The following is a 56,615-nucleotide window of genomic DNA, read 5'->3' as shown; positions in this document are numbered from 1 at the left end:
ATCCAACCCGTCTATCTGGGCGATCTCTCTCGGCGCGGTGGCCACCGCGGTTTCCGCTGCCGGCTCCTGGATTCCGTCGCTGTGGGGCGACGAAGCAGCCAGCGTGCTCTCGGCAGAGCGCTCGCTTCCGTCGCTCTTCCGCATGCTCGGCACCGTGGATGCGGTTCACGGCACCTACTACCTGTTCCTGCACTTCTGGGTGCTGGCGTTTGGGGCATCCCCATTTTCCGTGAGGTTCCCCAGCGCGATCGCCGTTGGCATCGCGGTGGCGGGAATCGTTGTGCTCGGCTCACGGCTCGGGGGCACCCGAGTCGGTATTTTCGCCGGAATGGTGGCGGTCTTCCTGCCACGCATCACCTACATGGGAGAGGAGGCCCGCGGGTATGCGATGAGCGCGGCCGCAGTAGTGTGGCTCACCATCCTGCTGGTGTACATTCTCGGTCTCGAGAAGCCCAAACGACGGCTGTGGGTGTTCTATGCCATCGGGTTAGCCATCTGCGGCTACATCTTCCTGTTCAGCATGCTGATCCTCGTCGCCCATGCCGTGATCGTGCTCGGCACCCGACAGCGGGCCGTCGTGAGGCGGTGGGTACGAGCGACACTCTGCAGCGTCGTTCTCGCCGGAGTGGTGATCGGATTCGGGATAGCCGAAAGCGGACAGATCGCCTTCCTCGCGAGCCGCGACTCCACCAACATCCGCACACTTGTCGTGACGCAGTGGTTCGGCAACGACCTGATGGCTGTGATCGCCTGGACCCTCATCATCACGGCGATCGCTTTCTGGGCCGTCGGAGCGTACCGTACGCGCCGAGACCCTGGCGTATCCAACTACGTCGATGATTCCGGGGCGCGACGCCCCTCGCTTGTGCCGCTGGCCGCTACCTGGCTCCTTGGCCCTCCGGCCATCCTCCTTGCCATCAATTCCGTGCACGCGGTCTATTCCTCCCGCTATCTGTCATTCGCCGCCCCGGCCGCTGCGCTCCTGATCGGATGGCTCCTGGCGCGGGTTCGCCCGCGCATCGTGGCGATCCCGCTGCTGGTGATTGTCGTGGCGGCCTCCTCCATCAGCTACCTCAGCCAGCGGACACCGTTCGCCAAAAACAACAGTGACTGGTCGCAGATCGCCGACACCATCCAGGCCAACGCGAAGCCCGGGCAGGGCATCCTCTTCGACGAGGGCACACGGCCATCGCGCGCTCCCCGCCTCGCCCTTCGTACCTACCCGGCTTCCTTTGCCGGACTGACGGATATCGCCCTCAAGACCCCCTGGTATCAGACGACCAACTGGCATGACTCCGTGTATCCGTCATCCTTTGTCGCCGCGCGAATCGGCTCGATAAAGACAGTCTGGCTGGTCGAGTATCGACTACCCGGAACGGAAGCCGACACCTACGACCGTTCGATCCTGGCGTCGCTGGGGTTCGTCGTCGTGGCCGAGTACCCTGGGCACAGCAGTCTGGTGCTGAAGCTCACTCGTCCCTGAGCACTCCGACCGCCCGATAGAAGTCTGCGAGCGAGGCATCGTCGCCTGCGGCCCAGTCGATTGACGACGCGCCGATGGCCCCCCCGAGAATGTCGACCATTCCATCGGCGACGGCTCGATCATCCCGCGCGATCTCGAGCACGCCGCTCTGAGCCCCGGCCCCGCCGAATTCGCTGGCAACGGCGACAATCGGAAGACCGAGAACACGCGCTTCCCTGACCACGCGAGGACCCAGTGCCTGGCCGGTGTAAACAAAACCGAGCGAACGCCGGAGAATCGCGAAGGGGTTCGCTCGATAGCCGGCGAGCCAGACGGCCCCGGTCAGCCCGAAAGACTCGACATCGGCTTCCAGTAACGAGGCGAGAGGACCGTGGCCGATTACCACCAGCCGGGACTCCAAAGCCTCTGAGTGCACCAGGGCGAATGCCCGGAGAAGGCGGCGCGGATTGTTTTCGTGTGACAGGCCACCGAGGGAGGCGAAGATCCTGAGGTCTCCGGCAGTGCCGGTTTCGGCCAGCCAGCCGGGCGTTGGCGACTCGCCGTCACCGGATTGGACAGGGAGCGCCGCCTCCGCCAGGAGCCTCCCCCCTCCGATAAGCGACTGTGCCTGCGAGAAATTCTGCAGTGCCATGCCCTCCCCCGGCGAGTCCGAGACCAGGTGATCGAAGGCGTCGTAGAGCGAGCGGATCTTCGCGAGCTCCTCGGCCGGCCCAACCCTATCGGGGCGCAGCCAGATCGAGCGTTCGGAACCGGGGCTGTGCAGCATCAGTGTCGCCCAGAATGAGCTGGTACCGGCGAAGTCCAGTGTGAGGTCGAATGTAGTCGAGCCGAAGCACCGATCCCACTCGTCCCTCCAGAGTCTCGTCTCGCGCGACAAGTCTGCTTGCGATCTTGCGCCGGCCGATCGGTGCGAGCGCAGTCGGGCAAGCGACAGTTTCGAGCCGTTCATCCCTCCGACTCTGACGAGCTGGCGGACGTGCGGATTGAGCAGTCGCTGCTGGTCGCGCACCGATCGCCCCCGCGTCGGCGGGAAGACCACCGAGACGTCGAACCGGCTGTGGTCGATTCTGTCGAGAAGTGCGATGAGTTCGGAAGTGACCCGGTTGGGCCTCATGCCGCCGCCGTGGATGAGCATTGTGCGGCGCTCATCATGGGCGATCGGCGCAACCGCATAGCCGTCTGTATTTCCGCGAAACACGATGTCGACGATCCTCTTCGTCGCCACGCCGTCTTCTCGAGCGACGAACCTGGCCTGCATTGCCCGGTACTTCAGTGCGATGTCGTCGGAGACACCCTCCCGATCGAACTCGTTCACCGCCTGGGCGAGCTTTGTCACCGTGCCGACAACCGGGCCAGGCCATTCAGCCGGTTCGATGTACAGGCCGCGGTATCCGGCATAGTCCGCCAGATCTGGAGCGAGGAAGAAGAGAGGACGACCCGTCGCGAGGAAGTCGAAAAAGATGCTCGAATAGTCGGTGACCAGCAGGTCGGTGATACCGAGGATCACGTTCGTAGGAATCTCGTTGGGGATCAGCCGCCCCGCAAGTCCCGGAATATCGGAGGCATATCGGTGCACCACCTGATGTGTCTTGAGGAGCACCACGTACTTGGTCGTGTCGATCAGGGTTTCGAGGTGTTCGACCCGCGACACCAGCTCGCTGAGGTCGTCCTCCGGGCGGGAGAAGGAGGTTCCCTTCCAGGTGGGTGCATAGAGGATTACCTGCCGCCCGCCGATCGCGACACCACCCTCCTCAAGCCTGGCGCGGGTCGAAGCGATGCTGGTCGAATCCAGGACCTGGCGGTCTATCCGCGGATAGCCCTCCTCGATAACCCGGCCATCATAGATCTGGCCCAACAGGTGAGCCTTCTCGTACATGTGCTCGGTCATGAACGGGCTTGCCGAGAGCAGGAAGTCCGCCGAGAGCAGGTTGCGGACCACATTGGCCACGCGGGTCGCCGGGTCACCGATGTCATATCCCATGCGCTTGAGCGGGGTGCCGTGCCAGGTGTTCAGATATCGCTGCCCCGCCCGCTTGCTGAACTCCGACGGAAATGTCGCGTTGTTGACGAGGTAGCCGGCCGTCGCAAGCGCCCGGTAGTAGCCAATGGAGCCGGGCCGAACGAACCGCACCGAGCGCGACCGGGCAAACTCACGCACGACAAACGGATTCTCCCGCTTACTCGTCAGCACCCAGACATGAGTGAGATCGGCGAATTGCGGATCGTCCACCAGCGCCCGGAAGATCGCCTCGGGGTTACAGAGCATACCGTTGCCAGCGAAGGACTCATATAACACCGTTGTCGAGCGCACAGCCCGTCGTCGCCAGAACGCATAAACCTCCGTCTTTGCCGCCTGGCGAAGGCGTCGTCTCAGGCTTGTAACGCGGCGGCTGACCGCGGACATCCCTGGCACATCCGATATCCTGATCACCTCCTCACTATAAAGATCTGCCGCGCTTCAGAAGCGCCTTTGGCGTGCAATACCGAACAATCCACGTTCGTGACGATGACGACATTTTTCGCCCGGCACTAATGACACTCGATGCTTTCGGTGCGCCCAGTGCATCTTCTGCTAGTTCAGCTGAAGCTGTATAGTCAGCATATGCTGACCATTGCTACCCGCCTTGATGTCATGAACCGCCTGGGGCGCGCGATGGCCGACCCGACGCGTTCGAGAATCCTGATAAGCCTGCTGGAACGGCCCGGATATCCCGCCGAACTCGCTCGGGAACTTGAACTGACACGATCCAATGTCTCCAACCACCTGGCCTGTCTTCGCGGATGCGGTCTCGTGGTGACGGCACCGGAGGGCCGCCAGACACGCTACGAGATCGCGGATCCGCACCTCACTCGCGCGCTCTCGGAATTGACGAACGTGATCCTCGCTGTCGACGAAGGCGCTCCGTGCGCCGATAACACCTGCACAGTGCCCGGCTGCTGCAATTAGACCGCCCGTAGACAACGGGTAGGGAAGGAGGCGACTATGACTGACTGTTGCGATGGAAGCTGTTGCACGGCAGCCTGCGCTGAAAGCTGCGGCTGCTGCTAGTAACGGCAACGTGGGCTCCCCGACCGGCATACGCCGCTCGGGGAGTTTCCTCTTCCGGGCCCGTCGATGAGCTGCCCGATCAATAGACTCATAACGATGACATCCCGACCCATTGTTCTCTTCGTCTGCGTCCACAACGCGGGCCGTTCGCAGATGGCAGCCGGCTATATGGCCGCGCTCTCCGGAGGTGCCGTCGAGGTTCGCTCCGGCGGATCCGAGCCCGGCAACGAGATCAACCCGATCGCCATCCAGGCGATGGCCGAAGAGGGCATCGACATCTCGCAGGGAGTGCCACAGCTCATGACGACGGAGCAGGTCAGGCGCTCGGATGTCGTCATCACCATGGGTTGCGGCGACGCCTGCCCGATCTTCCCCGGAAAACGCTACGAGGACTGGGAACTCAGCGACCCGGCCGGCAAGGATATCGACGAGGTGCGCCGAATTCGGGACGACATCAAAGCCCGCATCGAGGCGCTGCTGGCCGAGATTCTGCCCACCGCGGTTAAGGAATTGCCTGAGCACTGAACCGCTTGGATGCTGCATCCGGTGCAGTAACGTGAGCATAGCTAGCCACCCACTCGCCGTGCACCACCCGTCCGCCGCTGCGGGCACGACCGCAAGGATGCTCCATGCTCTTCGGAATCAACTCCACGATCGCCATCGTCGTCGCGGTGATCATCGTCGCTCTTCTCGCCCTCATCTACCTGAGGTCGATCTATAAGAACGCGGGGCCGGATGAGGCGATCCTGCTCACCGGTCGACGGGCACGAAAGCTCACCGTCGACGGTGTCTCCACCGAACAGTCGGGCATCAAGATCGTGGTGGGTTCCGGCGTCTTCATCACGCCGTTCTTCCAGAAGGCTTTTAAGCTCAGCCTTCGTTCCCGGGCGATCGAGCTGCAGGCCGAAGCGCAGGACGGCAAAGGCGTGACGATCCGCGTCGAAGCCGTGGCGATCGTCAAGGTCGGCGACAGCCACACCGCTATCCTCGCGGCCGGTCAACGATTCATCGGCAACGACAAAAATATCGACAGTTTCGCCCTCGAAGTGCTGTCGGGTTCGCTCCGCTCCTCCATCGGTGGCACAGACGTGTTGACCATCATCCAGAAGCGGGACGAACTGGGAGCAGCTGTGCTCTCCACCGCGCGTGAGTCGCTGCTCAGCCAGGGCCTCGATGTCGACTCGTTCGAAATCAAGGGCATAACTGACGAGAACGACTACATCAGCAACATGGGTCGCGCCGAGCAGGCGAAGGTACTGCAGACCGCCGAGATCGCGGAAGCGCAGGCCGGCCAGGCCTCGCAGCAGGCATCGATCGCGGCCGAGCAGGCCGTCGCAATCGCCAACAACGAACTGGCGCTCAAGCGCGCGGCGCTGCAGCTCGAGACCGACAAAGCGACAGCCGAGGCCGCCGGTGCGAAGCCACTTGCCGAAGCCCAGACCCAGCAGAACATCGTGCACGAGCAGGAGGTCACGGCCCAGGCGGCATCGAAGCTCCGCGCCGCACAGCTGGCCTCCGAAGTCAATGCCGTCGCCGATGCGGACGCCTACAAGGTGCGTGTCGCCGCGACCGCCGCCGCCGAGGCACAGGTCACCGCGGCAAAGGCCGAACGCGATGCGCGAGTGCTCAGCGCGGAGGCCATCCGCGCGGAGGGTCAGGCAACCGCCGACGCCATCCTCGCCAAGGGAACAGCGGAGGCGGAGGCCACCAAGCTCGCGGCCGAGGCCGTCGCGCAGAAGTCGGAGGCGCTCATCCAGCTGCGACTCGTGGAGCTGCTGCCGCAGATCGCCCACGAACTCGCCGCCCCGATGGGCAACATCGACAACCTCACCGTCGTCTCCACCGATGGCGCCAGCCAGCTGACCAAGAATGTCGCCGGCGGCTTCAGCGAGATCGACTCGGTTCTCCAGGCGACAGCCGGTGTCGATATCAAGTCACTCATCGGCAGTTTCGTCGGCGGCACCGCCGCGGGGCGCGCCGTCGCACGCGACTCTGCGCCGACAACAGTTGCCGTCGAACCCGATGTTCCCGCCGAATCGGCGCCCGCAGAAGACCCGAACCGGCCCCTCGAAGCCGAGTAGGCATTACTCCGACCTGACAGTTTCCGCAACGTGCTACCGCCCTCGCCAATTCAGGAGGACGGTGGATAGATGAAGAAAGTGGCTTACGGCGGAGTGTCTTTCATCACGACTGATGAAGCGGCCGACGCGCTGCTCCAGTTCGCGGCGGCCGCGGCCCTCAACGACTTCGCCGAAGTGGTGCATCTACCCGCGGTCGACGAAGACGGCCGCGGGATCATCGCCGACCTGGTGATCGGTCCGGCGAGTGAATTGCTGGTCACTCCGTCGGACTCGACAGCTCCATCGCCGGACACGATCGAGGCTGTGAACAAACTGCATGCCCGCACGGTGGCTCTTGGCGCCTCGAAGAGAGTGAGCATCGGTCTGCCCATCGAAGACACTGAAGTCGACACAAGCTATCTGGACACTCCCTAGAACGCGTGCCCGTCTGTGAGTGCCAAATGAAGGCACTCTCGCGCTGAAGCTCCCGTATCTTCAGGCAGGGATCGCCGCGAAGGGCGTCATCTCCTTCATTTGGCACTCTGCCACTCGCTGCAGCCAGCCGTAGCCGCGGGCAGCGCTCAGCCGATCGCTGTGCCGAACAGCAGGCCGAGCAGATAGGTGACAAGGGCCGCCCCGAATCCGATGCCGAGCTGGCGCAGTGCACGCCTCAGCGGCGGACCACCCGAGAGCACGCCGACGATCGCCCCGGTACCCAGCAGCGCGAGCCCGACGAGACCGGCGGCCACCAGAATGGCGACGAACCCGCCGAGTCCGAAGAAGTACGGGATGATCGGGATGATCGCGCCAGAGGCGAAGAAGCAGAAGCTCGAGATAGCGGCGTCGAAACCGGTGCCGATGGTCTCGTGTTCGTCGACCTCCTCGGTGATCTCGAGGCTGTTGTCGCGCAGCACCTCGCTGGCGTGCGCGTCGGCCTCGGTCTCAGACATCCCCCGTGCGCGGTAGACGAGCGGGAGTTCGTTGGCGTCGACATCCAGGTCGGGCAGCACCTTCTGGCTCTGCCCGCTCGATGCGGATGCCTCCAGCAGTTCCCGCTGCGACCGCACGGAGACGTACTCCCCCGCCCCCATCGACAGCGCGCCGGCGAGCAGCCCCGCGACGCCGGTCAGCAACACGACATGCGTGGCAACGCCGCTCGCGCTGATGCCGATCACCAGGGCGAGGTTGCTGACGAGTCCGTCGTTGGCGCCGAAGACTGCCGCCCTGAACGTTCCGGAGAGGCGGTTGCGGCCCCTGGTCGCGAGGCCACGGACGACCTCCTCGTGAATCCGTTCGTCCGCCGCCATAGCCGGTGTGGCATCCGAATCCGCCTCATAGGGCGAGCGGGCCTCAGCCCGCTGGGCGAGCGCGAGCACGAAGACCGAACCAAAGCGCCTGGCGAGAAAACCGAGGAGCCTGGTGCGGATGTCGCCATTGCGCGGTTTTCCGATCTGGTCGCCAAGCAGGTCTTTCCAGTGCTGTTCGTGGCGACCCTCAGCATCCGCGAGCGCGAGCAGGATCTCTTTCTCCTCGCCCTCTCGACGGCTGGCGAGGTCGCGGTAGACGGCAGCTTCCGCACGTTCGTCAGCGAGATAGTGACGCCAGCGGCGAAGATCGCTGGGTTGGGGCTGGCGCTGGGTAGGGGTTGTCATCACGGGTGCCTTCCGGTCGGGGACCGGACGAGGTTGTGCGGTTGCGCGACCTCGGCCAGTGTGAGCTGACCGAAGGTCTCGTTCGCCGCTGCGACCAGTGGATCACAGCGGTGGAGTACCGGGCCAGTCGCCGTGACCGGCCAGTATGTCGATACATCCGCACGCCTGCCAGGCCAGCATTCGGCCTGATGGGCGAGGGAACTACTCCCCTTCGTGCCTCCAGAGTAGCGGACGACCCGCGGTCAGGCGGTGCGGCGGTTCACGCCGTGAGAATGTGGAGTCCGGCCGCGACGAGACGCTCGAGTTGTGCAGGGTCGGCTTCGGATCCGGTGATGAGGCTGTCAACGCCGTCGAGCGGCACAACACGGCTGAGCTGGGCGACCCCCAGCTTGGAACTGTCCGCGACCACGACCCGGCGAGCAGCCGTCGCGAGCATGCGGCGCTTCATATCGGCCTCGGGGAGGTTCACGTTGGTGACACCTGCCGCGGCATCCACTCCACTGCATCCGATGAATACCAGGTCACCGCGCACCTGGTCGAGCACCACGCTGGCAAGGGGATCGACGAGCGAGTGTTGCAGTGGCCGAAGCGTTCCGCCGGTGACAATCACGGTGAAACGCGGGATGACCGGCTCCAGCGCCAGCGCAATGTTGAGGGCGTTCGTGATGATGACGACATTGTGCAGGTCGTCGCGGGCGAGCAGGGCCATGGCGATGGCGGTGGTCGTGGTGCCGACGTCGAGCACAACCGCCTGGTCGGATTCCACCAGCGCGGCAGCTGCCCGCCCGATCCTGGCTTTCTCATCGCTCGCGGCAAGCGCAGACTGTTCGAATGGGCGCTCGAGCCCGGCGGGACGGCTGGCAGGAACGGCGCCGCCGTGTATCCGCAACACCGCGCTGCTCTGGGCGAGCGCGTCCAGGTCGGCGCGGACAGTGACCTCTGAGATTCCGAAACGACGGCTCAACTCGGTGACCCTCACGAAGCCCTGTTCGTCGATGCTCGAGAGAATCTGCTCGCGCCGAGCCGCAGCGGGCGGCGGGGGCTGGATCGAGACCATGGTTCGATCTTTGATTACTTGTGTTTTCTTGTCAATAAGAGCTAAGGTTTCTTGCGTTTTCGAAACCGCGCGACAAGGGATTGCTATGACTCCGATCGTCAAACGCGAGTACACGCTGGCCGACGGCCGCGACCTCATCTACTTCGACGACGTGGACACGAAACTGTCTCCCGATCGCAAGCCGGATGCCCGCATTCTCGACCCACGCCCGGCCACCGCGACCATGCGGCAAGACCCGCTCACCGGCGAATGGATCTCGATCGCGGCATCCCGCCAGAACCGCGTCGTGCTACCGCCAGCCGACCAGGATCCGCTGGCACCGGCGAGCGCGGGCAATCCCTCGGAGATCCCGGATGTCTACGATGTCGCCGTCTTCGAGAACCGCTCGCCATCCTTTGGGCCGGAGATCGCTGCGGCCTTCGAACCCTCGGAGCTGACCTCGGTAGGGCTCGGCCGCACCCTGCCGTCCGTCGGGCGCTGCGAGGTCGTCGCGTTCAGCCCGGAGCACGAGGGCGCTTTCGGCAGCATCAGCCGTTCTCGCGCACGTACGGTGATCGAGGCGTGGGCGGACCGCACAGCCGTGCTCTCGGCACTTCCCGGTGTGCAACAGGTCTTCCCATTCGAGAACCGCGGTGAGGCGATCGGCGTGACGCTGCTGCATCCGCACGGGCAGATCTACGCCTATCCCTACGTCACGCCGCGCACCGCCAGACTGCGGGAATCGATCGAGCAGTTCGGGCCCGACCTGTTCGAGCGCATCCTCGAGTTCGAGGGCGAATCCGAACGGGTCGTACTGCGTGGCGAACACTGGACCGCCTTCGTGCCGTTCGCCGCCCGCTGGCCCATCGAGGTGCACATGCTGCCCCATCGCCACATTCCCGACTTCGCCGCGACCAACACCGAGGAACGGGATGAACTCGCCGGGCTCTACCTGCGGCTCCTGCGGGCGATCGACGCGCTCTACGACACCCCGACGCCCTACATCGCCGCGTGGCACCAGGCACCGGTGAATGTCGGACGCGACGACATCCGTCTCATGCTGCAGGTAACATCGCCACGTCGCGGAGAGAACAAACTGAAGTTCCTCGCCGGGTCCGAGGCCGCCATGGGCGCCTGGATCGGCGACGTGACGCCAGAACAATCGGCCGCCCTCATCCGGGACGGTCTGAGTCGAACAGAGGAACCACAGGCATGAGCGACATCCGCGACGACGTACGGGCCGGCTTCAACGAGCTCTACGGGTACGAGCCTGCCGGAATGTGGTCGGCGCCCGGCCGTGTGAACCTGATTGGCGAGCACACCGACTACAACGAGGGTTTCGTGCTGCCCTTCGCGATCAACCGTCGTACAGTGATCGCCCTCGGCCTGCGTGAGGACGGCATCGCGAGGGTGGCGAGCTCCTTCGCCGACGAGGTCGTCGAGATCACGATCAGCGAGCTGTCGCCGGAAACGCTGAACGGCTGGGCCGCCTATCCCCTCGGCGTCGCGTGGGCACTCGGGCAGCGCGGTGCAGACCTCGCCACCGTGCCGGGATTCGACATCTTCATCGACTCGGACGTGCCGGTGGGCGCCGGGCTCTCCTCCTCCGCCGCCATCGAGAGCGCGGTCGCGATGGCGCTCAACGACGTCTGGCGTCTCCGCCTCGACCGACCGACTCTCGCCGCCGTCGGCCAGCTCGCCGAGAACAAGGTCGTCGGAGCCCCCACCGGCATCATGGACCAGTCCGCGTCACTACTCGGCCAGAAAGATTCCGCCGTCTTCCTCGACTGCCGCAGCCTCGACTCGGAGATCGTGGACCTCGGTTTCGGTGCGGCAGAACTCGTGCTGCTCATCATGGACACCGGCGTGACCCACTCGCACGCGACCGGTGGCTACGCGGAACGCCGGGCCTCCTGCGAGCTTGGCGCACGGATGCTGGAGGTCGAGTCCCTGCGTGACGTGACTGTCGACGACCTGCCGCGGGCTCGCAATATCCTCGACGACACGACCTTCCGCCGCGTACGCCACGTGGTCACCGAGAACCAGCGTGTGCTCGACACTGTTCGCGCCCTCAGGGAGCAGGGCCCGGCAGCGATCGGCGACCTCCTCGACGCCTCCCACCTCTCCATGCGCAACGATTTCGAGATCTCCATCCCCGAACTCGACCTCGCTGTGGAGACAGCCCAGGCCAACGGTGCGATCGGAGCGCGGATGACCGGCGGCGGTTTCGGCGGCTCCGCGATCGCTCTCATCCATCGGGATGATCTTTCCCGGTTACAGGTTGCTATCGATGGCGCCTTCGCGGAACATGGATTCGGCCAGCCTGATACTTTCGTGGTGGTCCCCGCCCATGGAGCATCGCGGGAAAGCTAATCAGAGGAGATACCCAGGTGAGAGCGTTGCTGGCCAGGACCTCGATCGGTGTGGCCGGAGCGCTACTTGCCTCCCTCCTTCTCGCCGGTTGTTCGCCGACCCCCTCTGCTGCGCCGACGACGAGCGACAGCGCACAACCCAGCCCCTCCACGAGCCCGTCAGCGAGTGCGACGCCGGCCGCATCGGCCGATCTCATGTTCACCATCTCCGCCAATGTGCGCGGCAAGGATGGCAGCACGATCGGCATCACGATGACCGCGCACAAACCGCTGCCCTACAGCAGCAGCGACGTCGGCGCCCTCCAGAAAGAGTTTCTCGCCACCTGCGGTCCCGGCGTGCAGGGGACGCCCGTGACGGCGGACACCCTTGCCGCGAACGGCAGCATCCTCATGTCGATCGACCTGGCGAGCAGCGTCAAGAACAAACCATTCGTCTACCCGCTCGACGTTTTCGCCGGCAAGACCAACTTCTACGGCCAGTCGGTCAAAGGCACCGGCATCAAACCTGTCGACCCTTCAGCGCCGTGCGACAACGGCTACACCTGGAGCACCGCAGGCCCAGCGCACGCGGTCGCCGATTTCGAGAGCGGCATCCCCGGTCCGACCCTCACGCAATGGCGCTACGGCTTCTTCGGGTTCTCTGTGCCCTTCGATTCGAAGGCGACCATCGAGGCCTGCACCATCAAGCTGGAGGATGCCGCAGCAACCGTCGTCACAGGCGACGGCGGCTGGGATCCGAACGCCGCCCGCAACGGGATCAGCTGCGGGATCGGCTACGTGGGCGAATAACCCTTCGCGCCGATCCCGAGCGGGAGGAACGTCAGAGGCGTTCTGCCGCCTCCACGACGTTGTGCATGAGCATGGCCCTGGTCATCGGGCCGACGCCGCCCGGAACCGGTGAGAGAAAGCTCGCGACCTCTGCCGCACCCGGGTCGACGTCACCGATGAGTTTTGCCTTACCCGTCTCCGGGTTGATCACCCTGGTGATGCCGACATCGAGGATTGCCGCCCCCGGCTTGACCCAGTCGGCCTTGATGAGACCCGGGACGCCGACCGCCGCGATGATAATGTCGGCCCGACGCACTTCCTCCGCGAGATTCTTCGTGCGGGAGTGCGCCAGTGTCACCGTGGCATCCACTCCCTTGCGGGTAAGCAGCAGCCCGAGCGGTCGCCCGACGGTCAGACCGCGCCCGATGACGATCACGTGCTTGCCGGAGATCGGGACGTCGTAACGCCGAAGCATCTCGACGATTCCCGCCGGGGTGGCCGGCAGCGGCGAGTTGAGTTCGCCGCCCACACGGAGCACCAGTCGGCCGAGATTCATCGGGTGCAGGCCGTCCGCATCCTTCGCCGGATCGATGAGTTCGAGCATTTCGTTCTCGTCGATTCCTGCGGGCAGCGGCAGCTGGATCAGGAAGCCGGTGACGATCGGGTTCGCGTTCAACTCGCGCACGGCGGCGCGCACGTCGTCCGCGCTGGCCGTCTCCGGCAGGTCGATACGTACCGACTCGATGCCCAGCTCGAGCGAGTCGCGGTGCTTGCCCGCGACGTAGGAGAGCGACCCTGGGTCCTCACCCACCATCAGCGTGGCGAGGCCCGGGGTGATACCCCGCGCCTTGAGGGCCGCGATGCGCTCGACGAGTTCCGCCTTGACGGCTGTCGCGGTGGCGATGCCGTCCATCCTGGTCGCGGTCATCGGTCAGGCCCAGGTTCCGGGGCTGGTGAGACCCGGGTAGAGCGGGTAGCCGTCGGTGAGCTTGAGTACGCGCGCACGGAGGGCCGCGACATCCGGTGCCGGCTTGAGTGCCGTCGCGATGATGTCGGCCACCTCGGTGAACTCCTCGTCGCCGAAACCGCGGGTCGCGAGCGCCGGGGTGCCAATGCGCACACCGGATGGCGTCATCGGCGGGCGCGGATCGAACGGCACAGCGTTGCGGTTCACGGTGATACCCGCCTCGTGCAGCACATCCTCGGCCTGCTGGCCGTGGATCGCAGCGTTGCGGAGGTCGACGAGCACCAGGTGCACATCGGTGCCGCCGGTGAGTACGTCAATGCCGGCTTCCTTCGCGTCAGGGGCCGTGAGGCGCTCGGCGAGGATCCTGGCACCGCGAATGGTGCGCTCCTGGCGGTCAGCGAACTCCGGCTCCGCCGCGAGCTTGAAGGCCGTCGCCTTGGCCGCGATCACGTGCATGAGCGGTCCGCCCTGCTGGCCGGGGAAGACGTTCGAGTTGAGCCTCTTCTGCAGGTCGAGGTCGTTGGTGAGGATGAAGCCGGAGCGTGGGCCGCCGATCGTCTTGTGCACTGTCGACGACGTGACATGGGCGTGCGGAACGGGGCTCGGGTGCAGGCCTGCGGCGACGAGTCCGGCGAAGTGCGCCATATCCACCCAGAGCTTGGCTCCGACCTCGTCGGCGATCGCCCGGAACGCCTCGAAGTCGAGCTGGCGGGGGTACGCCGACCAGCCGGCGATGAGCACCTGCGGGCGCACCTCGAGCGCCTTCTCACGCACCACATCCATGTCCACCAGGAAGGACTGCGGATCGACACCGTAGGCGTGCGCGTCGTACAGCTTTCCGGAGAAGTTGAGCTTCATGCCGTGGGTGAGGTGCCCACCGTGGGCGAGCTCCAGGCCGAGAATCTTGTCACCCGGCTCCGCGATCGCGGCGAGGACCGCGGCGTTCGCCGAGGCACCGGAGTGCGGCTGGACGTTGGCGTAGGCCGCACCGAAGAGGCTCTTCGCGCGGGAGATGGCCAGCGACTCTGCGATGTCGACGAACTCGCAGCCGCCGTAGTAGCGACGGCCGGGATAACCCTCCGCGTATTTGTTGGTGAGCACCGAGCCCTGAGCTTCGAGCACGGCGCGGGGAACGAAGTTCTCGCTGGCGATCATCTCGAGGGTGCCGCGCTGGCGATCGAGCTCCTGCTCGAGCACGTGGGCGATCTCGGGATCGACCTCGGCAAGGGGGGAATTGAAGGTGGCAGACACTGGCGACTCCTTGACACTCGACGGATAGAACAAAGGTATCCGGTGGGCCCAGGCGAACGGCCCACTCGATGTCAGTCACTCCCCGATGGTTGCCCATCTCAACGCCAGTTGCGACTGGTCAAGTCTAACCGGATGAGCCTTCTGCGCGCCATTCGCCGGCTCGCCATTTCCCGTCGAGTTGCGTCGTGTGGTGGTTCCCCGCGCCGGTTAAGCACAACAGGCCGCGAGTCGATGAGTCTCGAGTCGCAGCGACCGTTAGTGCTTGACCACCCGACCCGCCGGATGCTGGCGGAGCAGGGCATCCGAGACGATCACGAGCGCGATGGAGACGACGAGGATGCCGGCGAAGACGAAGGGCAGCGATGAGAGCCCGAGATTGTCGAGCACGATCGCTCCGACGAGCGCGCCGCCGCCGATGCCGATGTTGAACGCTGTCGTATAGAACGCGCTCGCGGTGTCGCGGATGCGTGCGGGTGCCGCGTGCAGCATCCTCGTCTGCAGCAGCGGTGGCAGCAGGCCCATCGCGAATCCCCAGAGGAAGAACGAGACGAGAGCCAGCGGGATCACGGCGGGCAGGAAACCGAGGGAGAGGGCGGTGGCGAGCAGCACGACGAGGGAGATCATCAGCCCGAGGCGGGGGCGGCGTCCGAGGTAGAGGCCGACGAGTACGAGTGAGACGGCACCCGCCGCACCATACGCGAAGAGGGCGGGGCTAACCGCCGCCTCGTCGAGACCGACGGCTCGCACCAGGAACGGCGCGATGTAGGTGTAGAAGGTGTACTGCCCGATCATGGTGATCGCGGTGATGATGCAGACGAACACGACGGCGGTGACCGAGTGGTCGCGGCGCGGGGCATGACTGGACGTCAGTTCTTCGGTGAGCACGGTGATGCTGCCCGTCGGAGTGCCGACGACAGTGCCCTTGGCCAGATGGTCAACCCGGGGAAGGAAGCGATAGATGAAACCGGCTCCGACGAGGGTGAGTACAGCAAGGGTGCCGAAACTCAGGCGCCAGCCGACGGCGTGGCCGAGGGCGGTTCCGAGCGGCACACCGAGAACGAAAGCGAGCGAACCGCCGCCGAGTGTGATCGCGACGGCGCGGCCGAGCTGCTCCTTCGGGACGATGTAGGCCGCATAGGCGCCGACCACTGACCAGAAGACACCGTGAGCGAGACCGCCGAGAATACGAGAGCCGACGAGCACGGCGTAGTTGGGCGCGAACGCCGTGGCGACCGAGCTCGCCACGAAGATGAGCAGCACCACCACCACGAGCGTGTGCCGTGGTATCCGCATCGTCAGGGCGGTGAGCCAGGTACTCGTGAGTACGACGGTGAACGCGAAGACCGAGACGGTGAGACCGACCTGCGACTCGCTGACGCCGAGCTCGTCGCTCATCTCTGGCAGGAGACCTGTCGGCAGCATCTCGATCGTGACGCTCAGAAAAACCGAGGCGGCGAGGGTGATGAGCGCGAGGTAGGGAAAACGTGTGGAAGTAGCCGGAGTGCCCATGGGGCCGAAAATCCGTTCAGGGAGGGTGTGGATCGCATCGCCGTCCGCGGGACACCGCGGTTACTGCGGCATCACCTCCAGAATACCGGTGCGCAAAGGCAATAGCCTAGGTTCGTGACTTCGCCGGATTCCACCCACTGGGTGCTGACCATCGTCTGCGCTGACCGGTCGGGCATCGTCCACGCCATCAGCGGCGCGATCGTGACGGCCGGCGGCAACATCACCGAGTCGCAGCAGTTCTCCAGCGACGATACCGGCACCTTCTTCATGCGCCTGCAGGTGGAATCAGCCGCCGATCGTGCCACCTTCGAGCGGGCCATCGCCCCGGTGACCGAGCGCTACGACATGACCTGGAAACTGGATGTCGTCGGCCGCCCACTCCGCACTCTGGTGCTGGTGTCGAAAGCCGCCCACTGCCTCAACGACCTGCTGTTCCGCGAGCGGGCGGGCCAGCTGGCGGTGGAACTCCCGCTCGTACTGAGCAACCACCCCGACCTCGGCGACCTGGCCGAGTTCTACGGCGTGCCGTTCGAGTCGCACACCGTGATTTCCGAGGGTCAGAAGCTCGCCTTCGAGGACCGGATCGCGGATGCCGTCGAGCAGTACGACATCGAACTGGTGGTGCTCGCGCGGTACATGCAGATTCTCTCCCCCGCCCTCTGCGACCGGCTGGCGGGCCGGATCATCAACATCCATCACTCCTTTCTCCCCGGTTTCAAGGGCGCGAATCCGTATCGCCAGGCGCACGCCCGCGGCGTAAAACTGATCGGTGCGACCGCGCACTTCGTGACCAGCGACCTCGACGAGGGCCCGATAATCGAGCAGAACGTCGTGCGCGTCGACCACTCCCGCACGCCAGCCGAACTGATGTCGATCGGCCAGGATGAGGAGTCCCGCACCCTCACCCAGGCGGTCACCTGGTTCGCTGAAAACAGGGTGCTGCGTGACGGCGCACGCACGATCATCTTCAAATGAAGATCCGACCCAACGATGTTCTCCGCTTTCTGCTGGAGCTCTTCGCCCTGTTTTCGCTCGGTTTGTGGGGCTACCTCGCCTGGCCATTCCCCTGGCCGGGTGTGCTGTTCATGATCGGCACGCCCCTCTTCGCGGCTGTCGTCTGGGGGTTGTTCCGGTCGCTGAAAGCCGTTCTGCCGCTTGATCCGGTGGGGCGCGCGGCCGTGGAGATCCTGATCATGGGGGCGGCGACTGCGGCCTGGTTCATGCTCGGGTACCCGATTGTCGGCGCGATTTTCGGCATCCTCGCCGCTGCGAGCGGTGTCATCAACGGACGAACAGAATTCACACGAGAAACGGCTGAGAAATGACCACGCTCTTCTATGGCGCCCGCAAGCTCGACGGGCACGGCGAAATCGACGAGTTCTGGATGCTCGTGGATGGCGACACCATCACCGCGGCCGGATCGGGGCGCGAGCTGCCGGAGGCGACCGAGCGCATCGATGTCGGCGGCCGATGGCTGGTACCGGGCTTCATGGACCTGCACACCCACGGCGGCGGATCGCACTCCTACGACGACGGACCGGAGGAGATCGCCGGCGCGCTCGCCACCCACCGCGCCCACGGAACCACCCGTACACTGCTCAGCCTCGTGGCCAACCCTGTCGCCCAGCTGCGTGAATGCCTCTCGGTGATCGCGGACCTCGCCGCCGTCGATCCTCTGGTGCTCGGCAGCCACCTCGAAGGGCCGTTCCTCGCCCCCGGCCGTCGTGGCGCCCACAACCCCGACTTCCTGATGGAGCCGACACCTTTCGCCGTCGAGGAGCTGATCGGCGCCGCCAGAGGCACACTGCGCCAGCTGACCATTGCGCCGGAGTTGCCCGGCGCTCTCGAAGCCATCGACGTACTGGTAGAGAACGAGGTGACCGTCGCCATCGGTCACTCCGAGATGCCTTTCGAACTCGCGCAGCAGGCTTTCGATCGTGGCGCACGGCTGCTCACCCATGCGTTCAACGCGATGCCGGGCATCCATCACCGCGCGCCGGGGCCTGTTGTCGCCGCGTTCGAAGACGACCGCGTGACCATCGAGTTGATCCTCGACGGCGAGCACGTGCATCCGGATGTCGCGGCGATGGCCTTCCACGCCGCTCCCGGTCGTATCGCGCTCATCACCGACGCGATGGCGGCGGCCGGGGCGAGCGACGGCGATTACCGCCTCGGCTCGCTCAACGTGACGGTGCAAGACGGCCTCGCGCTGCTCTCCGGCACCTCGACCATCGCCGGTTCGACCCTCACCCAGGATGTCGCACTGCGCTGCGCGATCGAACTCTCCCACATCAGCCCGATCGACGCTGTCGCCGCTCTCACGGTGACGCCGGCACGCGCGCTCGGCCTTGAGCACCGCCACGGCTACCTCGCCCCCGGCTACGTCGCAGACGCGGTCTGGCTGGACCACGAGTGGCAGGTGCAGCAGGTCTGGGCTAACGGACTCCGGCTCAGCTGTCCTGGTTCCTGATCAGGCGCCGGAGGAGCCCAGCAGTTTCACTGCCTCGCGCACCGAACCTCCCGCGCTGACGAGTGCCTCTCTCGAGGCATCCATAGTGCCGCCGGAGAGCATGCTCACCACGGCCAGTTTGAGGTCGCCCTCTGCTGCCTGGAGAAGCGCGGAGTTCTCCTGGTCACTGCCCTGGCCGATCTCACCGAGAATGCGAAGCGTTCGCTGCTCCAATTTGGCGTTCGTGGCGATCATCGACACCATGAGGTTCGAGTAGGTCCTACCGAGGGCAACCATGAGGGCGGTCGAGAATCCGTTGAGAATCACCTTTTCTGCCGTGCCGGCTTTGAGACGGGTGGATCCGGTGAGCACCTCAGCGCCGGTCAACGGTGCGAGGAAAATATCGGCAAGCGCGGTGAGCGGCGAATCGCCATTGCTGGTCACCAACGCGGTGAGTGCTCCGTTAGCGCGCGCGGTCCGCAGCGCACCCCACACGTACGGTGTGGTACCAGATGCCGTCAGTCCGATCGCGACGTCGTGTAACCCGAGGTCTCGCGCGTCACGAATTCCATCGGCATCAGAATCTTCCGACCGCTCGACCGCGTGCGCGATCGCTCGCTCCCCGCCGGCGATATGCGCCTGCACGAGGGTCGGGCTCACGGCAAAGGTGGGGATGAGTTCGGCCGCATCCAGTACCGCGAGGCGGCCAGAGGTGCCTGCACCGAAGTAGTGCACGGTGCCGCCTGAGCGCACCCGGTCAGCTGCCGATTCCACCAGAATCGCCAGCTGTGGGAGAACGGCGGTCACCGAGGCGACCGCGAGCTGGTCCTCCTGGTTGAGCAGCACGAGCAAGTCGAGAGCGGACATGTCGTCCATCGCAGCAGACGCCGCATTTCGCCGTTCGGTGAGCGGGAGGGCCGCCGACCTCGCGCTGCCTTCGTTGGCCGGAATCGACTCGTTCATGTCTTCCTCACTCGATAGTTCGCGCCGTTCAATTGTCTGCCTGTTCCGATGCGTGCGGGGTGCACATCCGACCAGGTTGCGGCCCAACCAATCGGGTTTCTCCGGAGCTTTCGCGATCGCGCAGCCCAGATCCGCAGACATCCGCGCCGCCTCTGCCATCACCGCGTCACACCTCCGGAGAAACGTGCAGAGAGCCTCCGGGGATCAAGAAGGCAACGGTGTCGCTAGAGCGACTCCCACGCCGGCTTGTTCGCCCAGGCGTAGCGGTAGTAGTCCACGTTCGAGAGACGGGATGCCGCAGCCTCGTCCACGAGCACGGTCACGTGCGGGTGCAGCTGGATGGCCGAGCCGGGCGAACTGGCCGTGACCGGACCCTCGATCGCCGCAGCGATCGCCTCCGCCTTGGCCTCACCGAAGGCCAGCAGCAGGAGATGTTTGGCCCGGCGAATGGTTCCGAGACCCTGGGTGATGCAGTTGACCGGCACCTCGTCCACCGAGGAGAAGAAGCGCGCGTTGTCTTCCCGGGTTTGCTTGGTGAGCGTCTTCACCCTGGTGATCGATTCGAACGACGAGCCAGGCTCGTTGAAGCCGATGTGGCCATCGGTGCCGATCCCGAGGATCTGCAGGTCAACGCCACCCGCCTCACGGATCGAGCGCTCGTAGTCCTCACCCGCGGTCTCGATGGGGCCGCGATCGCCCGGCACACGCACGAGAGCGGGATTGAGACCGAGAGGCTCGACCACCTCACGGGTGATGACGGCGCGATAGCTCTCGGGGTGTCCGGCAGGCAGGCCGACGTACTCGTCGAGGGCGAAACCGCGCACACCGACGAGATCGGCGCCGCGGGCCGCGAGCGCCTGGTAGGCCACGAGGGGGGTCGATCCCGTCGCGAAGCCGAGGACGGCATCTGGCTTCTTCGCCACCAGCGCGAGGATGGTGTCGGCCGCGAGTTCCCCTGCCGCTGCCCTGTCAAGGATCACGATTTCTGCCACTAGAGCGCTCCTGAAGTTGTTGCTGTTTAACCGACGAGGGCGGCGCCCAGCCCTCGAGCGCGGCGCGCGCACCGCTCAGCAGTGGTTCTCCGAGAGAGCTGATGCCCCCTCCGATGACAACGGTATCGACATCCACGGTGAGTATGAGCACGCGCACCGCGGACGCTCACAGCGTTCTCCACCCGCCCGTAGACACCCACAGATACGAAATCGGTGGTCTCCGCCCCGCTGATACCGCCGATATCCAGGCCGATCCTCACCGCACCGCCACACTCTCTCGGTCGAGCCATTCGAGCAATGCCGCACCGGTGTGACGCGAGGCTCCGAAGGTCGCCACGTCGGCGTAGGCGCGATCGTCGCCCGGCCAGCCGAGGTCCACGACGATGGTAGACGGATGCTGCGCGCGCACGCCGTCGATGAGCTCGCGGATCCAGGCGTGCCGGTGGTTGGCCCGCCCGAGCAACACCGGTTGAACACCGTCCGGAACCTGGAGCCTCGCACCCTCGACCATCCGCGTGATGCCGTCACCGGGCGGACCCCACGGGGATTGGCCGATGGCGAGATTCGCCGAGGTCTCGAGGGTCACCAGCAGTCGAGTGGTCTGCACCCGAAGTCCAGGACGCACGTCGAAAGACGCCGCCGTGCGGGCGACATCGAGCTCGGGCTCGTCGACCGTGGTTATATATTCCGGTATCGGAATGCTCCCGGCTTCGCGTGCCAGTTCCCGGGCGAGTTTGACGTTCCTCGCAGCAGCCTCGGCGAGCCTCTCAGGATCGATAACGCGGTCACGCACCGCCTGGTCGATCGCCGCCTCGATCTGGCCTAGCTGCTCGTCGGTGTTCTCTGTGCCGATGCAGAGCAAATCGCACCCCGCCGCGACAGCGCGCACCGCCGCCTGAGGGATGCCGATTACGCCGCTCGCACCGGCCATGTCGAGTGCATCGGTCACAATCACCCCGTCGAAGCCGAGCTCTCTGCGCAGGATCTCGCCGAGGATCTTCTTCGAGAAGGTGGCGGGGTTCTCCGAATCCACCTGCGGCAGCAGGATATGCGAGGTCATGATGGTACGGGTTCCGGCGGCGATCGCCGCGACGAAGGGCACCAGTTCGCGCTCCCGCAGTTGTTCGAGCGAGAGATCGACGACGGGAAGCGCGAGATGGGAGTCCTGCGCGGTGTCGCCGTGGCCCGGAAAGTGCTTGGCACTGGCGGCTGTGCCTGTCGACTCGATCCCGCGGATCCACGCTGCGCTGTGCCTGGCCACCGCGGCGGGATCTGCACCGAAGCTGCGGACGCCGATCACCGTATTGTCGGTATTCGAGTTGACGTCGACATCGGGCGCGAAGTCGAGGTTGCAGCCGGCAAGCCGCAGCTCCCATCCGACGGTCCTCGCCACGAACTCGGTGTACTCGGCATCGTCGATTCGACCGAGGATGGCATTGCCCGGGTACGGCGAGCCGGTCTCGTAGTAGAGCCGGGTAACGTCGCCGCCCTCTTCGTCGATGGCGATGAGCGCGTTCGGGTTGGCGGCACGGATGGCGTCGGTCAATTCCTTCAGCTGGGTGCGTGAGGCGATGTTCTGCCCGAAGATGCAAACTCCCGCGAGACCGTTTCGCAGCCGTGCAGCCAGCCAGTCTGGCAGAGTCGTGCCGACAAAACCGGGCAGGAGCACGCCCGCGCTCGCATTCATCCAGTGGCCGCCTCACTGCAGAAACCACTCACGGCCTGGCTCCCTCGCATCAGTCAGTCGAGCATACAACCGGGCACCGTCCATCGGACGCCCAGCAGTGCCCTCAGAAGCTACGCGAGGCGCCGCTTATGACAGGCGTGCGGCGAGGTTCTTGTCGAGCGTGTCGAGGAACTCTTCCGTGGTCTCCCACTTCTGGTCGGGACCGACGAGCATGGCGAGGTCCTTCGTCATGTGACCGGCCTCCACCGACTTGATGACGACATCCTCGAGGGTATTCGCGAAGGCGGCGAGATCCGGGTTGTCGTCGAGCTTCGCGCGGTGCGACAGGCCACGGGTCCACGCGTAGATCGAGGCAATCGGGTTCGTGCTTGTCGGCTTGCCCGCCTGGTGCTGGCGGTAGTGACGGGTCACCGTTCCGTGGGCAGCCTCGGCCTCGACGATGCTGCCGTCGGGCACGGAGAGCACGGAGGTCATCAGCCCGAGCGATCCAAAGCCCTGCGCGACGGTGTCGGACTGCACGTCGCCGTCGTAGTTCTTGCAGGCCCACACGTAGCCGCCCTCCCACTTCATGGCCGAAGCGACCATGTCGTCAATGAGACGGTGCTCGTAGGTGAGCCCTGCGGCGTCGAACTTCTCCTTGAACTCCGCCTGGAAGATCTCCTCGAAGATGTCTTTGAAGCGACCGTCGTAGGCCTTGAGGATGGTGTTCTTGGTCGACAGGTAGACCGGGTAGTTACGGTCGAGCCCGTAGTTCAGAGAAGCGCGGGCGAAGTCGCGGATCGACGCGTCCTGGTTGTACTGAACCTGCGCGATGCCGTCATCCGGGGCGTCGTAGACATCGAACTTGAGCGGCTCTGAGCCGTCGTCCGGCGTGAACTGCACGGTGAGCTTGCCTTTGCCCTTGAAGACGAAGTCGGTGGCGCGGTACTGATCGCCGAATGCGTGACGGCCGATGATGATCGGCTTGTTCCAGCCGGGAACCAGGCGCGGGATGTTCGAGATGATGATCGGCTCGCGGAAGATCACACCGCCGAGAATGTTGCGGATGGTGCCGTTCGGCGACTTCCACATCTTCTTGAGGCCGAACTCCTCGACGCGTGCCTCGTCGGGGGTGATGGTGGCGCACTTGACGCCGACACCGTGCTTCTGGATGGCGTGGGCAGCATCGATGGTGACCTGGTCGTCGGTCGCGTCGCGGTGCTCGATTCCGAGGTCGTAATACTCGAGGTTGATGTCGAGATAGGGGTGGATCAGGGTGTCCTTGATCTTCTGCCAGATGATGCGAGTCATCTCGTCACCGTCGAGTTCGACGACTGTGCCTTCTACCGTGATCTTGGACAAGCGATTCTCCTTATAACAGGGCGTTCTGCCCACCGCGGATAGCTTACTCGCTTGGAGAAGTATCTTGACATCGAGATACTTATCGGATTCGAAGATGTACCGACTACCCCCATCGTGGTGGCGAGCGTTAGCCTGTGGTCATGGCTGAGTTTCGACTGGAAGAGCTGTCCGCGAAGACGATCGTTGCGGCGAACGGGCTCACGCTCCGGCGTGGGCAGGAACAGTTCGTCACCCCGCCCTCCTACGCCATCGCGGACGCCTACATCAACCCGCTCACCTCGTGGCCCCGAGTGGTGCTCGACGGCGAGACCGTCGTCGGCTTCATCCGCGGCAATTTCGACCCCGATGCCGACCAGGAGGAGTTCCGCAGCTGCATCTGGCGTGTGAACGTGGCCGGAGATGCCCAGGGCGCTGGCATCGGACGCTTCGCCGTCTTGGCCCTCGCCGACGAGGCACGCTCCCGCGGATTCACGCGGCTCACCGCGATCTGGGAGGCGGGAGAAGAAGGTCCAGAGCAGTTCTTCCTACGCACCGGTTTCGTCATCGTGGGCGAAACCCAGTACGGCGAGAACATCGGCGCGCTCGGGCTCTAGATGGCCGCACTACCGGCGGACGACTTCGTCTCGCGTGTGCTCGAGGTTGTCACCTCGATCCCCGAGGGTCGCGTGATGACCTACGGGGATGTCGCAGCAGCCATCGGGTCACGGGCGGCGCGAGCGGTCGGCCAGACCATGGCCTACTACGGTTCCGACGTACCGTGGTGGCGGGTCATCCGCTCGAGTGGGCATCCGGCCGTCGACCACGAGGCCAGGGCTCTTGAGTACTACCGCACCGAATCGACACCGCTGAAGTGGTCGGCGAGCGGCGTGTTCCGCGTGGATCCCGTAGCGCGCTGGATGCCGTAGCCACAGTCATCCCTGCGACTGACCACCGATCTCGTGTTCCGCGAGGCCGATTGGTGGCCAACAGTGCCCGTCGCTTGGCAGCAACAGTGGGCTGGCGGCATCCACACCACGGTTAATGACAAGTCACCGTCTCTTGGTGACAAGTCACCGTTGCGGAGGAGGGGCGAGCTAGACCAGCGATTCCCGCCAGGCCGCGTGCAGCTTCGAGAAGCGACCAGTTCCGGCGATGAGATCGCGCGGGGTGCCATCCTCAACGATCTGCCCGTGCTCCATCACCAGCACGCGGTCGGCGATCGCGACCGTCGAGAGGCGGTGGGCGATGATGATCGCTGTGCGGTCGGCGAGCAGCGTGAGCAGGCCCTCCTGCACCAGCCGTTCGCTCGGGATGTCGAGCGATGCCGTCGCCTCATCCAGGATCAACACGACAGGGTCGGCGAGGAACGCCCGCGCGAACGAGATCAGCTGCCGCTGGCCCGCCGACACCCGCCCACCACGCTTGTTCACATCCGTGTCGTAGCCGTCGGGCAGGCTCTCGATGAATTCGTGCGCGCCGACAGCCTTCGCCGCCGCCACGATCTCCTCGATGGTCGCCTCCGGCTTACCGAGCGCGATGTTGTCTCCCACCGAGCCGGAGAACAGGTACGCCTCCTGCGTGACCATGACGATCGCGCGACGCAGATCCTTCGGGTGCAGCTGCCGCAGGTCGACACCATCGAGCGAGACCACGCCGGCACTCGGGTCGTAGAAACGCGAGATCAGTTTGGCCAGCGTGGACTTTCCGGCACCGGTGGAACCCACCAAGGCGATGGTCTGCCCGGCAGGAAACTCCAGGTCGAAGCGTGGCAGGATGACGCGATCCGGCGTGTAGGCGAACTCGACCCCGTCGAACTTCACGGCACCCTTCGCCTGCCAGAGGTCGATGGGGCGCGTGGGGTCGGGAACGCTCGGACGCTCCTCGAGCACACCGGAGATCTTCTCCAGCGCGGCGGCGGCGGACTGGTAGGAGTTGTAGAACATCGCCATCTCTTGCGCGGGTGCGAAGAACGAGCGGGTGTAGAGGAGTGCCGCGAGCAGCACGCCGATCGCGAGACTGCCGGTTGCGACCCGCAGGCCGCCGACGAGCAGGACGACGCCGAGCGCCACATTGCCGATCAGCACGAGGCCAGGATCCAGCACGCCGAACAGCCGGATCGTCTTCATGTTCGCTTCGCGGTAGTCCTCCACGAGGCCGCCGAACTCGGTCTCGTTGCGCTTCTCCTTGCGGAAGGCCTTCACCGCGCGGATGCCGGTCATGGTCTCCACGAAATGCACGATGAGCCTCGCCGAGGTGGTTCTCGTGGCACGGAACGCCTTCTGCGACCGCAGCTGGAACCAGCGAAGCAGGAATGTCAGCGGCACCAGCGAACCGAACAGCACGACGCCGCTCCAGAAGTCGATCGAGAACATCGCGACGGCGATGAACACCATGTACAGACCGCCCTGCACCAGCTGGTTGATGCCGGAGTCGAGCAGTTCACGGATCGAGTCGAGGTCGCTCGTCTGGCGCGCGATGATGCGCCCCGACGTGTAGTTCTCGTGAAACTCGAGGCTGAGCTTCTGGGTGTGCAGGAATACCCGCTTGCGGAGGTCGATCAGGATGGCCTGGCTGATCCGAGCGGTCAGCACCGTGTACCAGGCGATCAGCGCGGCACCGATGATGCCGGTGAACAGATAGGCCCCCACGGCGAAGGCCAGCGGCATCCAGTCCTGGTTGGTGAGTGCTGGCAGGCCGGTGTCCAGGCCGAACGCGATGAGCGCGGGGCCCGCGACCTGCGCCGCGGTGCTCACCACGACCACGAGGATCGTCACCGTGACTCGCGCCCAGAGCGGACGCAGCAGCGTGTTCAGCAGCCGTAGCGAGCGGTCGCGGATCTGCTTGCTCTCCTTCTTGGTGAAGTCGTCGCGCTCTTCACCCTCAACGCCCAGGACGCTCATGCGCCGGCCCCCTGTTCCTGCTGCTGAAGCAGTGCTTCGTTGTGTTCGCGCTTTTCTTCGTCTTCGAGACTCGAGATGACGAAGCGGTAGTGGTCGCTCGAGACCAGCAGGTCGCTGTGGCGACCCACCGCCGTGACGCGGCCGCCCTCGAGCAGTGCGACCCGGTCGGCGAGCATGACCGTCGATGGGCGGTGGGCGACGATCATCGCGGTGGTGGATGCCAGCACACGACGCAGTGCCGCCTCGACGAGAGCTTCGGTGTCGACATCCAGCGCCGACAGCGGGTCGTCGAGCACGAGCACCTCAGGCTGGGCCGCAACCGCGCGCGCGAGCGCGAGACGTTGTCGCTGTCCACCGGACAGGCTCATGCCTTCTTCTCCGACCCTGGTGTCGAGTCCGTCCGGTAGCTGGTAGACGAAGTCCGCCTGCGCGATCTCGAGTGCCTCGGCGAGTTCGACGTCCGAACCCTCTGGACGCCCGAGCATCACGTTGTCGCGGATCGTCGCCGAGAACAGCGTCGCATCCTCGAAGGCCATCGCGATGTGCTTGCGCAGGTCGTAGCGGGACAGGTCGCGGACATCGACGCCGTCCAGCGTGATCGATCCGCCGGTCACGTCGTAGAGCCGGGTCGTCAGCGCGGTGAGCGTCGACTTGCCGGAACCGGTGAGGCCCACGATCGCCATGGTCTCCCCCGGCTCCAGCTCGAGGTCGACGCCGTCGAGCAGGTCGTCGTACTGCGAGGGCGAGTCCTGGTAGCGGAAGTGCACGTTGTCGAAGACGAGCCTGCCCTCAGGTCTGGCGATCGTCTTCGGGTGCTCGGGATCGGTAATCGTGTTGGGAGCATCCATCACCTCGAAGAAGCGGTCGACCGCCGTGCGCGTGTCGAAGGTCATCGACAGCAGGAAGCCGATCGACTCCACCGGAAAGCGCAGTACCGTCGCCGTCGCGAAGAACGCGACGAGCTGGCCGGCCGACAGCTGGCCGGTCGCGGCGAGCCACACCCCGCCGAGCAGGCTGAGCGCGAAGGTGACGTCGGGTACCAGCAGCAGCCAGAGCCAGATGCCGGCAATCGCCTTGGCTTTCTCGATCTCGGTTCCGCGCAGGTCCTCCGCCTGTGAGGCGAAGTTCTTCAGCGCATGCTGGCCGCGACCGAACGCTTTGAGCACACGGATGCCGTGCACCGATTCCTCGACTGCGGTCGCGAGGTCACCGGCCTGGTCCTGGCTGCGGCGCGCGACGACGGAGTACTTCTGCTCGAAGAGGTAGCCGTAGATCCATAGCGGGATCGAGCAGACGACGAAGATCACGCCGAGGATCCAGTTAATCGAGAGCAGGAACACGAAGCCGACGAGGATGGTGATCACGTTGACCACGAGCAGCACGATGCCGAAGGAGATCCAGCGGCGGATGAGGCCAAGATCGCTGACCGCGCGGGAGAGCAACTGCCCACTCGCCCAGCGGTCGTGGAAGCCCACCGGGAGGTCCTGCAACTGGTTGTACAGCGAGTTGCGCATGTCGGACTCGACACGCGTTCCCGGCTGCAGCACGAACCAGCGGCGGAACCAGATCATCACGGCCTCGAGCACGCCGAGTCCCAGCACGGCTCCCACCGGCCACCAGATCTGGCTGGCATCGCCGTGCTTGAGCGGACCGTCGACGAGCGACCGCAGTACTTGCGGGATGATCAGCGCGACGATCGCGGCGATGAGAGCCGAGACCATGCCGAGGTAAATGCGCGGCATCGCGGGTTGTGCCCACGGATAGATGCGCAGGATGGAGGCGAAAGTGCCCTGTCTTTTCTTGTCTGCAGACACGAATGATTCCTTGAACGTTGGGGTCGGCGAAAGCCGGGGATCCGGATGGCTGAATGTCAGTTGTGGAGTGGGAGCTGGGCGGGGCGTCTAGCCCCTGTCGTTACCGGGTTCCGACGGAATACATGGTCGGAAAGACGGCAACACGAATCGCGCCTGCAGTTGCGGGAGTTGTGTTATTCATGTCGTCCTCCTGGATATGTATGTTGTTCACACTGGTAATGGCCGCCGGCGTCGCCCTGGTGAGGCGGAACGCTGACTGGGCAGCCCTACAGGATATGCCCGTGAGTTTGCCGTACGCAAGACTTCATCCGAAATCGGCCGGAAGAATCTGCACGGACAAAAGTTTCTACAAACAACGCAGGCCCCGAACCATCCCAATGGATGAGTCGGGGCCAGCGTCGAGACTGCGAGGAAGCTACTCCTGGGTGCCGATGGCGAAGCGCACGGAACCGTCGTCCGTGAACTGGGCGTCGAGCACCTTGTCGTCGAGTGCGATGGCGGCCTTCTCTTCGAGGTAGACCTTCGCGCCCGCACTGGGAACGACAGTGTCGGTGGGCTCGGGGGCAGGCGCGATGGCGACGGCGAATTCGCCGGCCTGCGCCTCGTCGGTGCTGATGCGGAGCCCCGCATCCTTGATGTCCGGAGTGCGCTCGGTGATGGTCGTGACAACAGTGTTTGCCGAGTCGGTGAGTGTAAGCATGGATGAATCCTTTCGATTACCTGCGATCGGAGTTGGCTACGCTTCCGCATCTGCACACGGGGTGCAAGAAAACTCAGGTAACTCTGAGGCCATTCACAAGTGACTTCGCGGCCATCCGTTCCGGTGTTCTAGCGCAAGCGCACCGACAGGCAGGTGACACATCCCTCGAGCTTCTCGAACTCGCTGATGTCGACGGTGAGCACCCGATATCCGAGGTCGGCGATGAGAGCCGCGCTTTGCGGCGCGGAGCTGGCCATGAGCACCGTGTCGGACGCGAGCACGACCACGGCGACACCCGTCGCCTCCGGAACGGCGAGATAACGGTCGAAGATCGAGGTGGTGTCGACCAGGGCTTCGTAACCGATGACTGTGCCATCCGGGAGGGCGGTCACCGCGCTCTTGAGGTGCAGGGCCTTCGTGACGGGCACGGCGACCACGGTGTATCCGAAAGGGGCGACGATGCTCCGGAGCTGGCGGATGCCCTCCGCATTCGTGCGTCCGCCGCGTCCGACGTAGACGGTCTTTCCGACCTTGAGCACGTCGCCGCCGTCGAGCGTGCCCGGCTGCTCGATGCGTGCGATCGTGAGTCCGAGGCTGCGCACTGTCTTCTCGGCCTCCGCAGTTTCGCCGCGACGAGACTCGGCGCCGGGGCTCGCGATCACGGCGAGATCGCCGAAGAGCACCACGGCATCTTCGACGAAGACTGAGTCTGCGTGGCCGTGGGCGACGGGCACCTCCACGATGTCCCAGCCCGCATTCGCGATCGTTGCGACGTAGTTGTCCCACTGGGTGTTCGCGAGCTCGGTGTCGAGCGGCGTGCGCTGGATGTGGGTGACCTCACCCTCGGCGAGGTTCTCAGCTGGCGCACGCACGATGGCGACGCGGCTCTCGTCGGTGGTGCTGCCGACGATCGCGCGCCACACCCGCTCGCCGATAGTCAGCGTGCCAACGGTGACGAGTACGACGAAGAGGAGGTTCGGCCCGACGAGGGTTCCGAAGAGCTGAGTGGCGAGGTCGGCGGGAACCGTCGAGCCGCTGGTGAGCACGTTGAGCAGCGTGCCAAGAACGGCGGCGATCAACGCCGCGACGAGGCCGCCGATGAGCCGCGTGTACCAGTAGCGGTAGATGCCGACCAAGGCGAACACGGCGAGCGCGAAGAACGCGATGAGACTCGAAGCGAGGAAGAAGTCGCTCAGCTGCGTGAAGGTCGTGATGTCTGCGCCAGCCCCAACGTAGAAGAGCAGCACGGTCACCGCCTGCACGCTGGCTGCGACGGCGAGGGCCGTGATGAGGGCGGCGGCGAGGCGACGCAGGAACGGAACAGGCCGAGCGATGACAGTCATGGTCACCGACCCTATGGGACGACGACTATGAACCGGCTGACTACGCTCTGACCGAGCCTGCCGAGAGCTTTGCGCGCTGAAGCTACGGGAGACTCTGGGCTCGCCGTTCTCATTCGATGAGTGAGTTTTGGCGCCACCGAATACACCGGTCTCTACGGGTTGGGGAAGAGTTTCGAGCCGGTTTAGAACAAGTGTGGGCGACCGTCGAGAGTGGAACGATCCTTCCCCACGCTTTGCGGTTCGAGCGCGAGCGGGACGCGGAGCGATGCAGCTCGAGTTCGAAGGCAGCCGCCACAGCGCCGAAGTGTGTCACAGTGGGAGGACTCCGCGTTCCATTGTGTTCCGAACGAATAGCCCGTTCTTACCCCCCAAATGGGGTATAGAACGTCAGGTTTGGTCAGAGTAGAAATATGGAACATAGGCATCGACCCGAACCCTGCTGAATTTCATGAAGAACTTCGCGAAAGGCGGGCCTGTGTCTATTTCTCCTCTACGTTCACGTGCGCGTCTCGTTTTCAGCACAGGTCTCGGCGCCGGGCTGGTGGCCGTCGTCGTCCTGGCGTCTTCCGATGCCGCAAGCGCAGTGACACCCCCGAACGTTGGCCTTGGTACGGCCGACAGCTATAACGTGCTGGCGAGCACAACGGTCACGAACACAGGTAACAGCGTGATCAATGACGGCGATGTTGGGCTTGACCCGGGAACATCTGTCGTCGGATTTCCACCGGGCCAGATCAACAACGGAGTCATTCACGCAACCGATGCCCAAGCAGAACAGGCACAGGTCGATGTGACCACCGCCTACAACGATGCGGCCGGGCGCACCCCCGACGTGTCGAACCTCATCGATCTGGGTGGCCAAACGCTCGCCCCTGGCGTCTACTCGGGCGACGCTCTATCGATAAACGGCGACCTGACACTTAACGGGGACGCGTCATCCGTCTTCATCTTCCAAGCGGCATCGACTCTGATCACCGGTTCCGCGAGCCGCGTGCTCTTTATCGGCGGAGCCAACCAGTGCAATGTTTACTGGAAGGTAGGAAGCTCGGCAACCCTTGGCAGCGGCTCGACCTTTGTCGGCACAATCCTCGCTCTGGCTTCCATAACCGCGAACACCGGCGCAACCATCACCGGACGACTGCTCGCTCGTAACGGTGCGGTGACACTAGACGACAACGTGATCAGCCGATCTACGGAGTGTGGTGCGCGCTCGGCCATCGTCGCGAGTTCCCCCTCGAACGCGACCATCGCCCGCCTTGCGGCCCAACGACAAGCAGCCGCGGCAGCAGCGGCATCGGCTGCCAGCGCTGCGGATGCCCGGGCCGCTGCAGCCAGCGGACCGACCCTCCCGTCCACGGGATTCGACTCGACTGCACCAACGATTGCTGGATCCTTGCTCATATTCGCTGGTCTGATCCTCGTGCTCCATCGGCGACGAACCCTAAAGGTGCACCCCCTAGGTTCCCGACATCGCGCCGAGTAAGCACCAGGCCGAAGATCCCATTGCCGCCAATCCAGCGAAACCAATTGATCGAGGGTCACTGAGCCGGAGCCAAACCACCGCTGAACCCGCGAGCGCGTCAACATCGCCCCCTCGTTCTTCGACCCAACAGTGCTCCAACAATCGACACCTGGTGTGAGCCCATAGGACTGTTAGTCCTTGTGCGCGAACGTCCTAGACCGGCAGCCGCATCGCGACCGGACACTCCCGCGTCGTTGCTGGCATCAGTCGGCAGCGGTCGGACGCGTTCGCGTTTAGCCTGCCCGACATGGGGCCCGTGAAGCCTGCCGAGATCTCGACAGGCTCGGTCAGCGACTATCCCTTAGTGATAGAAGTGGCGCTCCCCGGTGAAGTACATCGTCACGCCGGCAGCCTTCGCCGCCGCGATCACTTCGTCGTCACGCACAGAACCGCCGGGCTGGGCCACAGCGGTGATGTCGGCGTCGAGCAAAATCTGCAGGCCGTCGGCGAAGGGGAAGAAGGCATCGGATGCCGCAACGGAACCCGCGGCCCGCTCCCCTGCCCGGCTCACCGCGAGGCGGCACGAGTCGACCCGGTTGACCTGCCCCATGCCGACTCCGACCGACGCCCCGTCGTGAGCGAGCAGGATCGCGTTGGACTTGACCGCACGCACGGCACGCCAGGCGAACTCGAGATCGGCGCGAGTGGCGGCATCCGCCTCCTCGCCGGCGACCAGCGTCCAGCCGTCGGAGCTGAAGTTGTCGAAGACATCGGGCTGCTGCACCAGCAGTCCACCGCTGATCTGCTTAAACTCGGTGTCTTCGCGGTGGTACCCGGCGGGCAGCTTGAGCAGCCTCAGGTTCTTCTTCGTCTGCAGCAGTTCCAGCGCCTCCGGTTCGAAGTCGGGCGCGATCACAACCTCGGTGAAGATGTCTTTGACCGCCTTCGCCATCTCCAGCGAGACTGTGCGGTTGGCCGCGATCACGCCGCCGTAGGCCGACACAGGGTCGCACTCGTGCGCGCGCAGGTGGGCTGAGGCGATCGGATCGCCGGCACCACGAGCGACCGCGATTCCGCAGGGCTGGGCGTGCTTGATGATGGCGACGGCCGGCTCGCTGAAGTCGTAGGCGGTGCGGAGGGCTGCATCCGCATCCACGTAGTTGTTGTACGACATCTCCTTGCCGTGCAGCTGGGTCGCCTGCGCGATGCCAGCTCCGTCTGTAGTGACGTACAGGGAGGCATCCTGGTGCGAGTTCTCGCCGTAGCGAAGAACGTTCTTGAGACTGGCACGCAGTTCGAAAATGTCAGCCTCCTCGAAAGGGTGCTCGGCGCGGACGCCGATATTCTTCGCGAAGAAGTCGGCAACGGCGGTGTCATAGGCGGCGGTGTGCGCGAAGGCCTCGCCCGCGAGACGCTGGCGTTGGGCCAACGTCGTGCCGCCGAGCGTCACCGCCTTGATGACCTGCGCGTAGCTGTCGGGCGAGACGGCGATCGCGACATTGGCGTGGTTCTTGGCAGCAGCACGCACCATGGCAGGGCCGCCGATGTCGATCTGCTCGATCGCGGCATCGCCGGTCACTCCGGAGGCGATGGTCTCGACGAACGGATAGAGATTTACCACAACGAGTTCGAAGGGCTTCACGCCCAGTTCGGCGAGTTGTACCTCGTGGCTCGCCAGGCGGAGGTCCGCGAGGATGCCTGCGTGGATCGCGGGGTGCAACGTCTTAACCCGGCCGTCGAGGGACTCTGGAAAGCCGGTGACCTGGGCAACCTCGGTGACGGGGTGCCCGGCATCGGCGATGGTCTTGGCGGTCGAGCCGGTGGAGACGATCTCGACCCCGGCGCCTGCGAGGGCTGCGGCGAGCTCGAGCAGGCCGGTCTTGTCGCTCACTGAGATAAGTGCGCGGGTGATCGGGATGGCATCCCGATCGCGATAGTCGGAAGAGGAATGGGCGGATGCTGACGCTGGATTGTTAACGGACACTGACGGCTCCTTATGGCATGACCGGACGACAAAGGGGTCCGGTTCAGCCCAGGCGAACGGCCGAAACGATCAGGGTCGCTCCCCGATGGTTGCCCATCTCAACGCCAGTCGCGACAGTACAAGTCTAAACGCCGCGCGGTCGCCTCGTCTCTCATCGACTTGGCACTTGTGGCGAGCCAAAGGGACGCGAAGTCACCACAACTGCCAACTCGGCGATGCTGGATAGCGCGAGTTAACGCTGGATAGCGCGAGTTAACGCTGGATAGCGCGAGTTAGGCGCGCGCGAGCTTCTCGAGGGAGACGGCACCGTTCGCGACATCCAGCACGGCCTGCAGCAGCAGCTCGCGCTCGACCGGCTTGATGCGCTCGTGCAGTGTGGCCTCGGTGTCACCCGGCAGCACCAGAACCCTGCGCTGGGCGATGATCGGGCCGGCATCGATGCCATTGTCGACGATGATGATGCTCGCCCCGGTCTCGGTCGCGCCGGCAGCGAGTGCGTCCCGCACGCCGTGAGCTCCTGGGAACTCCGGCAGGTAGGCCGGATGCGTGTTGATCAGGTTGGGACTGAGCGCCGCGATGACCCTGGGCGGCAGCAGCTTCATGAACCCGCTGAGAATCACGAGGTCGGGCGTCCATGCCTGGATCTGTTCGAGGATGGCGTCGCCCCAACTCTCGCGATCCGGGAAGCTGGAGAGGGCGGCCGCGAAGGTGGGAATGCCGAAGTGCTCGGCGTGTTCGAAGCCGTCGGCGTCGCGATCTGCTCCGACAGCGACGACCCTGGCCGGAAACTCCGCGTCCTCCGACGCCTCAAGAAGAGAGCGAAGGTTCGATCCGCCGCCGGAGATCAGGACGACCAGTGAAAGCACCCCCCGAGCCTACCGTGGCGAGAGGTTCGGCTACTCCGTGCGGGAAGGTCGCCCCGCGAAGAGCCCAACGATCGCTGCCAGACCGATTTCGAGGGCAGCGAATCCACCCACCAGCCACGGTGAAGGCCCCACGTCGATGAGACGCCCGGGACCTGCGGAACCGGCCGAGACCCAGGCCAGGAAGCCGAGCAGGATGCCCCCGGCAATACCGACGAGAATGCCGGTCAGCAGCAGCCATGGCCCACGCCCGACAGCACCAAGCTCTCGCACGAGACGCGGACGCAGCACGATCGCCGCCGCGAACCCGGCGAGCACGGGAACGAGCAGGCCGAGGAAGCCCCAGCCGAGGTCGCCGCTCGGCAGCGCGCCGAGAATCGGTACACCGGGAATCGGCCCGAGGCTCGTGCCGAGCGGACCGACGGAGGAACCAGTTCCCACGGCGAAACCGGGGCCGACCAGCCAGGACGCCGCCCAGATCACCAGATTCGGCAGGAAGGCGAACTGGCCGACGGTGACGGCGATGCCACCGAGCAGGCCGGCGTGCATGCCCTCGTAGAGCGAGATGATCTTCGCGTAACTGGTGAGCAGCAGCACGGCGACCAGGAGGGCTGAGACGACCAGCACCATCGAGGCGGCCACCGCTCCGCCCCGAAGGGCCGTGCCGACGGTGGCTCGATACTGCGGCCGCCAGTCGGCGAACCATCCGCGAATTCGGCCGGGACGGGCATCCGCGATCCCCCGCCGGCCGAGCTGCTCGCCGATCACAATACCGAGCGCAAACACCAAAGTCGGCAGCAGCGTGCCCTGCCAGATCGAGGGGCGGGCGGACGCGAAGACCGTGCTGAGCGTGATGCCGAGCGATACGACGGCGAAGGTTCCGATCGCGACGAGGATGCCGAGTCGATAGTGCGGTGTCTCGACGATGCGGCGCCCGGCTCGCACACCGAGCAGCGCGGTGAGCAGCGCGAAACCGAGCGGTGCGATGGTCAGGATGAACGGGGTGCCCGCCCCCGTGAAGCCCAGGCTGGCGACGATGGCCGGGTTGAGCGTCATCGTCACGTCGACGCCCGAGCCGAGAAGCCAGATGTCGGTCGCGGCCCGCCAGAAGACGATCCAGTCGATCTGCAGTCCGTACTGAACGGCCCAGAGGATGGTCAGCGGCACGAGCGGGATGCCCACGCCGATCGCGGCGACGAGCAACGCTTCGAGCGCGGCGAAGAGGGCGGTGAGCGGACGATTCATACCCGTCGGAGCCTACCTGCGCACCCTCGCATCCGCGGCTCGCCGGTCCGTCTTTCACGAACTCGACAGCGCACTTCACGAAAACGCAGGACATCGGTGCCCTGCCGAACGATTGCGGCCGGAAACGCGCGTCGCCGTCGGGTATCTCCTGCGTTTTCGGCCATGCTGTGGGGATGACGTCGTCGGCAGTGTATGTGCGCATCGTTATCGGCGCCGACCTCGAACGCGTCTGGGAGCTCACGCAGAACGCCGAACTGCATCCCCGCTGGGATCTGCGCTTCAGCCGAATCACCATGGCTGGCGAACTGGCGAGCGGCGGTTACCGCTTCGCCTACGAACGACGGATGCCGCTGCACACCATCCGCGGAACCGGCACGTCGCTCGGCGAACGCGCCCGTCCCGACGGCACGCGGACATCTGCCCTGCGCTTCGATACCCGCGATCGCCTGTCGCCGCTCGGCGACGGACGCGGCTACTGGCGCTACGTTCCCACGACGGAGGGTGTCGTCTTCAGCACCGGCTACGACTATCGGCCGGGATGGGGCCGGGTGCTCGACACGTTCCTGCTGCGGCGTCTCATCGGTTGGATGACGGCGTGGAGCTTCGACAGGTTGCGGATCTGGGCGGAGACCGGGGTCGAACCCGAGCGCTGGCCTGTGGCATCCGTACTCGCGTTCTGGCGGGCGGACAGGCCGCGGGCGGGGCGATGCGAACGCGTGCCGCAGCGTGGCAGGGCCATGGATGATGCTCCGACGACCCTCGAAACGTTGGAGGCGCCATGACCTCGATCTTCGAACGCGCACTCGGCAAAGACTTCGAGCGCCTGCATCCGATGATGCAGAAACGATTCGGCGTGGGCCTCGACGCGGGGTACGCCTGTGTCGGTCGGGGTGTGATGTCGCACGTACGTCGCGGACCGTGGTGGACGGTTCCCTTCCTGAAGATCGGCAAGGTGCGCAACATCCTGATCCCGGACGTCGGGCGGGACGTGCCGTTCACCATCGAGAACTATCCCTACCGCGACCCGTTCGGGCGCGAGACGGTGACCTTCGTGCGGGAGTACCGGGTGCGCAAGCATCCGAGCCGTTTCGACGCGACGATGATCTACACCCACGGCCGGGTGCTCGACTATCTCGGCACCCACCAGCACCTCGCGGTGGATCTCGACCTCTCGGTTGACGGGGACGGCTCGCTTCATCTCCGCTCGGATGCGCAGCGCTTCTACGAGGGCCGATTCATCGCCTTCCGCTTCCCCATGCTGCTCAGTGGTCGCGCCGACCTGCGCGAGAGCTATGACGAGGAGGCGGGCGTCTATCGAATACGCCTCGAAGTGCGTAACCCGATATTCGGCTTTCTCTTCGGCTACGAGGGCGAATTCAGCTGCGAGTTTCCCGAGGCGACGGATGCCCCTGACCGCCTCAAACCGGTTCGTCACGAGCGCCGAGTCTGACGCTCCTTCGCGTGCGCGGTCAGCCCGCCGCTGCGTCACCCATCTCGCCGAAGCCCGAGGTCACAAGTTCGCGCACCCTGTCGAGTGCCTCCGCGGCCTGGGGACCGGATGCGGCCACCACCACCACGTCGCCCTCCTTCGCGCCGAGTGACAGCAGCCCGATGAGGCTGTTGCCAGCCACCGGCTTGCCTTCGGTTCGCGTGTTGGCGATCGTGACCTTCGCGTCGAATCCGGCGAGCGCTGAGACGAGCGTCGCCGCTGGTCGGGCATGGAGGCCGTCGCGGTTCATGATGGTCAGTTCTTCAGCGTTCGCCTGCGGCGCGGCGGCCTCAACGGAGGCCTCGGCGACCGGCGGGGGATCGCCGAGCATCCCCCGTTTCGGGTCGAGGGCCGCATTCGCCTCACTGGCGACATCGGCGAGGTTCGCGCCACCGGACGCCGTCACGATGGCCGCCAGGAGTCCTTCGACGAATGGCGCGCTGGAGAGTTTCACCTCGACGTCGGAGGTACGGAAGTCGAGGGCCATCTCGGCGCTCATCACCGCCGAACCCAGATCCATCACCACGAGTACGCCGTCGGGGCCTGCGACCTCGTCGATCGCCGCGGCGACCTTCGTGGCATCCGTGCCGATCACGCCGTCGCCCGCACCCGCCGCGATCGCGATCGCCGGCCTGTCACCGGCCACCATCTCTAGGGCGAGGTCGACCGCCGCCTGCGCCAGCGCCGGGCTGTGCGAGACGACGACGATACCGATCACGCGAGTGCTTCGCTGAGCGTCTGGAACAGGTAGGCGGTGGATGTCGCGCCGGGGTCGAGGTGGCCGGAGCTGCGGTCCCCGAGGTAGCTGGCCCGGCCCTTGCGCGCCACGAGGGGCTCGGTGGCGTCACGCCCGATCGCCGCGGCCGATGCTGCCGCGGAGGCTGCTGCCGCGGCATCCGCGCCCGATGCAACCTCCGCGTCGAAGGCATCCAATGCTGGCACCATGGAGTCGAGCATGGTCTTGTCGCCGACTTCGGCCTTGCCGCGTGCGACCACGCCTTCGAGCCCTGCCCGCAGTGCGGCGCCGAGCGCGGCCGCATCCAGTTCGGTTGCCGCTCCCGCGGTCGTTCCGAACCGCAGGAAGAAGGTTCCGTAGAGCGGCCCGCTCGCCCCGCCAACAGACGAGACGAGGGTCATGCCGACGGACTTGAAGAGCTCGTCGACGGCCGAAGCCGGCGCCGCGCCGATCTTCTCGACAACCGCGGTCATTCCCCGCGCCATGTTCGCACCGTGATCGGCATCCCCGATTGCCGAGTCCAGTTCGGTGAGGTAGCTGCGGTTCTCGGTGACCACAGCGCTGAAACGCGTGATCCAGTCGACCAGTTGAGGAAGCGTGACAGTGCCAGCAGCCATAGTTTCTAAACCCCCCAGCGAAGGCCGGCAGTGTTGACCGGCGCATCCCAGAGTTTCAGAAGTTCGTCGTCAGCTGTGAGCAGGGTCACCGAACAGCCGGCCATGTCGAGCGACGTGATGTAGTTGCCGACCAGGTTACGGGCGACCGTGATCCCCGACTTCTCGAGGATCTTCGCCACCTCCCCGTACATCAGGTACAGCTCGATCAGCGGCGTGCCACCCATCCCGTTCAACATCACGATGGCAGGACCGCCGGTGAAGTCGAAGTCGTGCAGAATCGGCTCGACCAGCTGCTGCGCGATGTCGGATGCCGGAGCCAGCGGCACCCGGTGACGCCCGGGCTCCCCATGGATTCCGACCCCCATCTCCATCATGTCATCAGGCAGGTCGAAGGTGGGTTTGCCCGCCGCAGGGACGGTGCAGCTGGTGAGCGCCATGCCCATCGACCGGCCGGATGAGTTAACCCGGCGGGCCAGGTCGGCCACAGCCGCGAGGTCGCGGCCCTCCTCGGCGGCCGCGCCGACGATCTTCTCGAGCAGCACTGTGACGCCCACGCCGCGCCGGCCGGCCGTGTAGGTGGAATCCTCCACCGCGACATCGTCGTTGGTCACGACGGTCTCGACCTTGACGCCGGTCTCGGCATCCGCGAGTTCCGCAGCCATCTCGAAGTTCATGACGTCGCCGGTGTAGTTCTTCACGATGTGCAGCACCCCCGCCCCGCCGTCCGCGACCTTGGTGGCCTCCTGCACCTGGTCGGGTGTCGGCGAGGTGAACACCTCGCCGGAGATCGCCGCGTCGAGCATTCCGAGCCCGACGAATCCGCCGTGCAGGGGTTCGTGTCCCGAGCCGCCGCCGGAGATCACGGCGACTTTGCCTGCTCTCGTCGGTTCACCGCGGTAGATGATCCTGTTGGTGTGGTCGACTCTGAGCTCCGGATGCGCGGCCGCCACCCCCATGAGGGAATCCGCCAACACGTTCGCCGGGTCGTTGATGAGCTTCTTCACGCTGGCACCTCTTCCTCGAGTTCTGTTATTCCCAAGTTAGACCGGCGGATACGCGGCGCGCCAGAGTGCTCGGCGAGCAGTCATCCCGGCGCAGACCTACAGGGCAGCAAGCACCTCGCGCATGAGATTCGCGGTCTCGCTCGGTGTCTTGCCGACCTTGACCCCGGCAGCCTCGAGGGCTTCCTTCTTGCCCTGCGCAGTCCCAGCGCCCGACGAGACGATGGCGCCTGCGTGGCCCATCGTCTTGCCCTCCGGGGCGGTGAAGCCTGCGACATAGCCGACGACCGGCTTGGTCACGTGCGCCTTGATGTAGTCGGCCGCGCGCTCTTCCGCGTCACCACCGATCTCGCCGATCATGACGATCGCCTTCGTCTCGGGGTCGGCTTCGAAGGCCGCAAGGGCGTCGATGTGCGTGGTTCCGATGATCGGGTCGCCGCCGATGCCGATGGCTGTCGAGAAGCCGAGATCGCGGAGTTCGTACATCATCTGGTAGGTCAGCGTTCCCGACTTCGAGACCAGGCCGATCGGACCCTTTCCGGTGATCGTCGCCGGGGTGATGCCCACCAGCGACTCGCCGGGAGTGATGATGCCGGGGCAGTTCGGACCGATGATGCGGGTCTTGCCGCCCTTGGCCTTCGCCGTCGCCCAGAATTCGGCCGAATCCTGGATCGGGATGCCCTCGGTGATCACGACGACGAGCGGGATCTCGGCCTCGATGGCCTCGAGCACCGCGTCTTTGGCGAAAGCCGGCGGAACGAAAACGATCGACACGTCGGCGCCAGTTTTCTCGATGGCTTCGGAGACAGCCCCGAAGACGGGCAGCTCCACGCTGCTCCCATCCACACCGGCGTGGGTGACGGTGGTTCCGGCCTTGCGCGCGTTCACGCCACCGACCACCTGGGTGCCTGCCTTGAGCATCAGTGCGGTGTGCTTGGTGCCCTCGCCGCCGGTGATGCCCTGGACGATGACCGTGGAGTCCTTGTTGAGGAAGATCGACATTCTCGTTATCCCTTACTTACTTCGAAGCCAGTTCGGCGGCCTTGTCGGCGCCTTCGTCCATGGTGTCTGCGAGCGAGACGAGCGGGTGGGCGTAGTCGGCCAGGATCTGGCGACCCTCCTCGACCTTGTTGCCGTCGAGACGCACGACCAGCGGCTTGCTCGCGGTGTCGCCGAGCGTCTTAAGCGCCCCGACAATACCGTTCGCCACGGCGTCGCACGACGTGATGCCACCGAAGACGTTGACGAAGACACTCTTGACCTGAGCATCGCCCAGGATCACATCGAGGCCGTTGGCCATGACCTCTGCGGATGCCCCGCCACCGATGTCGAGGAAGTTGGCCGGCTTCGCGCCGCCCCATTTCTCACCCGCGTAGCTGACCACGTCGAGGGTGGACATCACGAGCCCAGCGCCGTTGCCGATCACGCCGACCTCGCCGTCGAGCTTGACGTAGTTGAGTCCGAGCTTCTTGGCCTTCGCCTCGAGCGGGTCCTCGGCACCGGAGTCGACAAGGGCTTCGTGGTTGGGGTGACGAAACTCCGCGTTCTCGTCGAGTGAGACCTTGCCGTCGAGAGCGATGATGTCGCCCTCCTCGGTGAGCACGAGCGGGTTGACCTCCACCAGGGTCGCATCCTCGCCCTTGTAAACGTCGTAGAGCTTCACGAAGACCGGTGCGACCCTGTCGATGATCTCGGCCGGGAACTTGGCGGCGATGGCGATCTCCTTGGCCTTCGCGAGATCCACGCCGACCAGCGGGTCAACCTCGATGCGGGCGAGTGCCTCCGGACGTTCGACCGCGAGCACCTCGATCTCCACGCCACCCTCGAAGCTCGAGAGGGAGAGGTAGGAGCGGTTCGCCCGGTCCAGCAGCACGGAGAAGTAGTACTCGGATGCGATACGCGCACCCGCTGCGACCATCACGCGCTTGACGGTGTGGCCCTTGATGTCGAGACCGAAGATGGCCTCGGATGCTGTGGCCGCGTCATCCGCATTGTGAGCGACCTTGACTCCGCCGGCCTTGCCGCGCCCGCCGGCCTTGACCTGTGCCTTGACGACGACGGTGCCGCCGAGCTTCTGGGCTGCGGCGCGGACCTCATCGGGAGTGTCCGCGGTGATACCGGCAAGTACCGGCACCCCGTAACTCTCAAAAAGGTCTCGGGCCTGGTACTCGAATAGATCCACGCTGCTTGTCCAATCCGCAGGTCGTTTGTCTGATGGGCCCATGCCGAAATCTCCAACGTCTCGACGTCGAGATAGTTCGACGTCAAGATATCTGGGCCACCAAGAACTCTACCCCCGGCTCAGATGCGCTTCCTCCCAGCGGGCATGACCGCCGAGGAAACATTGGGCATTCTTGCGACTGGCGCCGCTGTACAACGCTGCCCGTGGCAGTCGCACCACCTGAGCCACGCGTTTCTCCGGAGGTTGTGGGGGCGGCGGCCGGGATGACCCCGCAGATCGTGCCTGATAACTGAATCCTCCGGAGAAACTGATGTTGAGTGGTGAGCGCGAGGGAGGTCGGACACGGAAGTTCAGCGTGCGCGTGGCGACATCCGCCGTGACGAGGGTGGCGCGCACCACGGCGCCGGGCTCGAGCGAACCCTCGCAGTTGGCCGTGACTGCGGGATCGGCCAACTGGATGACGCCGCCCTTCGAACTCGCGGAGATCACGGTTGCCTCGAAGATCTCGCCGACCCTGTCGCGCAGGATCGCGGCCTCCACCGCGTCGATGGAACCGTGATCGAGACGCGATGCCACGTCATCGGACTTCGCCATGATCGAGGGGAGGGTCGGCAGGGCCTCGCGCGCCAAGGCAGGGAGCGGCATCCCGGCGGAGATTGCCTCGCAGACCACGAGTACGAATCTGTCGATGAGGCGTCGGAGTGGCGCGGTCGTGTGCGTATAGGGGGCGTCCGACCATGCTGAATCGTTGCGCTTGCGGCATCCGGATGCACCACGCACGCCACGCGCACCCCAACGCCACGGATGCCGACCGCCCCAGCCAGCTCACCGCGGAGCCCCTCCTCGAAGGCGGCAAAGCCGCGCCGGCCAAGGGCATGCCCGACACTTCGGCCAACTGGAATGTGCGGCGGGCATCCGTCGCGCTCGACGGTCAACAGAAACCGGATGACGTGACCACTCTCTCGGTGGCCGCAACGACACTGGCGCTCGCGAGAACCGACGGGTGGTCGATCGTCTCGGTCGCGTGCAAGGCAGACACCCGCGGCCTCGCCTCGGCGACCATCGTGGCGCTGAAAAAACTCGACGGGTTCACCGCCGGCGTCGAGATCACCGTGCTGCCCTCCGGTTGGAGCGCAAGGGCCTACGCTCCGTTCCACCTGCAGAAGGCGAACCACTGGACTCCGCAGAAAGCACTGGCGACCGGAGCATCCTGTGTCGAATCGGCGACCGCGCCGACCGAGGAATCCTAGCCGTCCTCCGCCCCCAACGTCGTCGAGTACGTGCTGGTCTGAGCTGGCGGTCGGCTCCACGACGGAGAATGGTCCCGTGCCACTCACCGATCTCGGAGCCGAAGGCGTGCTGCTCGCCGGCGGCGGCAGGGCGATCCTGCTGCAACTTGCCAACCCCGCGATCGGGCACGCCGTCGCCGACCACAGCAACTTCGCAGCAGATCCGCTTCGGCGCCTACGCAACACCCTCACCTACGTCTACGCCTTGGTTTTCGGCACCCAGGCACAGGTCGCCGCCGTCACCGCGATGGTTCATCGGGCCCACGTGCCCGTGCGGTCGGCGACCTACGATGCTTCGGATGCCCGACTGCAGCTCTGGGTGGCAGCCACCCTCTACGACACCGCCGCCATGATCCACGAACGCATCTTCGGCCCGCTCGACGAGGACGACGCAGATGCCGTCTACCGCGAGTACGCGATCGTCGGCACTGCGCTCGGCATGCCGGCCGTGCTCTGGCCAGCCGACCGTGCGGCGTTCCGCACCTACTGGAACGAGCAGCTGCCGCAGCTCACCGTCGACGACAGGGTGCGCACGGTGTCACGCCAGCTGCTGCATCCGTCGACCGGACCGCTGTGGATGCGAGCCTCCATGCCCTCGGCTCGGCTCGCGACGGCCGGGCTGCTCAGCCCCGAGTTGCGCGACGCCTACGCGCTGCCCTGGAACCCACGCCGCGAGCGACGCTACGAGCGGCTCATTAGCGGAACCGCACGGATCTACCCACACCTGCCGGCACGCCTGCGCCACTGGCCGAAGGACCACTACCTGCGCAAGCTCGGCTAGAGACCCGGTCGTCAGCCCTGCCGCACCCGCCGCCCGGTCGCCCGCCGATGCAACTGCTGTCGTTTCGGCGGTCCGCTGCCGTTTTTTCGACAGCAGACCGCCGAAACGACAGCGGTAACGACAGCGACAGTTAGGCGCAACTCGATGGGCGCTAGACCGGCGTCGCGGTGGCGATTCCGAAGAGCGCGAGCACGATCGGCACAGCGATAGGCAGGATCCCCATCACGAAGGCGACGCAACCCAGCAGAAAGCCGAGAAGCGACAGCCGAGCATCGCGCACTCGCGGATCGCGCTTCAACGCGGCGCGCGAGACCAGGCCGACGACGATCGCGATCGCACCCACCACCGCTGCCGCGGGAAACGGCGCGAGGAGGGCAGCGATCGCTACGACCCCGACTGCCGCGGAGAGGATCGCCGAGCCGGCTGAGGGACGCATCATCGCCCGCGACCGCTGGTCGCTCATGACTAGAGCTTCTCGATCGGGGCCAGCTTGATCAGCAAGCGCTTGCGACCGGCCTTCTCGAACTGCACCTCTGCGATGCTCTTCGCACCGATGCCGATGACAGCGGTGACCTTGCCGTCGCCGAAATCGACGTGACGGATGCGGTCGCCGGCGACCAGCGTGAGGTCACCGTTGTCGCGCACCGTGCCCGTGACCTTGTTGGCCCATTCGGTCTTCGGCTGTGCGGCCCGCGCCGCACGCTCGGCACGCGCGAGAGCGGTCGCGCCGGGACCGCTCGACCCTGATGCGTAGCCAGGGCCCGAAGACCCGGCGCCGAGGGATGAACCGAGGCTGTCGCGGCGGGCGTTGAGTGCTCGCGGCTGGGTGCCGCCTCGGGAGGTGGCCATGCCTGGCGACTGCCGCCACTCGATGAGTTCCGGCGGGATCTCCTGCAGGTAGCGGGAGGGCATCGCCACTGAGACGTCGCCGAACTGGGCCCGCGTCATCGCGAGGGAGAGGTAGAGCTTGCGGCGGGCACGGGTGATGCCGACGTAGAAGAGGCGGCGTTCTTCGGCCGGCCCGCCAGGCTCGCTCGCCGACATCCGATGCGGAAGGAGGTCTTCTTCGACGCCGGTAAGGAACACGGCCTCGTATTCGAGACCCTTCGCCGTGTGCAGTGTCATCAGCGACACTGTCCCGCTCGAGTCGTCGAGGTCATCGGCCGCGGCCACCAAGGAGGTCTCGGTGAGGAAGTCGAGAAGGGTGCCCTCCGGGTTGTTCTTCTGGAACTCCCTCGTTACCGCCACGAGCTCCTCCACGTTCTCGGCGCGAGCCTCATCCTGCGGGTCGCGCGACTGGCGCAGCGCCTCGAGAAATCCGGTCTTCTCGAGCAGCGCGGTGAGCACGTCGGGAACAGGATCGGTGTCCGACGTGAGCGAGACCTCGTCAAGAATCGCACCCAGCCCGAGGATGGCGCCGGTGATCTTGGGACCGAAACCCAGTTCATCCGCATGCCGGAGCGCCTCGCGCAGGGTGACGCCTTCGCGATCCGCGTAGCTCTGCAACGTTGCCTCTGTCACGCCGCCGATGCCACGCTTCGGCGTGTTCATGATGCGGCGAAGGGCCATCGGGTCGGCGGGGTTCGCCACCGAGATGAGGTACCCGAAGGCGTCTTTGATCTCGGCGCGCTCGTAGAACTTGGTGCCGCCGAGCACCCGGTAGGGCAGCGCGGAACGGATGAAGATTTCTTCCAGCGCACGCGTCTGGGCATTGGTGCGGTAGAAGACCGCGATGTCCCGGTACTCGATGCCCTGCTTGTGCAGCTCGGTGATCTCGTCGGCGATGAACTGCGCCTCGTCGTGCTGGCTGTAGCCGGTGAATCCGACGATCTTGTCGCCGTCGCCGACGGTGGTGAAGAGTTTCTTGTCGATGCGGTCGAAGTTGTTGCCGATGACCGCGTTCGCCGCACTGAGGATGTTCTGCGTCGAACGATAGTTCTGCTCGAGCAGAATCGTCTTGGACTGCGGAAAGTCCCGCTCGAATTCGACGATGTTGCGGATATCCGCGCCGCGGAACGCGTAGATCGACTGGTCGGAGTCGCCGACCACGGTCAGCGATGCCGGCTCGAGTTCGCGCGTCGGGTTGCTGAGCAGCGATCCGTCGAATCCGGTCGCGTTCTCGAGCAGGTCGGTGCGCGGCGTCTGGGTCAGCTCGCGGATGAGCGAGTACTGGGCGTGGTTGGTGTCCTGGTATTCGTCGACAAGGATGTGACGGAAGCGCCGCTGGTACAGGGCGGCGACCGCGGGGAAGGCACGGAACAGGTAGACCGTCTGGCCGATGAGGTCATCGAAGTCGAAAGCATTCGCGCTGGAGAGGCTGCGGGTGTACTCGCGGAAGATGTCGAGGAAGACGCGCTCGGCCGGGTCGTTGAAGTTCGCTCCGCGAGCGTAGGACTCCACGTCGTTCAACTCGTTCTTGAGTTTGGAGATCTTGCCGGCGACCTGGCTGACCGTGAAACCGTAGGTGTCGGCATCCAGGTCTTTGATGATCCGTTTGATGAGAGCCCGGGAGTCAGCGGAGTCGTAGATGGTGAAGTTCTTACCGAAGCCGAAGTGTTCCGCTTCACGCCGGAGGATGCGCACACAGGCCGAGTGGAAGGTCGAGATCCACATACCCTGAGCCGCCTGGCCGAGAATCGCCTCGACACGCTCTCGCATCTCCGCCGCGGCCTTGTTGGTAAAGGTGATCGCGAGGATTTGCGACGGCCAGGCCTCACGCGAATCGATCAGGCTCGCGATGCGCCGGGTGAGCACGCTGGTCTTGCCGGAACCCGCGCCCGCAACGATGAGCAGCGCCTGCCCGCGATATTCCACCGCTTCGCGCTGCTGCGGATTGAGACCGGCAAGCAGAGGGGATTCTGTCGGCTCGGCCGGATCCAGGATGAAGGTCATAACTGACCCAATTCTAGAGCCGACCACCGACGGTCGGCGGTCAGAGGCTGTCGCGCACCTCGATGGCGAGGTCGGGCTGGTCGGCGAAGACGCCGTCCACCCCCATCCGCATGATGCTCTCGAACTCGCGGCGCCAGTCGCCGAAATCGCCGGGCGTCGATCCATGCCGCAGCCCCTTGGCGAGGAAACTGTTCTCCGCGCGGAGGGTCCAGCAGAAGACGGAGAGACCGGCCTCGTGCGCCAGGGACACCACATCCGCTCCCCCCGGTTTCTGGAGGATGTGCTTGTTGACGCTGACTCCGTCGACAGTGGCCGCGAGTTCCTCAAGCCCTTCGCGGGTGAGATAGTCGGCGTACTGCAGCGCTTCCTTACCCCGTGCCGCGACCTGGTCCGCCGGAGCCCCCGATGCCTCGACCAAGAAGACCAGGCCACCACGGATGCCCCGCTCACGGATCTTCAGCAGCACCGTCTTCTCGAAGCACTCGATCGTGAGCCGGCCGTCGCTCTCCCAGCCGGCGGCGCTCAGTTCGCCAGCGAACAGCTCGTCGAGCGGCATTCCGATGGATTCGAAGTAGGTGGCGTGTTTGATCTCCGCGACCATCCCGATGCGGCGGTCCGCGCCGTCGAGGAGGTCGAGCAGGTCGGTCAGGCGGAGGATGCCCTGGTCGCCGGTGTGCCTGACGTTGGCCGTGCGGATCTTCGGCAGCCGTTCCGTCGCGCGCAGGGTGCTGAGCTCTGCCCAGGTGAAGTCTTCCGTAAACCAGCCGGTGAGCTTCTGGCCGTCGATGTATTTGGTGGTGCGGCGGTCGGCGAACTCCCGGTGCGCCGCGACATCCGTTGTTTCGGAGATCTCGTTCTCATGCCGAAGCACGAGCACCCGGTCTTTGCTGACGACGATGTCGGGCTCGACAGCATCCGCACCCTGCTCGGACGCCAGCTCGTAGGCGGCACGCGTGTGTTCCGGGCGGTAGCCGCTTGCACCACGGTGAGCGATCACGAGGGGGAGAGATGTCACGCTGCAACGCTACGCGATTGCGCCAGAACAACTCTTGGTAACCTGCTGCGCATGGGCAATTGCGCGAACTGCGGCACCGCGCTCGACCCCGCGTGGAAGTTCTGCATCCATTGCGGTGCGCCGGTTCGACGCACGTTCGTCGAGCCGATTCCGGCCGCAATCCGCCCTGTCGACGAAGCAGGGACGGCGAAACCGACGAAGGATCGTTCCACCCTCATCGGCATCATCGTCGCGATCGCGGGAGTCGCACTCATCATCGTTGTGGCGACGCTGGTCTTCTCTACCCATGGCTGAGGCGGGCGGATGGCGCGAGCCGACGTCGCGCATCCCGCTGCGCTGGGGAGGCTATCGCAGTCGGTACCTCGCCGCACTCATCCTGATCCTCGCCGGGGCGCTCCTGGTGCAGGCGACCAGCGCCTACACCGATTACTTCCTCACCATCGGGCTGGCCGCCCACGTGCTCGGCTGGTTGATCCTGCCGGGCCGTGGAGGGCGTCGTCTCGCCGCAGCACTTCCGAGCGCGCTCCTGGTGGGGCTGCTCCTGCTCGGCTCGATCGCCTGCGTGCTGCTCGTGGTTGCGCTGGCGTTTTGGTTCCTCGTGCGGCAGCGTCCGGCGGTCAGTTACCTCACGATGCTCCTGCCCCTGATCAGCGGCCTGGTCCTCGGCTGGCTCTACCCGCAATACGGCGATGGAGGCATCGTCGTCGGGGTCTCCATGGTCGTGATCGTTGGCTCTGCCTGGCTCGGCCAATCCATCGCTAAAAGCAGGCAAATCCCCAGCAATACGGATGCCCGGCTCCGGTAAACTGGGTGCATGGCATCCTCCAACCCTGCATTCAACAACTCCCCAGCTTTCTCTGAGCGAGCCAGTACTGCGGCGAAGCTGACGAGGAACACCACTCCTTCCACTGAGGGCATGACAGCACAGCAGTTGACGGAGCTCTACAGCCAGCCCTCCGCGACCCCGTCGCAGACGGATCGCATGAGCTACGAAGACACGATGGTGAAGATCGTCACGACCTTCGCGATTCTGCTCGTGGGCGCGGTGATCGGCTGGTTCGTTCCCGTGCTGGCCTTCCCCGCAGCGCTCGTCGGCTTCGGCCTCGCTCTCGTCAACATCTTCAAGAAGAAGCCGTCGCCGGCGCTGATCATCGCCTACTCCGCCGTCGAGGGTATTTTCGTCGGTGGCATCACGGTGTTCTTCGAGTCGAAGTTCCCCGGCATCGCCATTCAGGCCGTGATCGGAACCTTCGTCGTCGTCGGCGTGACGCTCGCCCTCTTCGTCAGCGGCAAGGTTCGCGCGTCGAAGAAGGCCACCAAGGTGTTCCTGATCGCGATGATCGGTTACGCCATCTTCTCGGTGATCAATGTGATCCTGAGCGTGACCGGTGTCAACAGCGACCCCCTCGGCCTCCAGGGCAGTCTGACGATCTTCGGCATTCCGCTTGGCGTGATCATCGGCCCGCTGGTGATCATCATGGCCGCCTATTCGCTCGTGCTCGATTTCGACAGCATCAAGACCGGTGTGCAGCGTGGCGCACCGCGCGTCTACGGCTGGGTCGGCGCCTTCGGCATCATGGTCACCGTCGTCTGGCTGTACCTGGAGATCCTGCGCCTGCTGGCGCTCCTCCGCCGCTAGTCAGGGTCCCGCTGGTTGAGCGGTCCCGCTGGTCAAGCTGCTGCGCAGTATCCGCGCGCTCCGCTCCGCGTCGTCCGCGCGCCGTTTTGTTATCTGCGCGTAGGTTGTGACGTCAGCGCGGATAACAAAAAACCGCGCGGATGCCGATTACCTCGACGCGCGAGATGGCCTTCCAGAGGATCAGTCGCGCCAGCCGAGCGGCCCTGCCACCTGCTCCACGATGGTTTCAAGCAGGTGCGCGTTGTAGTCGACCCCCAGCTGGTTCGGTACGGTGACCAGCACCGTGTCTGCGGCCTGCACAGCAGCATCCGTCCCGAGGCTCACGACGATCTCGTCGGGCGCACCGACGTAGCTCTTGCCGAAGCGTGCCAGCCCGCCGTCGAGATGACCGATCTGGTCTTCGCTGTCGCGCTCGCGCCCGAAATACTCCCAGTCCTTCTGCGTGGTGAGCGGAAGGATGCTGCGACTCACCGACACCCGCGGCTCGCCCCCGTGTCCCGCTGCCGCCCAGGCCTCGCGGTAGATCGCGATCTGCTCTGCCTGCAGTTCGTCGAACGGGACGCCGGTGTCTTCGGCTAGCAGGGTGGAACTCATGAGGTTCATGCCCTGTTCGCCGGTCCACTTCGCGGTTGCGCGCGTGCCGGAACCCCACCAGATGCGGTCGCTGAGGCCGGGCGACTGGGGTTGGATGGCGAGGAGCCCGCTGCGTCCGGTCATCTGCGGGTTCGCGGGGGCGACACCGGCACCGGCGATCGCGGCGCGGAAGATTTCGGTCTTCGTGCGTGCGTCATCCGCATCCGTCTCGCCTTCGGTGGGCACGTAGCCGAACGACTCATAGCCGTTGAGCGCCGTCTCGGGTGAGCCACGACTGAGGCCGAGCTGCAGGCGCCCGCCGCTGATGAGGTCAGCGGCTGCGGCATCCTCCGCCATGTAGAGCGGGTTCTCATAACGCATATCGATGACCGCCGTGCCGATCTCGATCGTTGACGTGCGAGCACCGATGGCGGCAAGCAGCGGGAACGGGCTCGCCAGCTGTGGGGCGAAGTGATGCACGCGCAGGTAGGCACCGTCGATGCCGAGCTCTTCCGCGGCGACCGCCAGTTCGATCGTCTGCACGAGAGCATCCCGCGCCGTGCGAGCGACTGAACCCGGCACGGGCTGGTAGTGGCCGAAGGAGAGAAAACCGATGCGCTTCACTGTGCGTTCAGCGTAAGCCCGCCGTAGAGTATTCCCGCGGCGGGCTCAACGACCAGGCTCAGCCGAGTTGACGAGCACACGCCGGCACGCTAGGGCTTGAGGATGCGCACCCGACTGATGGCCCAGACCGCAGTGCCGACAATGCCGATCGCAACCGCGACGCCCACGCCGTAGAGGGCAACGATCCCGTAGCCGAGGTTCGGGTTAAGGAACGGGTACGGCACCCAACCGTCGGTAGCACCACGGATGAGCACCACGATGAGCCACACAAGCGGATAGATCAGCACTATCCAGAAGCGCTTCCACGGCACCGCGGTGCGGTCGCCGAAGAAGACCCAGTCGATGGCGGCGTAGATCGGCAGCGCGACGTGAAGTACCGTATTCGCCCACTCCAGGGAGATGCCGCCCTCGAGGCCGGCAAGCAGCGTGTTGTAGACGATGCCGACTGTCACGATGTAGGTGGTGGCAGAGGCACGGGCAAGTGCCAGCCCGCGGGACTGACGACGACCGGCGACGGCAGCAATCAGGCATACGACGATGAAGAGGATGTTGCTCTGGATCGTGAAGTACCCGAAGAAGTTGAATGGGTTGATGGTGCTGCGACTGGCTGTGTCGACAGTGGTTGCGATGATCGCCGCGATGCCGACCATCGCGACGATGATCCGGATGATGGCAAAGCCGAGCTTCATGCTCGAATGTTAGCGCCCACGGCTGGTTCCGTAGCGCATATGCGCGCCTCAGCGGCGTGGCAGCATTCCTCTGCGTCCTACTCCCACTCGATAGTGCCCGGCGGCTTGGACGTGACATCCAGCACGACACGGTTAACCCCGGCCACCTCGTTGGTGATCCGGTTGCTGATCTTCGCGAGCACGTCGTAGGGCAGGCGGGTCCAGTCCGCGGTCATCGCATCCTCGGATGAGACCGGCCGCAGCACGATCGGGTGCCCGTAGGTTCGACCGTCGCCCTGCACTCCGACCGAGCGCACGTCGGCGAGCAGCACGACGGGGCACTGCCAGATCTCCTGGTCGAGTCCGGCCGCCGTCAGTTCGGCGCGCACGATGGCATCCGCGGAACGCAGCAGTTCAAGGCGGTCGCGGGTGACCTCGCCGACGATACGGATGCCGAGGCCGGGGCCGGGGAACGGCTGGCGGCCGACGATTATCTCCGGCAGTCCGAGCTCACGGCCGATGGCGCGCACCTCGTCTTTGAACAGGGCGCGCAGTGGTTCGACCAGCGCGAACTGAAGGTCTTCCGGCAGGCCGCCGACGTTGTGGTGGCTCTTGATGTTGGCGGTGCCGGTGCCTCCGCCGGACTCCACGACATCCGGATACAGCGTGCCCTGCACCAGGAACTTGATCGGTTCGCCGTCTGATGCGGCTTCGAGCACCAGGTCGGATGCCGCGGTCTCGAAGCTACGGATGAACTCGCGACCGATGATCTTGCGCTTCTGCTCGGGGTCGGTGACGCCTTCGAGCGCGTCGAGGAACTGGTCGACGGCGTCGACGGTGACCAGGCGCACACCCGTGGACGCGACGTAGTCCTCTTCCACCTGGCGGCGCTCGTCCTGGCGCAGGAGTCCGTGGTCGACGAAGATACAGACCAGCTGGTCACCGATGGCCTTATGCACGATCGCGGCCGCGACGGCGGAGTCGACGCCGCCGGAGAGCCCACAAATGACGCGGCCGCTACCAACCTGCTCGCGAATGCGCAGCACCTGCTCGGCGATGACGTTGCCGCTGTTCCAGTCGCCGGGGATTCCCGCGGCGTCATGCAGGAAGTTCTCGAGCACCCGCTGGCCGAACGGGGAGTGTTTGACCTCCGGGTGCCACTGCACGCCGTACATTTTCTTCTCGTCGCTGGCGAAGGCTGCGACAAGGGTCGACGCGCTCGACGCGAGAACGTCGAAGCCCGCGGGAGCCTTGGAGACCGAGTCGCCGTGGCTCATCCATGCGGTCTGCTCGTCTGGTTGTCCACTGAGCAGGCGACCGCCGTCACCCTGCAGGTGAACCGCGGTCGAGCCGTACTCACGCAAACCGGTGTTGGCGACCTCGCCGCCGAGCTGCTGCGCCATCACCTGGAATCCGTAGCAGATTCCGAGAACCGGAACACCGAGCTTGAGAATGCCGGGGTCGAGCGAGGGCGAACCCTCCTCGTACACGCTGGACGGCCCACCGCTCAACACGATGCCGGATGGGTTCCTCGCGGCGACCTCTTCCGCGGTGATGGTGTGAGGCACGATCTCCGAGTAGACGTTCGCCTCGCGCACACGACGTGCGATCAGCTGGGCGTACTGGGCTCCGAAGTCGACGACTAAGACGGGCTGGTGGGAGGTCTCACGCTGGGTTGTCTCACGCTGAGTTGTCTCACGCTGAGTTGTCTCACGCTGAGTTGTCTCACGCTGAGTTGTCTCACGCTGTGTGCTCTCGCTAATGGGGGGCGGCCTCTGCTCTCTGTGTGGCGACGGGGGCGGTGGCTTCGAGTTCCGCGAGCTCGCGGGTTGCCCGGCGCGAGATGAAATGCTCGACGATGAAGGAGAGGAACGGCACCACTCCGCCGAGGGCGATCTGGATAAAGCGACTGAATGGCCAGCGCATCAGGCTCCACAACCGGAAATCAGTGAACAGGTAGACGACGTAGAGCCAGCCGTGGGCGATCAGGATGCCGGTGCTGAGGTTGACCGCGCGAACGGTGCCATCCGGCACAAGCGCGATGAACCCGTTGGTACCGCCCAGTTCGATCTCACGATGGATCGGCGTGTACTTGAACACCATCTCGAGGACGAGCAGCAACAGGAGCGTGCCGGTGACGTAGGCCGACACCTTGTACAGCTTCAGTGCCCCGCGAATCTTCGGGATGTCGGAAATCTTGGGACGCAGGGCCATGGTGTTAGTTTACTTCCGCTGTTTCGGTCGCCTGTGCTTCTTCCTGCTCGCGCTCCCAGGCATCCTTCACGAGGCGATACCAAAGGAAGAGCGCGAAGCCGGCGAAGACCACCCACTCCGCTGCATAGAAGATGTTGAGCAGGTTGACCTCGACGTCGGAACTCGGCGCGGGCGAGTCGATCGCGGCGAGGCCGGATGCTTTCTCCGAGTCGACGAGGTAGCCGCCGTAGACGCCGCCGGAATCCGTCGCCTTCCAGATGTTGATCATCGATCCGGCCGACAGCGTGCTCAGCTTGCCGTGCTCGAAATCGCTGTCCTGAGGCCCTTCGTCGGGGAAGTAACGGCCAGCGACGCTCACGCTTCCCGAAGCCTGCGAACCCGAGAGCGCCTCCATCGCGGATGCCGCTTTCGCACGGTCCGGCGCCCAACCGAGCGCCACGGCCAACCCCGCAGGGTTCCCGCCCTCGACGTTCGCGGCGAAGTGGCCAACCACCCAATATCCCGTGTTCCCGCCGTTGAGTCGGCCGCTGACGAGCAGGTAGTCGTCCGGAACCCAAGCGCCTGTCACTTTCACGAGCTGGGCGGCCGCGGCATCCACGACCCCCGCCTGCGGCTTGGCAATCGTGTCGAGGTCCACGAGAGTCTCCGTGTCACGGGTGACGACGGTGCCGGTCGAGACGCTTCTGGCGAGCTGCCACTGGCTGAGTGCGGCGAAGACCGCCGCGAGAGCGAGAGCGAAGATGAGCGCGGCGATCCAGCGGGGGCGCCGTGCGACGGACCACATTGCCTAGTACTCCGGATCTCTCTGACGTTCGGTCAGCTCGTCCGACTGCTGCATGGCCTGTTCGATCAGGCGATCCGCGGCGTTCACCGCATGCTCGGGTTCCCCGGGTTCCATGTCTGCTGTCGCGGCCTCGACGAGCGCGATGTTCTCCTTGATCATCGCATCGCCACCCTGCGCCTTTGCCGTGGGTTCGCTCGCCGCTTTCGCCTTGGCGCGTGCCCGCGCCTTCGGTCGGAGGAAGCGGTTGCCGAATCTCTCGGAGTTGACGGCCAGTATCGGGCCGACGATTGCCATGATGAGTACGTAGAGGCCGGCGAAAGGCGTGAGCCTCTGGTCGAGGCCCGCGGCTGTGGCGAGGGTCGCGAGGATCAGCGCGAACTCGCCGCGGTTCTGCAGCATAGCGCTCGCGTTGAAGCCTTCAGCCGGCGTCAGTTTGTTGAACCAGGCGATGAGCTGGCCGCCCAGAGTGTTGACCACGAGGGTGAGCACCACCGCGACGGCGACGGGCACGGCGACCCCGCCGAAAGTGCCTGGGTCGAGTGCGAGACCGAAGTTGAGGAAGAAGAAGGCACCGAAGACATCGCGAAGCGGTAATGCGAACTGCTCGATGCGAGTGCGGAATCGGGTGGCGCCGAGCACCAGGCCGATGAGGAACGCTCCGATCGCATCCGAGACGCCGAGCAGCTCGCCGATGCCACCGAATGCCACGGCCAGGCCGAAGAACAGGATGGTGAACAACTCATCGTCCCTGGTCTGGACAAGTCGCGAGACGACCCTGCCACCCCAGCGCGCGAGCGCGAACATCGCCACCAGGAAGGCGAAGGAGATGGTCATCTGCAGCACGATCGGCCAGAAGCCGCTCTCACCGCGCAGCACCACGGAAATGATCGCGAGGTAGATGGCGACGAAGACATCTTCCAGCACCATAATGCCCAGGATCGCGGGCGTCTCACGGTTGGCGAGGCGTCGAAACTCGATGAGCAGCTTGGTAACGATCGCGCTCGAGGATGTCGCGGTCATTCCGGCGATGATGAGGGCCTCACGCGTGCCCCAACCAACCCACAGGCCGAAGCCGAACCCCACGGCCATGTTGATCAGGATGCGGGTGCCGCCGGAGAGCAGCAGCGCCCTCAGATTGCCGTAGAACTCATCCTGGTCGAATTCCAGACCAAGGCTGAAGAGCAGAAATATCAGGCCGAAGACGGCGACCAACTCGACATCCGCCGATTTGAAGCTCAGCGGGAAGAGGTGGAAGTGCGGGCTGGCGATGAGCCCCACGAGCATGTAGATCGGGATGGCGGGAAGACCGATCCTCTTACCCAGGCGACCGAGAACATAGGCGATGACGAAGAGCAGACCGAGGACGAGGAGTTCTTCACCCAGATGCATGCTTACTCCCCGGGCGGAGAGTCGACCGACACCTTCTGAGGCAGTTCGCCGGTGCGATAGAAGTTGAAGGCCTTCGCGACCTTTTCCGGCGAACCCGCTACGACGAGGGTGTCACCGGGGAAGACCTTGAAATCGTCGGCCGGAGCCGGGTTCGCCGACTCTCCGCGCACGACCGCGACGACGGTGAGACCCACGACCCCGCGCAGGGCGAGGTTGCCGAGCTGCTGGCCCGCGATGTGGTCGTCGTAGTCGACGGTGAACCAGTCGATGCTGAGCCCGGGGATCTGGTCGAGCTTGTCGAGACCCTCGGTAATGCGTGTGCCGCCGAGCAGTTCGGCGAGAGTGTGGGCTTCGTCTTCGCTGAGGCGCAGGGAAACCTTGTTGGCGTCCGCGCCGTCTTCTTCGTCGGCGAAGGTGATGAGGTCGCTGTGGCCGGAACGGTGGGTGATAACGCCCGCTTTGCCGCCATCCGCAGTGACGAAGGTGTGCAGCACACCGACTCCGGGCAGCTTGACCCGACGAACGTCGACCATGCAGTGACTCCTTCAGGATCGTGGGGATTTATCCCAGTCTACCGGGCCGTTTGCCTGCCGCTGCAGGCGTTCGCCGGCGGCGCAGCGGTGGCGGCGGCCCATCACGGATCCCTGCTTTGCCGCCTGCTTCATGCCTCGTGCCTCGTGCCGCTCGTCCGCTGACGGAGGATGTCGTGCGCTGTCGTTTGGGGGGGGGGGGGGGGGGGGGGGGGCCGCGCGCCCCCCCCCCCCCCCCCCCCCCCCACAAAAGCGGGGGGGGGGGCCCCCCCCCCCCCCCCCACCGGGGGGGGTGCCCACCCCCGGCCACCCCCCGGGGCGGC

General features: G+C 65.3%; 54 protein-coding genes, 1 pseudogene and 2 riboswitches (1 of these 57 running past the window's edge). Of the genes and pseudogenes, 22 read left to right on the top strand and 33 right to left on the bottom strand.

Annotation, left to right across the window (positions count from 1 at the left end; genetic code table 11):
• Window positions 1-1,483: the 3' portion of a glycosyltransferase family 39 protein gene (locus tag ABIB56_RS05990; protein WP_354568148.1), read on the top strand. 68 nt of this gene lie to the left of the window's left edge; 1,483 of the gene's 1,551 nt are visible here — the last part of the coding sequence; its start codon lies beyond the left edge, outside the window; the stop codon is at window positions 1,481-1,483.
• Here ABIB56_RS05990 and ABIB56_RS05985 read toward each other — a convergent pair.
• The gene (locus ABIB56_RS05985; RefSeq protein ID WP_354568286.1) at window positions 1,470-3,887 is read right to left on the bottom strand and encodes a CDP-glycerol glycerophosphotransferase family protein; all 2,418 of its coding nucleotides are present in this window, start codon (window positions 3,885-3,887) and stop codon (window positions 1,470-1,472) included. The genes ABIB56_RS05990 and ABIB56_RS05985 overlap by 14 nt on opposite strands.
• A gap of 198 nt (window positions 3,888-4,085) precedes the next feature.
• Here ABIB56_RS05985 and cmtR point away from each other — a divergent pair, with 198 nt between their 5' ends.
• The 4 genes from cmtR to ABIB56_RS05965 all read left to right on the top strand — a co-directional run bounded on the left by cmtR (window position 4,086) and on the right by ABIB56_RS05965 (window position 7,027).
• On the top strand, window positions 4,086-4,430 hold the full coding sequence (gene cmtR / locus ABIB56_RS05980) for a Cd(II)/Pb(II)-sensing metalloregulatory transcriptional regulator CmtR (RefSeq protein ID WP_354568146.1): 345 nt from the start codon (window positions 4,086-4,088) through the stop codon (window positions 4,428-4,430).
• Window positions 4,431-4,628: 198 nt separating this feature from the next.
• Entirely contained in the window at window positions 4,629-5,057 is a 429-nt protein-coding gene (locus tag ABIB56_RS05975; protein WP_354568144.1) for an arsenate reductase ArsC, read from the top strand.
• 104 nt (window positions 5,058-5,161) lie between these two features.
• Complete coding sequence (locus ABIB56_RS05970) at window positions 5,162-6,613, top strand: SPFH domain-containing protein (protein WP_354568142.1); 1,452 nt, start codon at window positions 5,162-5,164, stop codon at window positions 6,611-6,613.
• Between the two features lie 69 nt (window positions 6,614-6,682).
• Window positions 6,683-7,027: a hypothetical protein gene (locus tag ABIB56_RS05965; protein WP_354568140.1), complete on the top strand. Its 345-nt coding sequence runs from the start codon at window positions 6,683-6,685 to the stop codon at window positions 7,025-7,027.
• Between the two features lie 146 nt (window positions 7,028-7,173).
• On the opposite strand, the gene ABIB56_RS05960 is transcribed toward ABIB56_RS05965, so the two are convergent.
• Both ABIB56_RS05960 and ABIB56_RS05955 read right to left on the bottom strand, forming a co-directional pair.
• Complete coding sequence (locus ABIB56_RS05960) at window positions 7,174-8,244, bottom strand: VIT1/CCC1 transporter family protein (RefSeq protein ID WP_354568138.1); 1,071 nt, start codon at window positions 8,242-8,244, stop codon at window positions 7,174-7,176.
• A gap of 259 nt (window positions 8,245-8,503) precedes the next feature.
• Entirely contained in the window at window positions 8,504-9,301 is a 798-nt protein-coding gene (locus tag ABIB56_RS05955) for a DeoR/GlpR family DNA-binding transcription regulator (protein WP_354568136.1), read from the bottom strand.
• Between the two features lie 85 nt (window positions 9,302-9,386).
• Between ABIB56_RS05955 and galT the strand changes: the two genes are divergently transcribed.
• Genes galT through ABIB56_RS05940 form a run of 3 tightly spaced genes read left to right on the top strand, consistent with a single transcriptional unit; the run spans window position 9,387 to window position 12,441 of the window.
• The gene (gene galT / locus ABIB56_RS05950) at window positions 9,387-10,496 is read left to right on the top strand and encodes a galactose-1-phosphate uridylyltransferase (protein WP_354568134.1); all 1,110 of its coding nucleotides are present in this window, start codon (window positions 9,387-9,389) and stop codon (window positions 10,494-10,496) included.
• Window positions 10,493-11,653, top strand: a complete 1,161-nt coding sequence (galK, locus tag ABIB56_RS05945) for a galactokinase (protein ID WP_354568132.1) — start codon at window positions 10,493-10,495, stop codon at window positions 11,651-11,653. The genes galT and galK overlap by 4 nt, the downstream gene beginning before the upstream one ends.
• Before the next feature lie 17 nt (window positions 11,654-11,670).
• Window positions 11,671-12,441, top strand: coding sequence for a hypothetical protein (locus tag ABIB56_RS05940; RefSeq protein ID WP_354568130.1), 771 nt, complete (start codon window positions 11,671-11,673; stop codon window positions 12,439-12,441).
• Window positions 12,442-12,472: 31 nt separating this feature from the next.
• On the opposite strand, the gene ABIB56_RS05935 is transcribed toward ABIB56_RS05940, so the two are convergent.
• The 3 genes from ABIB56_RS05935 to ABIB56_RS05925 form a co-directional block, all read right to left on the bottom strand.
• Window positions 12,473-13,348: a bifunctional methylenetetrahydrofolate dehydrogenase/methenyltetrahydrofolate cyclohydrolase gene (locus ABIB56_RS05935; RefSeq protein ID WP_354568128.1), complete on the bottom strand. Its 876-nt coding sequence runs from the start codon at window positions 13,346-13,348 to the stop codon at window positions 12,473-12,475.
• A gap of 3 nt (window positions 13,349-13,351) precedes the next feature.
• Entirely contained in the window at window positions 13,352-14,638 is a 1,287-nt protein-coding gene (gene glyA / locus ABIB56_RS05930; RefSeq protein WP_354568126.1) for a serine hydroxymethyltransferase, read from the bottom strand.
• A 39-nt stretch (window positions 14,639-14,677) separates the two neighbouring features.
• Window positions 14,678-14,760, bottom strand: a riboswitch (ZMP/ZTP riboswitch).
• A 133-nt stretch (window positions 14,761-14,893) separates the two neighbouring features.
• A complete protein-coding gene (locus ABIB56_RS05925; protein ID WP_354568124.1) occupies window positions 14,894-16,147 on the bottom strand; it encodes an MFS transporter in 1,254 nt (417 codons plus the stop codon).
• A 114-nt stretch (window positions 16,148-16,261) separates the two neighbouring features.
• Here ABIB56_RS05925 and purU point away from each other — a divergent pair, with 114 nt between their 5' ends.
• Genes purU through nagA form a run of 3 tightly spaced genes read left to right on the top strand, consistent with a single transcriptional unit; the run spans window position 16,262 to window position 18,617 of the window.
• A complete protein-coding gene (gene purU, locus ABIB56_RS05920; RefSeq protein ID WP_354568122.1) occupies window positions 16,262-17,122 on the top strand; it encodes a formyltetrahydrofolate deformylase in 861 nt (286 codons plus the stop codon).
• On the top strand, window positions 17,119-17,472 hold the full coding sequence (locus ABIB56_RS05915) for a YrdB family protein (protein WP_354568120.1): 354 nt from the start codon (window positions 17,119-17,121) through the stop codon (window positions 17,470-17,472). Before purU ends, ABIB56_RS05915 begins: the two co-directional genes overlap by 4 nt.
• Window positions 17,469-18,617 carry an N-acetylglucosamine-6-phosphate deacetylase gene (gene nagA, locus ABIB56_RS05910; protein WP_354568118.1) on the top strand — a complete coding sequence of 383 codons (1,149 nt, stop codon included), beginning with the start codon at window positions 17,469-17,471 and terminating at the stop codon, window positions 18,615-18,617. Before ABIB56_RS05915 ends, nagA begins: the two co-directional genes overlap by 4 nt.
• Here nagA and ABIB56_RS05905 read toward each other — a convergent pair whose 3' ends face one another.
• The 4 genes from ABIB56_RS05905 to ABIB56_RS05890 all read right to left on the bottom strand — a co-directional run bounded on the left by ABIB56_RS05905 (window position 18,618) and on the right by ABIB56_RS05890 (window position 23,579).
• Window positions 18,618-19,559: an N-acetylmuramic acid 6-phosphate etherase gene (locus tag ABIB56_RS05905; protein WP_354568116.1), complete on the bottom strand. Its 942-nt coding sequence runs from the start codon at window positions 19,557-19,559 to the stop codon at window positions 18,618-18,620.
• A gap of 224 nt (window positions 19,560-19,783) precedes the next feature.
• Window positions 19,784-20,551: a glucosamine-6-phosphate deaminase gene (locus tag ABIB56_RS05900; RefSeq protein WP_354568114.1), complete on the bottom strand. Its 768-nt coding sequence runs from the start codon at window positions 20,549-20,551 to the stop codon at window positions 19,784-19,786.
• A 256-nt stretch (window positions 20,552-20,807) separates the two neighbouring features.
• Window positions 20,808-22,238, bottom strand: a complete 1,431-nt coding sequence (gene nagZ / locus ABIB56_RS05895) for a beta-N-acetylhexosaminidase (protein WP_354568112.1) — start codon at window positions 22,236-22,238, stop codon at window positions 20,808-20,810.
• Between the two features lie 126 nt (window positions 22,239-22,364).
• Window positions 22,365-23,579, bottom strand: a complete 1,215-nt coding sequence (locus ABIB56_RS05890) for an NADP-dependent isocitrate dehydrogenase (protein ID WP_354568110.1) — start codon at window positions 23,577-23,579, stop codon at window positions 22,365-22,367.
• A gap of 140 nt (window positions 23,580-23,719) precedes the next feature.
• Between ABIB56_RS05890 and ABIB56_RS05885 the strand changes: the two genes are divergently transcribed.
• Window positions 23,720-24,172: a GNAT family N-acetyltransferase gene (locus tag ABIB56_RS05885; RefSeq protein WP_354568108.1), complete on the top strand. Its 453-nt coding sequence runs from the start codon at window positions 23,720-23,722 to the stop codon at window positions 24,170-24,172.
• Entirely contained in the window at window positions 24,173-24,484 is a 312-nt protein-coding gene (locus tag ABIB56_RS05880) for an MGMT family protein (protein ID WP_354568106.1), read from the top strand.
• A gap of 168 nt (window positions 24,485-24,652) precedes the next feature.
• Here ABIB56_RS05880 and ABIB56_RS05875 read toward each other — a convergent pair whose 3' ends face one another.
• From ABIB56_RS05875 to ddaH, 4 genes are all read right to left on the bottom strand, one after another.
• Window positions 24,653-26,458 (bottom strand): ABC transporter ATP-binding protein, encoded by a 1,806-nt coding sequence (locus ABIB56_RS05875; RefSeq protein WP_354568104.1) that lies wholly within the window; start codon window positions 26,456-26,458, stop codon window positions 24,653-24,655.
• Window positions 26,455-28,200 (bottom strand): ABC transporter ATP-binding protein, encoded by a 1,746-nt coding sequence (locus ABIB56_RS05870; protein WP_354568285.1) that lies wholly within the window; start codon window positions 28,198-28,200, stop codon window positions 26,455-26,457. The genes ABIB56_RS05875 and ABIB56_RS05870 overlap by 4 nt, the downstream gene beginning before the upstream one ends.
• Before the next feature lie 487 nt (window positions 28,201-28,687).
• Window positions 28,688-28,972, bottom strand: coding sequence for a Fe-S cluster assembly protein HesB (locus tag ABIB56_RS05865; protein ID WP_354568102.1), 285 nt, complete (start codon window positions 28,970-28,972; stop codon window positions 28,688-28,690).
• A gap of 128 nt (window positions 28,973-29,100) precedes the next feature.
• Window positions 29,101-30,315 (bottom strand): dimethylargininase, encoded by a 1,215-nt coding sequence (gene ddaH, locus ABIB56_RS05860; protein ID WP_354568100.1) that lies wholly within the window; start codon window positions 30,313-30,315, stop codon window positions 29,101-29,103.
• 475 nt (window positions 30,316-30,790) lie between these two features.
• Here ddaH and ABIB56_RS05855 point away from each other — a divergent pair, with 475 nt between their 5' ends.
• Entirely contained in the window at window positions 30,791-31,798 is a 1,008-nt protein-coding gene (locus tag ABIB56_RS05855) for an ice-binding family protein (RefSeq protein ID WP_354568098.1), read from the top strand.
• Window positions 31,799-32,138: 340 nt separating this feature from the next.
• Here ABIB56_RS05855 and purH read toward each other — a convergent pair whose 3' ends face one another.
• From purH to ABIB56_RS05840, 3 genes are all read right to left on the bottom strand, one after another.
• Entirely contained in the window at window positions 32,139-33,761 is a 1,623-nt protein-coding gene (purH, locus tag ABIB56_RS05850) for a bifunctional phosphoribosylaminoimidazolecarboxamide formyltransferase/IMP cyclohydrolase (RefSeq protein ID WP_354568096.1), read from the bottom strand.
• A gap of 39 nt (window positions 33,762-33,800) precedes the next feature.
• Window positions 33,801-33,883: riboswitch (ZMP/ZTP riboswitch) on the bottom strand.
• Between the two features lie 150 nt (window positions 33,884-34,033).
• Window positions 34,034-34,627 carry a phosphoribosylglycinamide formyltransferase gene (gene purN, locus ABIB56_RS05845; RefSeq protein ID WP_354568095.1) on the bottom strand — a complete coding sequence of 198 codons (594 nt, stop codon included), beginning with the start codon at window positions 34,625-34,627 and terminating at the stop codon, window positions 34,034-34,036.
• A gap of 30 nt (window positions 34,628-34,657) precedes the next feature.
• On the bottom strand, window positions 34,658-35,869 hold the full coding sequence (locus ABIB56_RS05840) for a cell division protein PerM (protein WP_354568093.1): 1,212 nt from the start codon (window positions 35,867-35,869) through the stop codon (window positions 34,658-34,660).
• 173 nt (window positions 35,870-36,042) lie between these two features.
• On the opposite strand from ABIB56_RS05840, the gene ABIB56_RS05835 reads away from it, so the two are divergent.
• Entirely contained in the window at window positions 36,043-36,651 is a 609-nt protein-coding gene (locus ABIB56_RS05835) for an SRPBCC family protein (protein ID WP_354568091.1), read from the top strand.
• A complete protein-coding gene (locus ABIB56_RS05830) occupies window positions 36,648-37,319 on the top strand; it encodes a DUF4166 domain-containing protein (protein WP_354568089.1) in 672 nt (223 codons plus the stop codon). Before ABIB56_RS05835 ends, ABIB56_RS05830 begins: the two co-directional genes overlap by 4 nt.
• Window positions 37,320-37,338: 19 nt before the next feature.
• Here the strand turns inward: ABIB56_RS05830 and dhaM are convergent, their stop codons facing one another.
• The 6 genes from dhaM to ABIB56_RS05800 form a co-directional block, all read right to left on the bottom strand.
• The gene (gene dhaM / locus ABIB56_RS05825; RefSeq protein ID WP_354568087.1) at window positions 37,339-38,076 is read right to left on the bottom strand and encodes a dihydroxyacetone kinase phosphoryl donor subunit DhaM; all 738 of its coding nucleotides are present in this window, start codon (window positions 38,074-38,076) and stop codon (window positions 37,339-37,341) included.
• Window positions 38,073-38,711 (bottom strand): dihydroxyacetone kinase subunit DhaL, encoded by a 639-nt coding sequence (gene dhaL / locus ABIB56_RS05820; RefSeq protein WP_354568085.1) that lies wholly within the window; start codon window positions 38,709-38,711, stop codon window positions 38,073-38,075. The genes dhaM and dhaL overlap by 4 nt, the downstream gene beginning before the upstream one ends.
• A gap of 5 nt (window positions 38,712-38,716) precedes the next feature.
• Window positions 38,717-39,715: a dihydroxyacetone kinase subunit DhaK gene (gene dhaK / locus ABIB56_RS05815; RefSeq protein ID WP_354568084.1), complete on the bottom strand. Its 999-nt coding sequence runs from the start codon at window positions 39,713-39,715 to the stop codon at window positions 38,717-38,719.
• A gap of 96 nt (window positions 39,716-39,811) precedes the next feature.
• Window positions 39,812-40,714: a succinate--CoA ligase subunit alpha gene (sucD, locus tag ABIB56_RS05810; protein ID WP_354568083.1), complete on the bottom strand. Its 903-nt coding sequence runs from the start codon at window positions 40,712-40,714 to the stop codon at window positions 39,812-39,814.
• A 16-nt stretch (window positions 40,715-40,730) separates the two neighbouring features.
• Window positions 40,731-41,894, bottom strand: a complete 1,164-nt coding sequence (gene sucC, locus ABIB56_RS05805; RefSeq protein ID WP_354568082.1) for an ADP-forming succinate--CoA ligase subunit beta — start codon at window positions 41,892-41,894, stop codon at window positions 40,731-40,733.
• A gap of 108 nt (window positions 41,895-42,002) precedes the next feature.
• Window positions 42,003-42,674, bottom strand: a complete 672-nt coding sequence (locus ABIB56_RS05800) for a hypothetical protein (RefSeq protein ID WP_354568081.1) — start codon at window positions 42,672-42,674, stop codon at window positions 42,003-42,005.
• Here ABIB56_RS05800 and ABIB56_RS05795 point away from each other — a divergent pair.
• Complete coding sequence (locus tag ABIB56_RS05795) at window positions 42,662-43,144, top strand: hypothetical protein (protein WP_354568080.1); 483 nt, start codon at window positions 42,662-42,664, stop codon at window positions 43,142-43,144. The two genes, ABIB56_RS05800 and ABIB56_RS05795, sit on opposite strands and share 13 nt — an antisense overlap.
• 76 nt (window positions 43,145-43,220) lie before the next feature.
• The gene (locus ABIB56_RS05790; protein WP_354568079.1) at window positions 43,221-43,964 is read left to right on the top strand and encodes an oxygenase MpaB family protein; all 744 of its coding nucleotides are present in this window, start codon (window positions 43,221-43,223) and stop codon (window positions 43,962-43,964) included.
• Window positions 43,965-44,115: 151 nt separating this feature from the next.
• Here ABIB56_RS05790 and ABIB56_RS05785 read toward each other — a convergent pair whose 3' ends face one another.
• Genes ABIB56_RS05785 through ABIB56_RS05775 form a run of 3 tightly spaced genes read right to left on the bottom strand, consistent with a single transcriptional unit; the run spans window position 44,116 to window position 47,871 of the window.
• On the bottom strand, window positions 44,116-44,427 hold the full coding sequence (locus tag ABIB56_RS05785; protein ID WP_354568078.1) for a hypothetical protein: 312 nt from the start codon (window positions 44,425-44,427) through the stop codon (window positions 44,116-44,118).
• Window positions 44,428-44,429: 2 nt separating this feature from the next.
• Window positions 44,430-46,856, bottom strand: a complete 2,427-nt coding sequence (locus ABIB56_RS05780; RefSeq protein WP_354568077.1) for an ATP-dependent helicase — start codon at window positions 46,854-46,856, stop codon at window positions 44,430-44,432.
• 40 nt (window positions 46,857-46,896) lie between these two features.
• Window positions 46,897-47,871 carry a glycerophosphodiester phosphodiesterase family protein gene (locus tag ABIB56_RS05775; RefSeq protein ID WP_354568076.1) on the bottom strand — a complete coding sequence of 325 codons (975 nt, stop codon included), beginning with the start codon at window positions 47,869-47,871 and terminating at the stop codon, window positions 46,897-46,899.
• 51 nt (window positions 47,872-47,922) lie between these two features.
• Here ABIB56_RS05775 and ABIB56_RS05770 point away from each other — a divergent pair, with 51 nt between their 5' ends.
• Genes ABIB56_RS05770 through ABIB56_RS05760 form a run of 3 tightly spaced genes read left to right on the top strand, consistent with a single transcriptional unit; the run spans window position 47,923 to window position 49,510 of the window.
• Entirely contained in the window at window positions 47,923-48,165 is a 243-nt protein-coding gene (locus ABIB56_RS05770; RefSeq protein WP_354568075.1) for a zinc-ribbon domain-containing protein, read from the top strand.
• A complete protein-coding gene (locus ABIB56_RS05765) occupies window positions 48,158-48,676 on the top strand; it encodes a hypothetical protein (RefSeq protein WP_354568074.1) in 519 nt (172 codons plus the stop codon). Before ABIB56_RS05770 ends, ABIB56_RS05765 begins: the two co-directional genes overlap by 8 nt.
• Window positions 48,677-48,685: 9 nt before the next feature.
• Window positions 48,686-49,510 carry a Bax inhibitor-1/YccA family protein gene (locus ABIB56_RS05760; protein WP_354568073.1) on the top strand — a complete coding sequence of 275 codons (825 nt, stop codon included), beginning with the start codon at window positions 48,686-48,688 and terminating at the stop codon, window positions 49,508-49,510.
• Window positions 49,511-49,690: 180 nt separating this feature from the next.
• Here the strand turns inward: ABIB56_RS05760 and ABIB56_RS05755 are convergent, their stop codons facing one another.
• From ABIB56_RS05755 to guaA, 3 genes and pseudogenes are all read right to left on the bottom strand, one after another.
• On the bottom strand, window positions 49,691-50,707 hold the full coding sequence (locus ABIB56_RS05755; RefSeq protein ID WP_354568072.1) for an LLM class flavin-dependent oxidoreductase: 1,017 nt from the start codon (window positions 50,705-50,707) through the stop codon (window positions 49,691-49,693).
• Between the two features lie 89 nt (window positions 50,708-50,796).
• The gene (locus ABIB56_RS05750) at window positions 50,797-51,396 is read right to left on the bottom strand and encodes a Pr6Pr family membrane protein (RefSeq protein WP_354568071.1); all 600 of its coding nucleotides are present in this window, start codon (window positions 51,394-51,396) and stop codon (window positions 50,797-50,799) included.
• A gap of 77 nt (window positions 51,397-51,473) precedes the next feature.
• Window positions 51,474-53,042, bottom strand: a pseudogene (guaA, locus tag ABIB56_RS05745) (glutamine-hydrolyzing GMP synthase); the annotation flags it as partial.
• Here guaA and ABIB56_RS05740 point away from each other — a divergent pair.
• On the top strand, window positions 52,979-53,137 hold the full coding sequence (locus tag ABIB56_RS05740) for a pentapeptide repeat-containing protein (RefSeq protein WP_354568070.1): 159 nt from the start codon (window positions 52,979-52,981) through the stop codon (window positions 53,135-53,137). The pseudogene guaA and the gene ABIB56_RS05740 sit on opposite strands and share 64 nt — an antisense overlap.
• Here the strand turns inward: ABIB56_RS05740 and ABIB56_RS05735 are convergent.
• The 4 genes from ABIB56_RS05735 to ABIB56_RS05720 are packed head-to-tail and all read right to left on the bottom strand — an operon-like array spanning window position 53,134 to window position 56,295.
• A complete protein-coding gene (locus ABIB56_RS05735) occupies window positions 53,134-53,589 on the bottom strand; it encodes a DUF3817 domain-containing protein (RefSeq protein WP_354568069.1) in 456 nt (151 codons plus the stop codon). The genes ABIB56_RS05740 and ABIB56_RS05735 overlap by 4 nt on opposite strands.
• A gap of 4 nt (window positions 53,590-53,593) precedes the next feature.
• Window positions 53,594-54,373, bottom strand: coding sequence for an SURF1 family cytochrome oxidase biogenesis protein (locus tag ABIB56_RS05730; protein ID WP_354568068.1), 780 nt, complete (start codon window positions 54,371-54,373; stop codon window positions 53,594-53,596).
• 3 nt (window positions 54,374-54,376) lie between these two features.
• A complete protein-coding gene (locus ABIB56_RS05725; RefSeq protein WP_354568067.1) occupies window positions 54,377-55,762 on the bottom strand; it encodes a cation:proton antiporter in 1,386 nt (461 codons plus the stop codon).
• A 2-nt stretch (window positions 55,763-55,764) separates the two neighbouring features.
• A complete protein-coding gene (locus ABIB56_RS05720) occupies window positions 55,765-56,295 on the bottom strand; it encodes a cation:proton antiporter regulatory subunit (RefSeq protein ID WP_354568066.1) in 531 nt (176 codons plus the stop codon).
• Window positions 56,296-56,615: the final 320 nt, after the last annotated feature.

This window comes from Glaciihabitans sp. UYNi722 (assembly GCF_040549465.1).
Taxonomy (GTDB): Bacteria; Actinomycetota; Actinomycetes; order Actinomycetales; family Microbacteriaceae; genus Lacisediminihabitans.
The sequence above is the reverse complement of the archived record's forward strand: the minus strand, read 5'-3'. Positions and strand labels throughout refer to the sequence as shown.

Coding starts and splice junctions, on each gene's coding strand:
- ABIB56_RS05985 (WP_354568286.1), bottom strand. CDS start 3,887: ATGTCCGCGGTCAGCCGCCGCGTTACAAGCCTGAGACGACGCCTTCGC.
- cmtR (WP_354568146.1), top strand. CDS start 4,086: ATGCTGACCATTGCTACCCGCCTTGATGTCATGAACCGCCTGGGGCGC.
- ABIB56_RS05975 (WP_354568144.1), top strand. CDS start 4,629: ATGACATCCCGACCCATTGTTCTCTTCGTCTGCGTCCACAACGCGGGC.
- ABIB56_RS05970 (WP_354568142.1), top strand. CDS start 5,162: ATGCTCTTCGGAATCAACTCCACGATCGCCATCGTCGTCGCGGTGATC.
- ABIB56_RS05965 (WP_354568140.1), top strand. CDS start 6,683: ATGAAGAAAGTGGCTTACGGCGGAGTGTCTTTCATCACGACTGATGAA.
- ABIB56_RS05960 (WP_354568138.1), bottom strand. CDS start 8,244: ATGACAACCCCTACCCAGCGCCAGCCCCAACCCAGCGATCTTCGCCGC.
- ABIB56_RS05955 (WP_354568136.1), bottom strand. CDS start 9,301: ATGGTCTCGATCCAGCCCCCGCCGCCCGCTGCGGCTCGGCGCGAGCAG.
- galT (WP_354568134.1), top strand. CDS start 9,387: ATGACTCCGATCGTCAAACGCGAGTACACGCTGGCCGACGGCCGCGAC.
- galK (WP_354568132.1), top strand. CDS start 10,493: ATGAGCGACATCCGCGACGACGTACGGGCCGGCTTCAACGAGCTCTAC.
- ABIB56_RS05935 (WP_354568128.1), bottom strand. CDS start 13,348: ATGACCGCGACCAGGATGGACGGCATCGCCACCGCGACAGCCGTCAAG.
- ABIB56_RS05925 (WP_354568124.1), bottom strand. CDS start 16,147: ATGGGCACTCCGGCTACTTCCACACGTTTTCCCTACCTCGCGCTCATC.
- ABIB56_RS05915 (WP_354568120.1), top strand. CDS start 17,119: ATGAAGATCCGACCCAACGATGTTCTCCGCTTTCTGCTGGAGCTCTTC.
- nagA (WP_354568118.1), top strand. CDS start 17,469: ATGACCACGCTCTTCTATGGCGCCCGCAAGCTCGACGGGCACGGCGAA.
- ABIB56_RS05905 (WP_354568116.1), bottom strand. CDS start 19,559: ATGAACGAGTCGATTCCGGCCAACGAAGGCAGCGCGAGGTCGGCGGCC.
- nagZ (WP_354568112.1), bottom strand. CDS start 22,238: ATGAATGCGAGCGCGGGCGTGCTCCTGCCCGGTTTTGTCGGCACGACT.
- ABIB56_RS05885 (WP_354568108.1), top strand. CDS start 23,720: ATGGCTGAGTTTCGACTGGAAGAGCTGTCCGCGAAGACGATCGTTGCG.
- ABIB56_RS05880 (WP_354568106.1), top strand. CDS start 24,173: ATGGCCGCACTACCGGCGGACGACTTCGTCTCGCGTGTGCTCGAGGTT.
- ABIB56_RS05875 (WP_354568104.1), bottom strand. CDS start 26,458: ATGAGCGTCCTGGGCGTTGAGGGTGAAGAGCGCGACGACTTCACCAAG.
- ABIB56_RS05870 (WP_354568285.1), bottom strand. CDS start 28,200: ATGCCGCGCATTTACCTCGGCATGGTCTCGGCTCTCATCGCCGCGATC.
- ABIB56_RS05865 (WP_354568102.1), bottom strand. CDS start 28,972: ATGCTTACACTCACCGACTCGGCAAACACTGTTGTCACGACCATCACC.
- ddaH (WP_354568100.1), bottom strand. CDS start 30,315: ATGACTGTCATCGCTCGGCCTGTTCCGTTCCTGCGTCGCCTCGCCGCC.
- ABIB56_RS05840 (WP_354568093.1), bottom strand. CDS start 35,869: ATGAATCGTCCGCTCACCGCCCTCTTCGCCGCGCTCGAAGCGTTGCTC.
- ABIB56_RS05835 (WP_354568091.1), top strand. CDS start 36,043: ATGACGTCGTCGGCAGTGTATGTGCGCATCGTTATCGGCGCCGACCTC.
- ABIB56_RS05830 (WP_354568089.1), top strand. CDS start 36,648: ATGACCTCGATCTTCGAACGCGCACTCGGCAAAGACTTCGAGCGCCTG.
- dhaL (WP_354568085.1), bottom strand. CDS start 38,711: ATGGCTGCTGGCACTGTCACGCTTCCTCAACTGGTCGACTGGATCACG.
- sucD (WP_354568083.1), bottom strand. CDS start 40,714: ATGTCGATCTTCCTCAACAAGGACTCCACGGTCATCGTCCAGGGCATC.
- ABIB56_RS05795 (WP_354568080.1), top strand. CDS start 42,662: ATGCACCACGCACGCCACGCGCACCCCAACGCCACGGATGCCGACCGC.
- ABIB56_RS05785 (WP_354568078.1), bottom strand. CDS start 44,427: ATGAGCGACCAGCGGTCGCGGGCGATGATGCGTCCCTCAGCCGGCTCG.
- ABIB56_RS05780 (WP_354568077.1), bottom strand. CDS start 46,856: ATGACCTTCATCCTGGATCCGGCCGAGCCGACAGAATCCCCTCTGCTT.
- ABIB56_RS05770 (WP_354568075.1), top strand. CDS start 47,923: ATGGGCAATTGCGCGAACTGCGGCACCGCGCTCGACCCCGCGTGGAAG.
- ABIB56_RS05765 (WP_354568074.1), top strand. CDS start 48,158: ATGGCTGAGGCGGGCGGATGGCGCGAGCCGACGTCGCGCATCCCGCTG.
- ABIB56_RS05760 (WP_354568073.1), top strand. CDS start 48,686: ATGGCATCCTCCAACCCTGCATTCAACAACTCCCCAGCTTTCTCTGAG.
- ABIB56_RS05750 (WP_354568071.1), bottom strand. CDS start 51,396: ATGAAGCTCGGCTTTGCCATCATCCGGATCATCGTCGCGATGGTCGGC.
- ABIB56_RS05735 (WP_354568069.1), bottom strand. CDS start 53,589: ATGGCCCTGCGTCCCAAGATTTCCGACATCCCGAAGATTCGCGGGGCA.
- ABIB56_RS05730 (WP_354568068.1), bottom strand. CDS start 54,373: ATGTGGTCCGTCGCACGGCGCCCCCGCTGGATCGCCGCGCTCATCTTC.
- ABIB56_RS05725 (WP_354568067.1), bottom strand. CDS start 55,762: ATGCATCTGGGTGAAGAACTCCTCGTCCTCGGTCTGCTCTTCGTCATC.
- ABIB56_RS05720 (WP_354568066.1), bottom strand. CDS start 56,295: ATGGTCGACGTTCGTCGGGTCAAGCTGCCCGGAGTCGGTGTGCTGCAC.